This is a genomic window from Lachnoclostridium sp. MSJ-17 (assembly GCF_018918205.1).
Lineage (GTDB): Bacteria > Bacillota > Clostridia > Oscillospirales > Acutalibacteraceae > Ruminococcoides.
Window position 1 is genome coordinate 1 of sequence record NZ_JAHLQB010000085.1, and the last position, 51,995, is coordinate 51,995.

At 49.3% G+C, this 51,995-nt stretch carries 47 protein-coding genes and 1 riboswitch; of the genes, 16 read left to right on the forward strand and 31 right to left on the reverse strand.

Annotation, left to right across the window (positions count from 1 at the left end; all coding sequences use genetic code 11):
- Positions 1-84: 84 nt before the first annotated feature.
- The 5 genes from KQI64_RS07240 to KQI64_RS07260 all read left to right on the forward strand — a co-directional run bounded on the left by KQI64_RS07240 (position 85) and on the right by KQI64_RS07260 (position 5,402).
- Entirely contained in the window at positions 85-1,671 is a 1,587-nt protein-coding gene (locus KQI64_RS07240) for a peptide chain release factor 3 (RefSeq protein ID WP_216524037.1), read from the forward strand.
- Positions 1,671-3,029, forward strand: coding sequence for an aminotransferase class I/II-fold pyridoxal phosphate-dependent enzyme (locus tag KQI64_RS07245; protein ID WP_216524038.1), 1,359 nt, complete (start codon positions 1,671-1,673; stop codon positions 3,027-3,029). Before KQI64_RS07240 ends, KQI64_RS07245 begins: the two co-directional genes overlap by 1 nt.
- A 60-nt stretch (positions 3,030-3,089) precedes the next feature.
- A complete protein-coding gene (scfA, locus tag KQI64_RS07250) occupies positions 3,090-3,239 on the forward strand; it encodes a six-cysteine ranthipeptide SCIFF (protein ID WP_216524039.1) in 150 nt (49 codons plus the stop codon).
- Positions 3,240-3,311: 72 nt separating this feature from the next.
- The gene (gene scfB / locus KQI64_RS07255; protein ID WP_216524040.1) at positions 3,312-4,688 is read left to right on the forward strand and encodes a thioether cross-link-forming SCIFF peptide maturase; all 1,377 of its coding nucleotides are present in this window, start codon (positions 3,312-3,314) and stop codon (positions 4,686-4,688) included.
- A gap of 12 nt (positions 4,689-4,700) precedes the next feature.
- Complete coding sequence (locus KQI64_RS07260) at positions 4,701-5,402, forward strand: zinc ribbon domain-containing protein (protein ID WP_216524041.1); 702 nt, start codon at positions 4,701-4,703, stop codon at positions 5,400-5,402.
- Between the two features lie 44 nt (positions 5,403-5,446).
- Here KQI64_RS07260 and feoB read toward each other — a convergent pair whose 3' ends face one another.
- Entirely contained in the window at positions 5,447-7,270 is a 1,824-nt protein-coding gene (gene feoB / locus KQI64_RS07265; RefSeq protein WP_216524042.1) for a ferrous iron transporter B, read from the reverse strand.
- Positions 7,260-7,502, reverse strand: coding sequence for a FeoA family protein (locus KQI64_RS07270; protein WP_216524043.1), 243 nt, complete (start codon positions 7,500-7,502; stop codon positions 7,260-7,262). Before KQI64_RS07270 ends, feoB begins: the two co-directional genes overlap by 11 nt.
- A gap of 110 nt (positions 7,503-7,612) precedes the next feature.
- Here KQI64_RS07270 and KQI64_RS07275 point away from each other — a divergent pair, with 110 nt between their 5' ends.
- The 6 genes from KQI64_RS07275 (at position 7,613) to KQI64_RS07300 (ending at position 15,193) form a co-directional block, all read left to right on the forward strand.
- The gene (locus KQI64_RS07275) at positions 7,613-8,542 is read left to right on the forward strand and encodes a DMT family transporter (RefSeq protein WP_216524044.1); all 930 of its coding nucleotides are present in this window, start codon (positions 7,613-7,615) and stop codon (positions 8,540-8,542) included.
- A 34-nt stretch (positions 8,543-8,576) separates the two neighbouring features.
- Positions 8,577-8,708: riboswitch (cobalamin riboswitch) on the forward strand.
- A gap of 119 nt (positions 8,709-8,827) precedes the next feature.
- Positions 8,828-9,790: a dockerin type I domain-containing protein gene (locus KQI64_RS07280; protein WP_216524045.1), complete on the forward strand. Its 963-nt coding sequence runs from the start codon at positions 8,828-8,830 to the stop codon at positions 9,788-9,790.
- Positions 9,787-10,920 (forward strand): prenyltransferase/squalene oxidase repeat-containing protein, encoded by a 1,134-nt coding sequence (locus KQI64_RS07285; protein ID WP_216524046.1) that lies wholly within the window; start codon positions 9,787-9,789, stop codon positions 10,918-10,920. The genes KQI64_RS07280 and KQI64_RS07285 overlap by 4 nt, the downstream gene beginning before the upstream one ends.
- Positions 10,921-10,932: 12 nt before the next feature.
- On the forward strand, positions 10,933-11,721 hold the full coding sequence (locus KQI64_RS07290) for a DUF4430 domain-containing protein (RefSeq protein ID WP_216524047.1): 789 nt from the start codon (positions 10,933-10,935) through the stop codon (positions 11,719-11,721).
- Positions 11,721-12,605 (forward strand): energy-coupling factor transporter transmembrane component T, encoded by an 885-nt coding sequence (locus KQI64_RS07295; RefSeq protein ID WP_216524048.1) that lies wholly within the window; start codon positions 11,721-11,723, stop codon positions 12,603-12,605. The genes KQI64_RS07290 and KQI64_RS07295 overlap by 1 nt, the downstream gene beginning before the upstream one ends.
- Positions 12,578-15,193 (forward strand): ECF transporter S component, encoded by a 2,616-nt coding sequence (locus KQI64_RS07300; RefSeq protein WP_216524049.1) that lies wholly within the window; start codon positions 12,578-12,580, stop codon positions 15,191-15,193. Before KQI64_RS07295 ends, KQI64_RS07300 begins: the two co-directional genes overlap by 28 nt.
- Before the next feature lie 146 nt (positions 15,194-15,339).
- Here KQI64_RS07300 and KQI64_RS07305 read toward each other — a convergent pair whose 3' ends face one another.
- On the reverse strand, positions 15,340-16,212 hold the full coding sequence (locus tag KQI64_RS07305; protein WP_216524050.1) for a methionyl aminopeptidase: 873 nt from the start codon (positions 16,210-16,212) through the stop codon (positions 15,340-15,342).
- Positions 16,213-16,370: 158 nt separating this feature from the next.
- On the opposite strand from KQI64_RS07305, the gene KQI64_RS07310 reads away from it, so the two are divergent.
- From KQI64_RS07310 to KQI64_RS07325, 4 genes are read left to right on the forward strand one after another with little or no spacing between them, the layout of a single operon-like run.
- The gene (locus KQI64_RS07310; RefSeq protein ID WP_330623059.1) at positions 16,371-17,093 is read left to right on the forward strand and encodes an N-acetylmuramoyl-L-alanine amidase; all 723 of its coding nucleotides are present in this window, start codon (positions 16,371-16,373) and stop codon (positions 17,091-17,093) included.
- Positions 17,094-18,458, forward strand: coding sequence for a DNA repair protein RadA (radA, locus tag KQI64_RS07315; RefSeq protein ID WP_216524052.1), 1,365 nt, complete (start codon positions 17,094-17,096; stop codon positions 18,456-18,458). It begins immediately after the preceding gene.
- On the forward strand, positions 18,455-19,096 hold the full coding sequence (locus KQI64_RS07320) for a DUF6873 family GME fold protein (RefSeq protein WP_216524053.1): 642 nt from the start codon (positions 18,455-18,457) through the stop codon (positions 19,094-19,096). Before radA ends, KQI64_RS07320 begins: the two co-directional genes overlap by 4 nt.
- Positions 19,097-19,098: 2 nt before the next feature.
- A complete protein-coding gene (locus tag KQI64_RS07325; RefSeq protein WP_216524054.1) occupies positions 19,099-19,887 on the forward strand; it encodes a class I SAM-dependent methyltransferase in 789 nt (262 codons plus the stop codon).
- Between the two features lie 25 nt (positions 19,888-19,912).
- Here the strand turns inward: KQI64_RS07325 and KQI64_RS07330 are convergent, their stop codons facing one another.
- The 3 genes from KQI64_RS07330 to gdhA all read right to left on the reverse strand — a co-directional run bounded on the left by KQI64_RS07330 (position 19,913) and on the right by gdhA (position 23,636).
- Positions 19,913-20,893 carry a tyrosine recombinase XerC gene (locus KQI64_RS07330; RefSeq protein ID WP_216524055.1) on the reverse strand — a complete coding sequence of 327 codons (981 nt, stop codon included), beginning with the start codon at positions 20,891-20,893 and terminating at the stop codon, positions 19,913-19,915.
- 174 nt (positions 20,894-21,067) lie between these two features.
- Positions 21,068-22,114 carry a hypothetical protein gene (locus KQI64_RS07335; RefSeq protein ID WP_216524056.1) on the reverse strand — a complete coding sequence of 349 codons (1,047 nt, stop codon included), beginning with the start codon at positions 22,112-22,114 and terminating at the stop codon, positions 21,068-21,070.
- A 190-nt stretch (positions 22,115-22,304) separates the two neighbouring features.
- Positions 22,305-23,636, reverse strand: coding sequence for an NADP-specific glutamate dehydrogenase (gene gdhA, locus KQI64_RS07340; RefSeq protein WP_216524057.1), 1,332 nt, complete (start codon positions 23,634-23,636; stop codon positions 22,305-22,307).
- Between the two features lie 416 nt (positions 23,637-24,052).
- Here gdhA and KQI64_RS07345 point away from each other — a divergent pair, with 416 nt between their 5' ends.
- Positions 24,053-24,262, forward strand: coding sequence for a helix-turn-helix domain-containing protein (locus tag KQI64_RS07345; RefSeq protein ID WP_216524058.1), 210 nt, complete (start codon positions 24,053-24,055; stop codon positions 24,260-24,262).
- 69 nt (positions 24,263-24,331) lie between these two features.
- Here KQI64_RS07345 and KQI64_RS07350 read toward each other — a convergent pair whose 3' ends face one another.
- The 25 genes from KQI64_RS07350 to mutS form a co-directional block, all read right to left on the reverse strand.
- On the reverse strand, positions 24,332-25,612 hold the full coding sequence (locus tag KQI64_RS07350) for a diaminopimelate decarboxylase (protein WP_216524059.1): 1,281 nt from the start codon (positions 25,610-25,612) through the stop codon (positions 24,332-24,334).
- Position 25,613: 1 nt separating this feature from the next.
- Positions 25,614-26,213 (reverse strand): ribosome biogenesis GTP-binding protein YihA/YsxC, encoded by a 600-nt coding sequence (yihA, locus tag KQI64_RS07355; RefSeq protein WP_216524060.1) that lies wholly within the window; start codon positions 26,211-26,213, stop codon positions 25,614-25,616.
- A 9-nt stretch (positions 26,214-26,222) separates the two neighbouring features.
- Positions 26,223-28,631, reverse strand: coding sequence for an endopeptidase La (gene lon, locus KQI64_RS07360; protein ID WP_216524061.1), 2,409 nt, complete (start codon positions 28,629-28,631; stop codon positions 26,223-26,225).
- Between the two features lie 109 nt (positions 28,632-28,740).
- Positions 28,741-30,075 (reverse strand): ATP-dependent Clp protease ATP-binding subunit ClpX, encoded by a 1,335-nt coding sequence (gene clpX, locus KQI64_RS07365; protein WP_216524062.1) that lies wholly within the window; start codon positions 30,073-30,075, stop codon positions 28,741-28,743.
- Positions 30,076-30,088: 13 nt separating this feature from the next.
- Positions 30,089-30,670 carry an ATP-dependent Clp endopeptidase proteolytic subunit ClpP gene (clpP, locus tag KQI64_RS07370; RefSeq protein ID WP_216524063.1) on the reverse strand — a complete coding sequence of 194 codons (582 nt, stop codon included), beginning with the start codon at positions 30,668-30,670 and terminating at the stop codon, positions 30,089-30,091.
- Between the two features lie 54 nt (positions 30,671-30,724).
- The gene (tig, locus tag KQI64_RS07375) at positions 30,725-32,005 is read right to left on the reverse strand and encodes a trigger factor (RefSeq protein ID WP_216524064.1); all 1,281 of its coding nucleotides are present in this window, start codon (positions 32,003-32,005) and stop codon (positions 30,725-30,727) included.
- A gap of 62 nt (positions 32,006-32,067) precedes the next feature.
- Positions 32,068-32,757 (reverse strand): metallophosphoesterase, encoded by a 690-nt coding sequence (locus KQI64_RS07380; protein ID WP_216524065.1) that lies wholly within the window; start codon positions 32,755-32,757, stop codon positions 32,068-32,070.
- The gene (thrC, locus tag KQI64_RS07385) at positions 32,757-34,265 is read right to left on the reverse strand and encodes a threonine synthase (RefSeq protein ID WP_216524066.1); all 1,509 of its coding nucleotides are present in this window, start codon (positions 34,263-34,265) and stop codon (positions 32,757-32,759) included. Before thrC ends, KQI64_RS07380 begins: the two co-directional genes overlap by 1 nt.
- Before the next feature lie 53 nt (positions 34,266-34,318).
- Positions 34,319-35,245: a dipeptidase gene (locus tag KQI64_RS07390; RefSeq protein ID WP_216524067.1), complete on the reverse strand. Its 927-nt coding sequence runs from the start codon at positions 35,243-35,245 to the stop codon at positions 34,319-34,321.
- Positions 35,232-35,615: a YraN family protein gene (locus tag KQI64_RS07395; protein WP_216524068.1), complete on the reverse strand. Its 384-nt coding sequence runs from the start codon at positions 35,613-35,615 to the stop codon at positions 35,232-35,234. Before KQI64_RS07395 ends, KQI64_RS07390 begins: the two co-directional genes overlap by 14 nt.
- Positions 35,612-36,214, reverse strand: coding sequence for a ribonuclease HII (locus KQI64_RS07400; protein ID WP_216524069.1), 603 nt, complete (start codon positions 36,212-36,214; stop codon positions 35,612-35,614). Before KQI64_RS07400 ends, KQI64_RS07395 begins: the two co-directional genes overlap by 4 nt.
- Complete coding sequence (gene ylqF, locus KQI64_RS07405; RefSeq protein WP_216524070.1) at positions 36,211-37,089, reverse strand: ribosome biogenesis GTPase YlqF; 879 nt, start codon at positions 37,087-37,089, stop codon at positions 36,211-36,213. The genes KQI64_RS07400 and ylqF overlap by 4 nt, the downstream gene beginning before the upstream one ends.
- 63 nt (positions 37,090-37,152) lie before the next feature.
- A complete protein-coding gene (gene lepB, locus KQI64_RS07410; RefSeq protein WP_216524071.1) occupies positions 37,153-37,857 on the reverse strand; it encodes a signal peptidase I in 705 nt (234 codons plus the stop codon).
- A gap of 109 nt (positions 37,858-37,966) precedes the next feature.
- Positions 37,967-38,314 carry a 50S ribosomal protein L19 gene (rplS, locus tag KQI64_RS07415; RefSeq protein WP_216524072.1) on the reverse strand — a complete coding sequence of 116 codons (348 nt, stop codon included), beginning with the start codon at positions 38,312-38,314 and terminating at the stop codon, positions 37,967-37,969.
- Positions 38,315-38,522: 208 nt separating this feature from the next.
- Positions 38,523-39,440, reverse strand: a complete 918-nt coding sequence (locus tag KQI64_RS07420; RefSeq protein ID WP_216524073.1) for an RluA family pseudouridine synthase — start codon at positions 39,438-39,440, stop codon at positions 38,523-38,525.
- A complete protein-coding gene (lspA, locus tag KQI64_RS07425) occupies positions 39,433-39,909 on the reverse strand; it encodes a signal peptidase II (protein ID WP_216524074.1) in 477 nt (158 codons plus the stop codon). Before lspA ends, KQI64_RS07420 begins: the two co-directional genes overlap by 8 nt.
- Before the next feature lie 63 nt (positions 39,910-39,972).
- On the reverse strand, positions 39,973-42,738 hold the full coding sequence (ileS, locus tag KQI64_RS07430) for an isoleucine--tRNA ligase (protein WP_216524075.1): 2,766 nt from the start codon (positions 42,736-42,738) through the stop codon (positions 39,973-39,975).
- A 29-nt stretch (positions 42,739-42,767) separates the two neighbouring features.
- Positions 42,768-43,553: a DivIVA domain-containing protein gene (locus KQI64_RS07435; RefSeq protein ID WP_216524076.1), complete on the reverse strand. Its 786-nt coding sequence runs from the start codon at positions 43,551-43,553 to the stop codon at positions 42,768-42,770.
- A 12-nt stretch (positions 43,554-43,565) separates the two neighbouring features.
- On the reverse strand, positions 43,566-44,312 hold the full coding sequence (locus tag KQI64_RS07440) for a YlmH family RNA-binding protein (protein ID WP_216524077.1): 747 nt from the start codon (positions 44,310-44,312) through the stop codon (positions 43,566-43,568).
- Complete coding sequence (locus tag KQI64_RS07445) at positions 44,299-44,763, reverse strand: cell division protein SepF (protein WP_216524078.1); 465 nt, start codon at positions 44,761-44,763, stop codon at positions 44,299-44,301. The genes KQI64_RS07440 and KQI64_RS07445 overlap by 14 nt, the downstream gene beginning before the upstream one ends.
- Before the next feature lie 16 nt (positions 44,764-44,779).
- On the reverse strand, positions 44,780-45,493 hold the full coding sequence (locus KQI64_RS07450; RefSeq protein WP_216524079.1) for a YggS family pyridoxal phosphate-dependent enzyme: 714 nt from the start codon (positions 45,491-45,493) through the stop codon (positions 44,780-44,782).
- The gene (locus KQI64_RS07455; protein ID WP_216524080.1) at positions 45,471-46,754 is read right to left on the reverse strand and encodes an HlyD family efflux transporter periplasmic adaptor subunit; all 1,284 of its coding nucleotides are present in this window, start codon (positions 46,752-46,754) and stop codon (positions 45,471-45,473) included. The genes KQI64_RS07450 and KQI64_RS07455 overlap by 23 nt, the downstream gene beginning before the upstream one ends.
- Entirely contained in the window at positions 46,747-47,724 is a 978-nt protein-coding gene (miaA, locus tag KQI64_RS07460) for a tRNA (adenosine(37)-N6)-dimethylallyltransferase MiaA (RefSeq protein ID WP_253289226.1), read from the reverse strand. The genes KQI64_RS07455 and miaA overlap by 8 nt, the downstream gene beginning before the upstream one ends.
- Positions 47,699-49,678, reverse strand: coding sequence for a DNA mismatch repair endonuclease MutL (gene mutL / locus KQI64_RS07465; protein WP_216524081.1), 1,980 nt, complete (start codon positions 49,676-49,678; stop codon positions 47,699-47,701). The genes miaA and mutL overlap by 26 nt, the downstream gene beginning before the upstream one ends.
- A 16-nt stretch (positions 49,679-49,694) precedes the next feature.
- Positions 49,695-51,995 (reverse strand): DNA mismatch repair protein MutS (gene mutS, locus KQI64_RS07470; protein WP_216524082.1); only part of this gene is annotated, 2,301 nt, incomplete at its 5' end.

Genomic DNA, 51,995 nt, shown 5'->3' on the forward strand with positions numbered 1-51,995 from the left:
TAAATCCCGTAATTAATGTTGACATAAGGCGCATGAAAATTGTAAAATAATAAAGTTACAGAAAATTCCGAAAGGATTGAATTTATGAGCTCATACAGAGACGAAATCACAAAACGAAGGACCTTCGCGATTATCTCTCACCCTGACGCGGGTAAAACCACGCTTACCGAAAAGCTCCTGCTGTACGGAGGCGCTATCAACCTCGCTGGCTCCGTTAAGGGAAAGAGAACGGCAAAGCACGCCGTTTCCGACTGGATGGAAATCGAAAAGCAGAGAGGTATTTCCGTAACCTCGTCTGTTCTGCAGTTCAAATACGGCGGCTACTGCATAAATATCCTCGACACCCCGGGACATGAGGACTTCTCAGAGGACACCTACCGCACGCTTATGGCTGCGGACTCCGCTGTCATGGTCATCGACGGCTCCAAGGGCGTTGAGAAGCAGACCATAAAGCTCTTTAAGGTCTGCGTTATGCGCAATATCCCGATCATCACTTTTATCAATAAAATGGACAGAGACGCAAAGAATCCCTTTGATTTGCTCGAGGACATCGAAAACGTGCTCGGTATCAACACCTATCCCGTAAACTGGCCTATCGGTTCGGGCAAGGAATTCAAGGGCGTTTACGACCGCAACACCGAAAAAATCCTCTGCTTCACCGCGAACAACGGTCAGAAGGAGGTCGAGAAAACAGAGCTTGCTCTTGACGACCCCGCGATCGACGACACTCTCGGTCAGTACCTCAAGGCTGATTTGTTTGACGAGATCGAGCTGCTCGACGGCGCCGGCGATGAGTTTGACCTCGATGCTGTACGGGAAGGCAAGCTGACCCCGGTTTTCTTCGGTTCGGCGCTTACAAACTTCGGTGTAGAGCCGTTTCTTGAGCAGTTCCTTAAGCTCACTACCTCTCCGCTTTCACGCGAGACCGTGAGCGAAAAGGTCGACCCGATGAGCGAGGACTTCTCAGCCTTCGTATTCAAGATCCAGGCGAATATGAACAAGGCGCACCGCGACAGGATCGCCTTCATGCGTATTTGCAGCGGCAAGTTTGAGAAGAACATGGAGGTTTTCCACGTTCAGGGCAACAAGAAAATGCGCCTTTCTCAGCCTCAGCAGATCATGGCTCAGGAGCGCGAGATCGTCGACGAGGCATACGCCGGAGATATCATCGGCGTTTTCGACCCCGGCATCTTCTCGATCGGCGACACTATCTGTTCCGCTAATCACAAGGTTCAGTTCAAGGGAATACCGACCTTTGCGCCGGAGCACTTTATGCGCGTCCGCCAGAAGGACACAATGAAGCGCAAGCAGTTCATCAAGGGCACAAGTCAGATCGCGCAGGAAGGCGCGATCCAGATTTTCCAGGAGCTCGACGCGGGCATGGAGGAGGTTATCGTCGGCGTAGTCGGCGTTCTTCAGTTTGACGTGCTCAAATACCGCCTTGAGAACGAGTACAACGTCGATATCATCATGGAGAGTTTGCCTTACGAATATATCCGCTGGATCGTCAACGATGACGTAGATCCCAAAACCCTCGACCTCGCGTCTGATACCAAGCGCATTCAGGATTTGAAGGGCAACCACCTTCTTTTGTTTACCAGCTACTGGAGCATCGACTGGGCGCTTGACCACAACAAGGGACTTGAGCTCAGAGAATTCGGTACCAACTGATGAAGAACGAAATTCTCGCCTACACGGACGGCGAAGCCTATCCCTTTCATATGCCCGGCCACAAGAGGAATATCAGCGACGGATTATTTCCGTACAAGCTCGATTTGACCGAAATCGACGGCTTTGATAACCTCCACCGACCCGAGGGCTTTATCAAGGGTATCGAGGACAAGGCAGCGCGGATTTATCACGCGCAGCGTGCGTTTTTGCTCGTTAACGGAGCGACAGGAGGCATACTCTCTGCGATTAAGGCGTCAACAAGCCGCGGCGACAAGATCATTGTAGCGCGCAACTGCCACACCTCGGTGTATCATGCGGCTGAGCTGCTCGGATTAAGAGCGGAGTATATCCTGCCCGAGCCTGCCACTGACGATATTTACGGCAGAATAAGCCCGACAGCGCTTGAAAGACAGCTTGCGGATAATCCCGGCGTAAGCCTTGTCATAATCACCTCGCCGACATACGAGGGAATTTGCTCTGATATCAAAGAAATCGCACAGATTTGCCATTCCTACGGCGCAAAGCTCTTTGTTGACGAAGCGCACGGCGCGCATTTTCCGTTTCACAGTGCTTTTCCGCAAAATGCGATGCAGTGCGGAGCCGATATCGCCGTTGTCAGTCTTCACAAGACCATGCCGGCGCTGACACAGACCGCGCTGTTATTGACAAGCAACAGAGAAATGGTTCAGCCTCTGCAGTCGGCATTGTCATTCTTTCAGACGAGCAGCCCGTCATATGTTCTCATGAGCTGTATTGAAAACTGTCTGACGGAGAAGTGGGATTTTGACGGCTATATTAACAGAATACATCGTCTCGAAAATTCTCTGAGAGAATTAAATAACCTTAAAATGCTTTTCCGCGGGCAAGAGGATTATGACTTCGGCAAGCTCGTTATTTCCACACAAAACGCCGGTATCAGCGGCATTGAGCTTGCGGATATTCTGAGAAAACGATACAATATCGAGGTTGAAATGGCGGCAAACGGCTATATTATCGCCATGACCTCGGTATGTGATACCGATTGCGGCTTTGACAGACTCAAAAACGCGCTGCTTAAAATCGACCTGAACTGCTCAGGCGGCTGGAGTGATAATTTCCGGATGACCTTTGAGCTTCCCGAAAGGCGTCTGTTTCCATTTGAGATAACAAGGACAAAAGCCGTTGATTTCAAAGAAGCGCAGGGCATGATTTCCGCCGAGGACATTTTTGCCTACCCGCCGGGAATCCCGATTATAGTTAAGGGAGAGGTTCTTTCCGCTGAATTGATCGGATATATCACAGCTTTGCGCGGCAGTAATGTAAATATCATTTCAAGCGCGGATTCATATCCCGAATCCATATTGATTGCAGATTTGTAATTGACAAAACACGCGCTGTATGGTAAGATTTATATAGATTGATAAAGGAGTTTGATAACTATGAAAAGAATTAAAACTATTGAAACTCGCGATCTCAAGAAGAGCGTAAAGACCGGCGGCTGCGGCGAGTGCCAGACCTCCTGCCAGTCAGCTTGCAAGACCTCCTGCGGCGTTGCAAACCAGCAGTGCGAGAAGTGCAGCGAGAAATAATTTTAATTTCAAATGAAGGATTTACGCCGTTACATCTTTTCGTAACGGCTTTCCTTTTGTCAGGAGAATAATATGATTCATCAATACAAGCTTAACGGATATAACATAGTGCTCGATGTCTACAGCGGAAGCGTACACCTCGTCGACGACCTCGCGTATGACGTGATTGAGATGTTCGAAAACCACAGCCGTGAGGATATCATCTGTGCAATGCTCGAAAAGTACAAGTATGACGCTGAGATCAATAAAGAAGAAATCAGCGACTGCATCGATGACGTGCAGGAGCTCAGGGACATGGGAAAGCTTTTCACTCCCGACCAATACGAGAACCTCGCCTTTGATTTCAAAAAGCGCAATACTGTTATCAAGGCGCTTTGTCTGCACATCGCCCATACCTGCAACCTCAACTGCGAGTACTGCTTCGCCTCTCAGGGCAAGTACCACGGCGAGCGCGCTCTTATGTCCTTTGAGGTAGGAAAGAGAGCGATAGACTTTCTTATTGAGAATTCGGGCAGCAGGGTCAACCTCGAGGTTGATTTCTTCGGCGGCGAGCCGCTGATGAATTTCGACGTTGTAAAGGAAATTGTAGCCTACGCGAGAAGCATCGAAAAGCAGCACAACAAGAACTTCCGCTTCACTCTTACCACAAACGGAATGCTTGTTGACGACGACGTTATCGAGTTTGCGAATAAGGAGTGTCACAACGTTGTCCTGAGTCTTGACGGAAGAAAAGAAATCCACGACAATCTCCGCAAGACAATCAACGGCAAGGGCAGCTACGACGTGATCGTGCCGAAGTTTCAGGAATTTGTCAAAAGGCGCGGCAACCGCGGCTATTACGTCCGCGGCACCTTTACGCATAACAACACGGACTTCACAAACGATATTTTTCACATGGCTGACCTCGGCTTTACCGAGCTTTCGATGGAACCCGTCGTATGCGCTCCGAGCGATCCTTACGCCCTGACATACGATGATCTGCCCGTTCTCTTTGAACAGTACGAAATCCTCGCCAAAGAGATGATAAAGCGCGAAAAAGAGGGCAGACCTATTACTTTCTACCACTATATGATTGATCTCACGGGCGGCCCTTGTATTTACAAACGCGTCTCGGGCTGCGGCTCGGGAACCGAGTACATGGCGGTTACACCTTGGGGAGACCTCTATCCATGCCACCAATTTGTCGGCGACGAGAAATACAGGCTCGGCGACATCTGGAATGGCGTCGATAACAAGGAAATTCAGAACGAGTTCAAGCTCTGCAACGCCTACGCCAGACCCGACTGCAAGGATTGCTGGGCAAGGCTGTACTGCAGCGGCGGCTGCGCAGCAAACGCCTACCACGCCACAGGTTCTATCAACGGTATTTACAAATATGGCTGCGAGCTCTTCAAAAAGCGCATGGAGTGCGCGATTATGATGAAGGCGGCATTAGCCGAAAACGACTGACGGAGGTAAACGATGACCAGAGATTTATGTTATTTTTATCCTTGTCCGCTCAATGTTGTATACGGCGCCTTTGTTCAGACAGCGGCGCAGAAATTCGGCAAGGACTGCAAGCAGACTCCGATGATCGCTCTTAGCTTCGGACTTAATTTTTCAATGAAATATAACATGAACGGGGGCTCGTGTACGATTCATTTTATTCCGTATCAAAACGGCACCGCTATCAATATCCGCTACTCCGTTGTTCAGCTTTTGGGAGCGAGATACAAAAAGCATGCAGAGGATATGCTCCTGTTCGCCAATCAGATAATCAGAGCGAACGCGCAGCCCGCTAATATCAACGTGCAGGAATTTTTGAACTACGAGGCGGCTCATGCCCCGGCTAATCAGTCGCCGATGGCGCAGCCCTTTCAGAATCCTCAGACGGCGCCTGTTCAGGGTTATCAGCCCGCGCAGCCTGCTCCGGTTCAGCCTCAGCCCGTTCCTCAGCAAGCGTACACTCAGCCTGTCCGTCAGTACTCGCCTCCGCAGCAACCCGTATCAGGAGCCGGATTCTGCACCAAATGCGGAAAACCTCTGCCCGCCGGCGCGAGATTCTGTACCGGCTGCGGTACACCTGTTACTGCCAAATCAGCAGCTCCATCCTGTCCCACCTGCGGAAATCCCTTGCGCGGCGATGAAAAATTCTGCGTGAGATGCGGAACACAACTTAAATAAATCGCTTCAGCGGAGACGTTTCATAGCGCCTCCGCTGTTTTGTGTCAGAATAATCTCATAATATTCGCTATTGCAGCACAGACAGCGATCCCGAGTACAGTCGGAATAGCCATTGACAAAAGCGTCCATTTCAGACTGCCTGTTTCCTTTTTTATTGTCAGGCAGGTCGTGGAGCAGGGAAAATGCAGCACCGTCATAACTGTCATGCAAACAGCCGTTGTCACTGTCCAGCCGTTTGCCGACAAAAGACTCAGCAGCTCCGGATAACCCGAATACTCCGTAAGAACACCGCTCGCAGTGTATGACATTATAATTATCGGGATCACCGTTTCGTTCGCGGGAAAGCCGAGGATAAACGCCGTTAATATCACTCCGTCCAGTCCGATAAACCGTCCGAACGGGTCGAGAAAATCAGTGCAGTACCGCAATACCGAGCAATCTCCGATTTTTATATTCGCCGTCAGCCAGATCACGGCTCCCGCGGGAGCGGCGACGATTACTGCCCTGCCTAAGACAAAGAGCGTCCTGTGAAGCATTGAGCGTGCTATTGTTTTTAATATCTGCGGCTTACGGTACGGAGGAAGCTCAAGAGCAAATCCCGACTGCGTGCCCTTCAGCACGGTCACGGACAGCAGCTTTGACACTCCGAGCGTGATTAATACGCATGCAACCAGAATCAGCAGCAAAATCAGCGCAGTCTCAAGTGAACTGATTATCCCGAACGCGCTGCCGGCGAAAAACATCATTATCATCGCGATCAAAATCGGAAATCTTCCGTTGCAGGGCATAAAGTTATTTGTAAGAACAGCAATCAGTCTTTCCCTCGGATTTTCGATAATCCTGCACCCTGTGACTCCGCAGGCGTTGCAGCCGATACCCATCGCCATGCTCAGGCTCTGTTTTCCGTTACTGCCGCAGCATGAGAAAAATTTATCGAGGTTGAACGCGATGCGCGGAAGATAACCCGAATCCTCGATTATTGAAAACAAAGGAAAGAAAACTGCCATCGGCGGAAGCATTACCGACACAACCCAGCTCAGCGTAGTATACACTCCGTCAATCAGAATTCCCCTCAGAAATCCAGGCGCCTGTAATAAATCCGACAAATAATACAGCCATTCCTTTATTAATCCGAACAGCGCACTCAGCCACCCGCTCGGATAATTGGCGCCTATTGCCGTGATCCAGAACAGGAGGGCAAACAGCGCGAGCATAATAGGTATTCCTGTCGCTTTTGATGTCAGTATTTTGTCGAGCCTGCTCCGTTTTGTACTCTTGCTGTATCTGACGCATTTTTCGCAGATCTCACGGCTCCTGTTCGAAAGCAAAAGGGCGTTGTCGAGCAGAGGTGTGTTATTAATATCTACAGAAGCGTCCTTTTCGCATATCTCCTGCACGGTTTGTTTCAATTCTTCCAAGCCTGCTTTTTTGACCGCGCACGTTTTCAGAACGGGAATCCCGAGCTCCTTTGACAGGATTTCCGTATCTATAACGGTGCCGTTTCTTTTTGCCTCGTCGCTCATGTTAAGACAGAGAACCGCCTTGCTTTGCAGCTCCAGAACCTCTAAGATATAACTGAGGTTCCGCTCGAGCACATTTGAGTCAGCGACAATAATTACGCAGTCGGCATTTTTTTCGCTCAGATAGCTTTGAGATACGCTTTCTTCCTTTGAATAGCTTTTCATTGAGTATGTGCCGGGAAGGTCTGTGACGTTGAAAAAACAGTCATGATACTTATATATTCCCGTGCACAGCTCAACGGTTTTGCCGGTCCAGTTTCCGGTATGCTGTTTCAGCCCCGTGAGTGCGTTGAAAACCGTGCTTTTTCCGACGTTCGGATTACCGGCAAGCGCAATTTCATATGTCATCGTCACACCTCACCCAAATCTCTGAGCTGTCCTTGTTTCTCAGGGCAATCAGCGTATGCTTCACAAAATACGCGACAGGGTCGCCAAAGGGAGATTTGAACACGGGAGTTATCCTGCAGCCCTCAACAATGCCCAAATCGTTTATTCTTTTTCTGCTGTTACCGCCGCCGACACCGGCGACGACAGCGGTTTTATTCAGCGGTAAATCGCACAATCTTTTCAGTTCATTCATTCTATCACCATTCTTAAGTTCATTGTATGCCGGGCAGGATTTTTTGTGAGGAAGCCGCTTGAATTTCTACTCCGGTTATGATAAAATATCACTTGCTAAGGGGTATGGTAATGAACAGAACAAACAACATAAAAAGCAGCTTTTACCTTTCCCTGACTGCGATAATATGGGGCGTCGCCTTTGTATTCCAGTCAATGGGAAACAACTACATGGAGCCGTTTACCTTCAATTCGGCGCGGAATTTTCTGGGATTTCTTGTTTTAATCCCGATAGTTATTATAAAGCTCAAAAAGCCGGAGCTGTTTTCGGGAAAGAGCGAAGCCGTCGTGATAGACAAGAGAATCACAGTCATTGGCGGAATCTGCTGCGGTCTTGCGCTTGCCGCCGCAGGAATGTTCCAGCAGTACGGAGTAAAATATACCACAGTCGGCAAAGCGGGATTTATTACGACGCTTTATATTATTCTGACGCCGATATTCGGTCTGCTTCTCGGAAAGAAATGCCACTTTACCGTGTGGATCGGCGCCGTCGGAGCGGTTGCGGGACTGTACATGCTCTGTATAAACGGCAGCCTCAGCCTTTCGCCGGGCGATATTCTCGTGTTCATTTGCGCGATTCTTTTTGCCGTACATATTCTGCTTGTCGATTATTTTTCACCAAAGACTGACGGAGTGCTGCTCTCGTGCATACAGTTTTTTGTATGCGCGATTGTGTGCGGCGCAATTGCCCTGATTATCGAGCATCCGTCATGGGAACAGCTCACTCAGGGCGCGATTCCGATTTTATACACCGGAGTCATGTCCAGCGGAGTAGCCTACACACTGCAGATCATTGGTCAGAAAAATTTCAATCCGACAATCGCCGCCATGATTATGAGCCTTGAATCGGTGATTTCCGCCCTTGCTAGCTACTTTGCCTACAGCATGGGCTGGCTCGAACAGGATCAGAGCATGACCGTTGTACAGATACTCGGGTGTTTAATTATGTTCTGCTCTGTAATATTCGTTCAGCTGCCGTTTGACAAGCTCAGAAAGCATTGACGGCACGGAGTTTATATGCTATACTGATAAAAACAAAATATACAGGCTTTGCGTTTTTTCGCTCTGCGAAATGTAATAGAGAATACGGTGAGAATCCGTAGCAACTGTCATTACTGTGTTTGGAATTATCCATAAGTCAGATCGCTGCCGCATTGCCTTGGACTTGCATTCTTGGACAAGAAGAAGCGCAGCCACTCTGACCGCTTATGCGGCTCTTTGCGTTGTGCTTTTCTGAGTATATCGGAAAAGCATTTTTGCTTTCCAGAAACAAATGGAGGAACCATTATGAAAAAAACTATACGTCGCATTGCTGCGACAGCCCTTGCGACCGTTATGACGGTCACCGCCGCATGCGTATCACTCAGCGTGTCCGCGGCAAGCGGAAAAATTAGACTTGTTGTAAAGAACGAAACCTATTCCGTTTCAGACGGAGCCGCTTGGAACGGGATTCTTTACGACAAGACTGTAGACATTTCCGATGGTACGGACGCTCTCTCGACCGTTACAGCCGCCCTGCGCGAGGACAATATTCAGCTCACCGTTAACGACACACAGTGGGGCTCGTATATCGCCTCTGTCGGTAATATCGCGGAAAACGACGCCGCACAGTACAGCGGCTGGATGGGTGTACAGAACGACTGGGTAGTAAACAACAACCTCGCATACATCTTCCTAAGAGACGGCGACACATTTGAACTGACTTATTCGGTAAAAATGGGCGCAGATATCGGCGCTGACTGGAATAATCCCACAACCGCTCTCAAGGAACTCAGCATTGACGGACTGACTCTCAACGAGGAGTTCACACCCTCAAATACCGACTACACCGCAACCGTCGGTGATGAAGTGAAAAACATCTTTGTCCTGCCCACAGCCGAGAACAAGAATTATCAGGTGAGAACCTATATTAACGAGTATTCTCCTGTAAACTACGGCTACAGAAAGACCGATTCAATCGAGGTCAAGGCAGGCGATACGCTCTATATCGGCGTTGGCAACGAAGCTTGGCCGGGCTCATATCCTGCGGAAACCGTTTACAAGGTACACGTAATGGCAGAGGACGCTAAACTCGGCGACGTAAATTTTGACGGTGTAATCGACATCACCGACGCAACGCTTATCCAGAAGGCGAGCATTGATCTTGTGGAGTTCTCAGAGTTGCAGAACAAGCTCGCGGATTACAACGGCGACGGCAGAGTATCCGTACTCGACACGACCGCTGTCCAGCGTATGCTCGCTTCGAAATGAAAAAAATAATTTGTATTTTAACCGCTCTTCTTTTGCTGTGTCCGCTGACTGTTTTCGCGTCAGAGGGCAGCACCGGTGAAATATATAACGCCGTAAAAAAGCAGCTCCTTGAATGTCCGGTGCCGCAGGTCGGTTCAATAGGCGGTGAATGGCTTGTTATCGGGCTTTCACGCGCGGGAGCTCTGACGAAAGAGATGGCTGACGGATATTACGGCAACGTTGTCGCTTATGTAAACGAAAAGGGCAGCGCAAAGCTCGATCGGAATAAATCCACAGAAAATTCCCGCTTGGTTCTCGCGCTGACAGCTATCGGCAGGAATCCCGAAAATGTTAACGGATATAATCTGCTGCAGCCGCTTTCTGATTTCAACTTCGTTAAGAAGCAGGGTATAAACGGTCCTGTCTGGGCGCTGATCGCCATCGACAGTCTGCAATATGAAATCCCCGAAACAACCGCGAAGGAACAGACCACACGAGAGAAGCTGATTGATTATATTCTCGGAAAACAGCTTCAATCCGGCGGCTGGGCTCTCGGTGAACAGGAAGCAGACCCAGATATGACGGGTATGGCGATACAAGCTCTCGCTCCGTATTACAACAGGAATAATATAGTAAAGAACGCTGTGGACAAGGCGCTTGACTTCGTTTCTGCAACTCAGCGTGACGACGGCGGACTTTCCGACGCGTCCGATTCTCCGGAGTGCTGTGCTCAGATGATCACGGCGCTGACAGCTCTGGGTATTGATCCTGAATCTGACGAGAGGTTTATCAAGAACTCAAACAGCGTTCTCGACTGCATGTTACGATTTTCTCTTGATAACGGCTTTGCGCACGATGTCGGCGGAGAATACAATCAGATGTCCACGGAGCAGGCGTTTTACGCTCTTACCGCCGTTAACAGGCTCCGCGAAAGCAGAACTCCGCTCTATGATATGTGCGATCTGCTTATGGAATACGACCTTAATCTTGATGGCAAAGTTGACATCACAGATGCGACCTTGGCTCAAAAGGCGATTGCCGAGCTCGAAACACTCAGTCTCAGGCAGCTCAGAATAGCCAGAGCAAACAGCGAAGGCAAGGTTGAGGTCACCTTTGTTACAGACACACAGCGATACATAGCTTCACGTTAAGGCGGAATCACTATGCTAACCTTCATCAAAAAGTACAAATACATCATAATTACAGCCGCAGCGATCGTTGCGGCTTTAGCTATTGCGTTTGCGGCGGGAAATTCCAATCATGTTGAAACGCAAACTCCCGACGAGGCAACGACTGTCGCGCAAATAACTGAAACCACCGTTAAGCCTGCAACAACTCAAAATACAACCGCAGCCGATACTACTAAAGAGTCAGCCGAAACTACATCCGCTGAAATGACATCGACAGCTGTTTCGACAACAGATAACGAAACGATCACGGAAAATACTGACGAGCCTACGGAGCCTGTGACAGACAGGTATAGAACCGAACCTGTGCCTACCGGAAAACCTCAGCCCGTTGAGCCGCAAGAGCAGACGACGCATGACAACACGCTCAGATGTACTCTGTCGATCTCCTGCGCAACGATTCTTGATAACATGGACAAGCTGGACGAGGAATACCACGAGCTTGTACCCTCAGATGGCTGGATATTAAAGCCCGAGCAGTTTGAATTCGCTGAGGGAGAGTCGGTGTTCGATCTGCTCGTCAGGGTTTGCAAGGACAAGAAAATACACCTCGACCACAGCTTTACGCCTGCGTACAATTCCGCGTATATCAAGGCTATCGGCAATCTCTACGAGTTTGACTGCGGCGACGAGTCCGGCTGGGTCTATGGAGTCAACGGCTGGGCGCCAAACTACGGCTGCTCACGCTACGCGCTGAAAAACGGCGATAAGGTTGAATTCCGTTATACCTGTCAGCTCGGTCATGACTTGAAGTGGAGTGAATAATGAAGGATACCTTTTGCAAAACTCACCCGATCGTCGGTTTGGTTTATTTCGCGGCAGTGATTTCGTTTTCGATGTTTATGATGAACCCTGTGTGCCTTGTAATATCTCTGCTTTGCGCGGTGATAAACGCCGTTTGGCTAAACGGGCGAAAAGCCGTGATGTTCGGACTTAAAATCATACTTCCGACCGCCTTGCTTGTGATAATAATCAACCCTGTCGTTAACCACGCGGGAGTTACTATCCTCGGATATCTCCCGTGGGATAATCCGCTGACGCTCGAGTCGATTGTCTACGGAGCAGCGTCTGCCGTCATGCTCAGCAGCGTGGTGTTCTGGTTCTCGTCGTTCAACACGGTAATGACCGCTGACAAGCTCGTGTATCTCTTCGGCAGGATTTTGCCGTCGCTGGGTCTTGTTCTCTCAATGGCATTTCGATTTGTGCCGCGATTTGCTGAACAGTTCCGCGAGGTCAGAGCCGCTCAAAGAATGCTTGGCAGAGAAAAAAACGGCTTTATTGAAAAAACAAAGTCCGCTATCCGTGTGATTTCAGTTATGATTTCTCACGCTCTCGAGGGTTCAATAGAAACCGCTGACTCAATGAAGGCGAGAGGTTACGGACTAAAGGGCAGGACCGCGTACTCTCTGTTCCGATTTCATAAGAGCGACGCCGCCTTTCTTGTCTTTTCCTGCGTATGTACCGCTGCATTAATAATTCTGAGGATTTTCGGTACCGCGAAATACCGTTATTTTCCGTCGGCAAAAGGAGAGCTGACAGGATTATTTGCAGTGATTTTTTATACTGTATATTTTATGCTGATGATAATGCCGTTTGCCGTTAATCTGGGGGAGGAAATACGATGGAAGCGTTTACAATCCGCAATCTGAGCTTTGCCTATCCCGAATCGGAAGATGTGCTGAAAAATATCAGCTTTTCGGTAAACGAGGGCGAATTCCTGACTGTCTGCGGAGCATCCGGCAGCGGAAAAAGCACGCTTCTGAGACTGCTCAAGCCTTCTCTTTCACCTCATGGAAGGAAAACAGGTGAAATCCTTTTTTGCGGTAAAATACTTTCAGAGCTTTCTCAACGTCAGGAATGCGGGTCGATTGGCTTTGTTCAGCAGTCGCCCGAAAACCAGCTCGTCACTGACAAAGTATGGCATGAGCTTGCCTTCGGACTTGAAAGTCTTGGTATGAAAAACGCAGAAATCCGCCGCAGAGTCGCGGAAACAGCTTCGTTCTTCGGCATTGAACAGTATTTTGAAAACGACGTAGCGACTCTTTCGGGCGGTCAGAAGCAGCTGCTTAACCTCGCTTCCGTGATGGCAATGCAGCCGGATGTACTGATCCTCGACGAACCTACCAGTCAGCTCGACCCGATTGCCGCAGGCGATTTTATATCCTGCCTTCACAGGATAAACAAGGAGCTGGGCGTTACGATAATAATTTCCGAGCACCGCACCGAGGAACTGCTGCCTTTAAGCGACAGAGTGCTTGTGCTTAACGAGGGAGAGATCCTGTCACTTGACACTCCGCTCAAAACAGGACAAAACCTTATATCACACGACAGCAGTCTTTTTAAGATGCTGCCGTCAGCCATGCGCATCTGGCACACGGTCGATACTTCGTCCGCTTGTCCCGTCACGGTCGCTCAGGGCAGGGAATGGCTGAATCATTACGTAAGGGCTCATGAAACACTTCCGCTGTACCCGGAGATAATTCCGCAATGCGGCGATGCCATCGTCAATTTAAAAAATATTTGGTTCCGCTATAAAAAAGACAGCCCTGATGTGCTGAAAAATCTATCACTTGATATCCGCAGAGGAGAATTTTTGGCGATTCTCGGCGGCAACGGCGTGGGAAAATCCACGCTTTTATCCCTGATAAACGGCTCGCTTAAACCGTACAGCGGAAAAATCCATTCAAATGATTTACATGTTGCAACCCTTCCACAGAACCCGGCGCTGCTGCTCAGCGGCAATACAGTTCTTGCTTCGTTAAATGAAATGGGAAAAACAAAAGACGAGCTCAATCATGTCATCGCCTTGTGCGGGCTGGAACGTCTGCTCGAACGCCACCCGTTTGATTTGTCCGGCGGCGAAACCCAACGTGCCGCGCTCGCTAAACTGCTGCTTGCAAATCCAGACGTTATTCTTCTCGACGAGCCGACAAAGGGGATAGATAACGCTTACAAGGAGCGGTTCGCTTCAATAATAAATACACTGACAGCAAGCGGCAAGGCGGTCGTAATGGTAAGCCATGACGTCGAATTCTGCGCGAAATATCCTCACCGTTGTTTAATGCTTTTCAACGGAGAGCTCGTTGCTGAGGGTACGCCCAGGGAATTCTTTTCCACCAACAGCTTTTACGTCACCTCATCGCGCAGAATGTCAAAGGGTATTCTTGAAAACGCAATAACACCTGAGGATGTTATCTATTGTTGCACTGGTAAAAATACTGATAAATTTCCCGAAATCACCGGCGATTTTCATTTCGGCGAAAAACCTCCGGAGAAGCCTGTTCAAAAGCGCAAAATGCCGTTTTGGAAAAAGCTGACCGCGGTTTTCGGTTGTCTTTCACTGCTTTTCGGATTTCTTGTGAATATCGAAGCATTACCTTTGGCTTTGCCGTTTTGGGCAAACTGTTTGCTTGTTGCCGTGCCGCTGATTATCCTCATGCTTTCGCTGAGTGAACTGACGCGTAAGCCGCTCGGAGAGATCAGGAGCAGCAAGCTCTCAAAACGGACGATCGCGGCAACGGTGATGATACTGCTAGCGATTCCCGTAACCATATTTATCGGCACGACATATCTAAAAGACGAGAGGTATCTTTTTATCTCGCTGCTTGTGCTGTTTGAGTGTATGCTCCCGTTTTTCCTTATTTTTGAGGGCAGAAAACCTCAGCCGAGAGAGCTTGTGATCATCGCCGTAATGTGCGCGATAGTTATTGCCGGACGTTCGGCGTTTGCTCCTCTGCCGCAGATAAAACCTGTAATTGCGCTGGTTATCATCTCGGGAGTAGCGTTCGGCGCTGAATCGGGCTTCATGGTCGGCGCTGTGACAATGCTCGTGTCTAATATCTATTTCGGACAGGGCGCGTGGACTCCATGGCAGATGTTTGCCGCTGGGATTATAGGATTCATCGCGGGAATCCTTTTTCAGAAAGGCTTTCTTTGCCGCAGCCGCGGTGCGCTTTGTGTGTTCGGTTTTATTATGACGCTCGCTGTCTACGGACTGATAATGAATTTTTCTACGATTATACTGACTCGTGTGCCGATAACATGGGCGACTGTGCTCTCGTTCTACGCACAGGGATTGCCGTTTGATTTAATTCACGCTTTTTCAACAGCGGTAATTTTGTTTTTTGCAGCCGAGCCGCTGCTTTATAAGCTCGACAGAGTTAAAACAAAATACGGCTTATTGGAACATCGAAAATTCAGTGAGGAAAAACAGAATGTTGAAGCTAAGACCGTTTAAGCCCTCGGACGCGCCCATGATAGCGGGCTGGATTCACTCCGAGATCGAGCACGGAGATCGGCACCGAGAATTATTCAATCATGGGCGAAAGCTGGGAATGCATTGAAATGGAACTGAAAAAGCGCCGCAATTAAGCGACGCTTTTCTTAATATGATATAATTTCGTAGCCGTCCTCGGTAACGAGCACCTGAATCTCCCACTGTGCGGAAGGAGTGCCGTCTTTTGTGTAAATCGTCCAGCCGTTTTCCTCATCGGTGTAAATCGCCGGCTTGCCCATGTTTATCATCGGCTCGATCGTAAAAATCATTCCGGGCACCATGAGCATTTCGGTACCTTTTTCGCTGACGTAGCTGACCCACGGATCCTCGTGGAACTCAAGTCCGATGCCGTGGCCGCCGACTTCTCTTACAACGGAGTAGCCCTTGCTCTTGACAAAGTCGTTGACTGCCTGACCCATATCTCCGAGGAAGTTCCATGGTTTTACTTCCTTCAAGCCCTCGCTGAGTGCCTGCTTTGCGGCTTCGACGAGCGCTTTTTTTTCGTCGCTGACATCACCGATACAGAACATTCTCGACGAGTCAGAGTAATAGCCGTTGAGGTTTGTGGAACAGTCGACGTTTACGATATCGCCGTCCTTGAGAATGATATCCTCAGAGGGAATACCGTGGCAGACCTCGTCGTTTATTGATGTGCAGACGCTCTTAGGAAAGCCCTGATAATCCAAGGGCGCGGGAATGCCGCCCATTTTTGTGGTGATGTCGTAAACCCAGCGGTCAATCTCGGCAGTTGATATGCCTGCCCTGATATGTTCGGCAACATAGTCGAGAACTGCGATATTGATTTTCGCGCTCTCTTTGATTTTTTCAATCTGTTCAGCGGTTTTAATTATGCTGTGGTCGGGTACAACATGACCCTCGGCTTCGATTTCCTCAATACGCTCGTCAAAATCTATGTGGCACTTCTTGTACTTTTTGCCGCTGCCACACCAGCATTCGTCGTTTCTTCCCGGTTTCTTCATATCTATACTCCTTACACTTTTTTATTCCAGATAATTATACCACTTAATACGTCAGCCGACAAGACAAATTTGTGTTTTTGTTGCCAAGATCGCTCAAATGCGGTATAATGGTAATATCGCAACGACCGCCGCGCATATTTTATTGCAGAGGTGGTAACGTGAATATTAAAAGATTTGCCGCGGTTTTTCTGATAGTGTTTTTTCTCTCCGTATTCATCGCGCTGATGGTAACATCGACTGCGAGAATTACCCTCAATACCGCCGCTATGCCAAAGACGCCGATGCCTCACATTGTGATCGACGCCGGTCACGGCGGAGAGGACGGAGGCGCTGTCAGCTTTGACGGAGTTCCCGAGAAGGAGATCAATCTAGCAATTGCTCATGATGCAAACGATTTGCTGACCTTTTTCGGATTTTATACCGAAATGACGCGTACCAAGGACTGTGACCTTTCAACAGATGGCGAAAACACCAAGCAGCGCAAGAACAGCGACATGAAAAACAGGTTGGAAATCTTCAACTCCTCCGAAAATAACGCGGTAATAAGTATTCATCAGAACAAGTTCTCGGATACTTCCTCTCGCGGCACACAGGTTTTTTATTCGCCGAACAATGACAGAAGCCTGCTGCTGGCAGACGCGATCAAGTTCTCGGTGAAATCCCAGCTCCAGCCCGACAACGAACGGCTCAGCAAGCCCGCGGGAAGCGGAATATACCTGTTAAAAAACGCAACTCAGCCCGCGGTAATCGTCGAGTGCGGCTTTTTATCAAACAGGGAAGAATGTGAAAAACTAAAGACCGCCGAGTATCAGCGGCAAATGGCATTCGCGATAACGACGGGCTTTCTCGATTACTATAATACGAATCAGGATGTGAAATAAATGGCAAAAATCAAAAGCGTCTACATTTGCTCGGAATGCGGCTACGAAACCCCAAAGTGGGTCGGCAAATGCCCGTCTTGCGGCGAATGGAACACAATGAATGAGGAAATCAAGGAGACATCAAAGACAGCTCCCGCAGTCAGGACTCGTTCCTCGTCGACATACGCGCAGCCGTATTCGATACGCGAGATATCGACGGATGATGAGCACCGCTACGACACAGGCTGTCACGAGCTCAACCGTGTGCTCGGCGGCGGCATCGTCAAGGGCAGCCTTATTCTTCTCGGAGGCGACCCTGGCATCGGAAAATCCACGGTGCTGATGCAGATATGCCAGTTCCTAGGCGATACGCTGAAAATCCTCTATGTATCGGGCGAGGAATCAAAGAGGCAGTTAAAGCTGAGAGCGATACGCCTTGAGGTAGACTCTCCGAATCTCTTTATCATGACCGAAACCGACGTAGAGGTGGTCTGTGAGCAGATAAAGAGCATCAAGCCCGACCTCGTTATGATAGACTCGATCCAGACCATGAACCTCTCTGAGCTCAACTCCTCGCCGGGCAGCGTAACCCAGGTCAGGGAATGCACAAATATCCTTATGCGCACGGCAAAGTCTCTCGATATCCCTATGTTTGTCGTCGGTCATGTCAACAAGGAAGGCTCTATCGCGGGTCCGAAGGTGCTTGAGCACATTGTCGATACCGTTCTGCATTTTGAGGGCGACAAGCAAATGAGCTGCCGCATTTTGCGCGCGGTAAAGAACCGCTATGGCTCAACGAATGAGATCGGCGTTTTTGAAATGACCGACAAGGGATTAAAAGAAGTCGAAAATCCGTCGGTCATGCTGCTCTCCGGCAGACCGAGCAAGGTTTCGGGTACCTGCGTAACCTGTACGATAGAGGGCTCAAGACCTATTCTCGCTGAGACCCAAGGGCTTGCGACTCAGTCGGGATACGGCAACGCTCGCAGAATGGCTACGGGCTACGATTACAACCGCCTATCCATGATACTCGCGGTTCTCGAAAAACGAGCCGGGTACTTTTTTTCAAACAGCGATACATATATCAACATTGTCGGCGGTCTGAGGGTGGACGAGCCCGCTATTGACCTCTCGATCGCTATGGCTCTTGTCAGCAGCCTTAAGGACGAGCCTGTGTACGAAAAAGCCGTCGTATTCGGCGAAATCGGACTCGCGGGTGAAATACGTTCCGTTTCTCAGGCGCAAATGCGAGTCAACGAGGCTGTTCGTCTGGGCTTTGACAGAATCATATTACCGTTCCATAACCTTAAGGGTGTTCAGTGCGAGGACGCTGAGCTTATCGGCGTCAGAAATATCAGGGAAGCTTACGAGGCCGTCACAAAATGAGCATTGTCATGAGCGGAGAATATCCTGAATTTGTCAGTGCGATGCATGACCGCGGTTATAAAGTTATTCCGACAAAACGCATCTCGTGTTATCATCAGCCCGAGCAATTTCATGCGGATATGCAATTGTTAAAAATCCGCGACAGATTATTCACACCGGATAAATGCCGCAGAAAGCCGTCCCGCGATTACCCGCAAAATGTGCTGCTAAACTGTCTTTTTCTCGGAAACAGGCTATACGGCAAGCTCACAGCGATCGATGAAACGATCTTGGAATACTGCGAGGAACAAGGAATTGAGCTTGTAAACGTCAATCAGGGCTACACGCGCTGTTCAACGCTCATTGTAAACGAGTATGCGGTTATCACTGCCGACACGTCGATTGAAAAAGCGATGAAGGCACATGGGGTAGAGGTACTGCGGATTTCACAGGGTCATATCAGACTTGAGGGCTTTGATTACGGCTTTATCGGAGGCTGCTCAGGAAGAATCGGTAACACAATATTCTTTTTCGGAAATATAAGAAATCACCCTGATTATTCTGAGATCAAGGCGTTTATCGATAGTTATAATTCGAAATTCGAAATATTATGCGAAGAAATCCCGCTGACAGACATCGGCGGAATTGTGGAGATATAAAAATGAAGCTGACTGATATTGATAACGGAAATGAATTTGACTTCGGACGAACCTCGGACTGCTACTCAAAATACCGCGATATTTACCCTCAGAGCATGTACGAAAAACTGATTGCATTCGGAATAGGCAAGAGAGAACAGCGTATTCTCGACTTGGGCAGCGGAACGGCGATTCTTCCTATTAATATGTACCATACAGGCGCTTATTTCACGGCGACGGATATCTCTGAGAACCAAATCGCGTATGCACAAAAAACGGCGTCTGAGAGGGGAATTGAGAACATCGATTTCCGCGTATGCTCTGCTGAGGACACGGGCTTTGATGACAACAGCTTTGATGTTGTGACAGCGGTGCAGTGTTTTCAATATTTTGACAAGGAAAAAGCGACGGCAGAGATCTGCAGAGTGCTGAAACCAGACGGACGGTTTTGCGTTATTTTTATGGATTGGCAGCCTTTTCGGGACGCCGTGATTATGGAAATGGAGCAGCTTGTGCTGAAATTCAACCCGTCATGGAGCGGCAGAGGATTTAAAAACTTCCGTTACAGCTATCCTGATTGGGCGGAAAATAAATTTGAAATCGAAACCGTTCATTCATATAACGCGGCTCTTTCGTTTACAAAGGAAGCGTGGCTGGGACGAGTCAAAACCTGCCGCGGCATCGGCGCGAGTCTGCCAAATGATAAAATCGCGGAGTTTGAAATCGAGTACCGTGAGTTATTGAAAAAATACCCGGAGCCGCTTCAATTAATGCACCAAATACATATTGAAATTTACAGAGTCAATAAATAAAAGGGGAGATGTGCTGAACATCTCCTCATTCTTTTTTGTGGTTGACGTTTGCGAGAGGATTAAGGTCAGCCGCTTTTTTCATTTGTTCGGAACTCAAATGAGTGTAGATTTCTGTTGTGGCGAGATTTTCATGACCGAGCACTTCCTTGAGGACGCGCACATCAACTCCGCCGTGCTGGTACATAAGCGTAGCGGCGGTATGGCGCAGCTTATGACAGGAATAACCCTGAGCGCTCAGACCGATTTTCTCGAGGTATTTATATACCATTGCCTGGATCGTTTTGACAGACATACGATTATTGTTGCGACTGATAAAGAGAGCGGTTTTGTCCTTGACTCCGTCGACGGGACGAACCTTCATGTAATCCTGAATCGCGGTAATACACGCGGAATTGAGATAAACTATTCGTTCCTTGTTGCCCTTGCCGAGCACGCGCATAGTGTTGTCAGTGCGGATATCGGTGTAATTAAGACCCGCCATTTCCGACACGCGCAGTCCGCAGTTGAGAAACAGAGTCAGAATCGCGTAGTCGCGTTCCTTATGTTCACCTTCAACCGCGTTCAAGAGTTCGACGCTTTGTTCGAGGGAAAGATATTTGGGGAGAGCCTTCTTTTTTTTAGGCGTTTCCAGCTCGTCAATCGGATTACGAGAGAGACAATGTTCCTTTTTAGAAATATAATTAAAAAATCCTCTCAGACTCGAAACCTTGCGTGAACGTGAAGCGGCGTGATTTCCGCGCTCGCGCTGTAGATAGTTCATATACTCATAAGCGTCCTCGAGAGTGACAGACTCGAGCAGCTCAATGCCGATGTCGTCAATTTTGATTTTCTCAAAATCCATATCGTCGGGTACGAGTCTGCGGGCACGTTTTAAATAGCGGAAGAACGTCCGCAAATCAATAAAATACTCGTCGACGGTTTTTACGGATTTCTGACGGACAGTCTGGAGGTAGTAAAGATATTTTTTTAAAATCGGAAATGCTTCATCCTGAAATCTTACAGCCATATTAATCACCAAAATAATTATAGCACATAAAGAGAGAGGGATAATTCCATATCAGAATAATTATACAAAATGAATATTTTGTATAATTGAGGGGAGTACTGAATGAAGGAAACCTTCTGAATAAGCCGTTTTCGGTTATTTCAGCCGATTTCCTTTAAATAGATAGCTATTTACTTAATATGGTTCCATCATGCGCATTCCGTACAAATCTTCTTCGATCTCAAGCATCTGACTGCCTTGTTGATTCAAATCGTCAATGCAGCGGTACAGCTTGTGATAATACTCGACCGCCTGATTCCAGCGATCGGTTTGCTTTTTACTCAGCTCCGATTTATGTACGCCGTAGCGTTCTGTAAGGATCATTCCCAGATACTCAGTGAACTTTGCTGAGCTGTAAATGTTCAGGTGCTGTACATTATAATACTCAGACGCCGGATAGCTCATTGTGATCTCGTCGCGTTCGAAATTGATAAAATCAAAACCGTAGCTGTTGATGATCTTTCCTGCGCGGTTAGCCATGCAAAAGCTCTCGTAGTCGTTTTGACGGACTAAATGAGGTGCACGGATAAATAATACGTTTTTGATATCGTTATCATTCAGATATTCAAGCAGTCCTCTGAGCTTGTTGTCGCTGTCCTCGGTCAGCGGCAGCTCACTGTCGTCAGAAATCAGCTTTGCGTTTAAGTACGAGCCGTCTTCCTCGCACGAACCTGTGTTCGATTTATAGCCCTTGAGCAGCGTATATCCGCGAATATGCTGTTGAACCAATGCTCCCAAAAATTTGATTCCTCCGGGGTATTCGCTCCATGAGCTGTGATATTTGATCAGCGGCATATAATACTCAGCTTCGTCAGCTGTTTCAAGACTCTTGATGTATTCGATTTTGTTCTCGTTGAGCGGCACGTTATCGATATAATTTCGGATACTACCCTCTTTGGTTTCATTCCTGTCATCCGGATATAGAAACGGGTTTATTTCCATTACTATCAGCTGAGGATTCTGAGTCCGCTCGATCTCCTTTATTTGTGTGATTGCGGCTCCCGCGGTCGCGGAAGCGCTCGCGTAAGGAAAACTGGTGAACCCGAATTTCTCATAAGCCAAGCCCGGCGAAAAGTCCGAATACGCCTCGCTTGCGCCTGTAAATACGACGTCGAGGGTATTTTCTTCCTCCAGATAATACCCGTCGATGCGCAGTCGGTTGTGGTCTAAATGACACAGCACGTATTCCTGCAGGACATACAGAACAGCAGCCGCAGCAAGACAATATGATGCAATTTTTATTGTTCTTAAAAGATACTTATTCATACGTATCATTATAATAACAGAAAAAGAAAATGTCAATAGACAAAACGACAGCCGAACAAGCGTCCGACTGTCGTTTTTTATGGGAAAAGATATTAGGAAAACTAAATTAGCAAACACCCTGCTGAATCATAGAATCAGCAACCTTTACGAAGCCTGCGATGTTAGCGCCGATAACGAAGTTGTCCTCGTAACCGTACTTCTTGGCAGCCTCGGAAATGTTCTTGTAGATGGTCTCCATGATGTTCTTGAGCTTTGCGTCAACCTCTTCGAAGGTCCATGAAAGTCTCTGGGAGTTCTGGCTCATTTCGAGAGCTGAGGTAGCTACGCCGCCGGCGTTTGCAGCCTTACCGGGAGCAAAGAGAAGTCCTGCTTCCTGGATGAGCTTGGTAGCCTCAAGAGTGGTGGGCATGTTAGCGCCTTCAGCAACAGCGTAGCAGCCGTTGGCGATAAGTCTCTTGGCATCCTCTTCATTGAGCTCGTTCTGGGTAGCGCAAGGAAGTGCAACGTCGCACTTGATTGACCAGTCGAACTTACCCTCAGTATAAACAGCGTTGGGTCTGTAGTTCTTGTACTCGGAGAGTCTGCCTCTTCTAACCTGCTTGATTTCCTTGACAGCGTCGAGGTCGATACCCTCTTCGTCGTAAACCCAGCCTGTGGAATCGGAAAGTGTAACAACCTTAGCGCCGAGCTGTGTAGCCTTCTCGCAAGCGTAGGTAGCAACGTTACCGGAACCGGAGATGCAGATGGTAGCGCCGTTCAGGCTCTTGCCGTGATCCTTGAGCATAGCGTCGGTGAGATAAAGCAGACCGTAGCCTGTAGCCTCTGTACGGGCAAGTGAACCGCCCCAGTTGAGACCCTTACCGGTGAGAACGCCTTCGTATACGTTCTTGAGTCTCTTGTACTGACCGAACATGTAGCCGATCTCACGAGCGCCTGTACCGATGTCGCCTGCGGGAACGTCAGTGTCTGCGCCGATGTGTCTGAAGAGCTCAGTCATGAAGCTCTGGCAGAAACGCATAACTTCATTATCGCTCTTGCCCTTGGGGTCGAAGTCGGAGCCGCCCTTGCCGCCGCCGATAGGAAGACCTGTGAGTGAGTTCTTGAAGATCTGCTCAAAGCCGAGGAATTTGATTACGCCGAGGTTTACAGAGGGATGAAGTCTGAGACCGCCCTTGTACGGACCGATAGCGCTGTTGAACTGTACGCGGAAGCCGCGGTTAACCTGAACCTTGCCGTTGTCATCAACCCAGGGTACTCTGAACATGATAACTCTCTCAGGCTCGGTGATTCTCTCAAGAATACCGTTCTCCTCATACTGGGGATTCTGCTCGAATACGGGTTCCAGAGAAGTAAGCACTTCGGTAGCCGCCTGGATAAACTCAGGCTCGTTTGAATTCTTTGCTTTCAGCTTTTCAAGCTGCTCGCTAACATAAGACATATTTAAGTCCTCCTTGAAAAAATATACTGATTATAAACATACAGAAGCGTGTAAAAAGATTTGGTTTGCAAGAGCTGAAAACCTTTCTTTCAACAACGTTACTATAATACACTATTTCAATTAATAATGCAAGAGGTTTTTGCAAGTTTTTTTTGATAAATTTCATATTTTCCGCGATTTTTACGTTTTTCACAGCAAATTTGCAGGATTTTACCCTTGTTTAAGGGCATTATATATAGTTTTTATTCATTTTGACGCGCAGGATTTATAGATTCCACATTCAAAAATCGTTTTGTATAATTCAAGGCTCCGGATTCCACACACTTATACACATAAATTTTAGTTGCATTCGGACATATTAACGTGTTATAATAATGTTGATACAGCAATATTACTATCTGTATAGAGGTGATTATATGGATTACTGCAAAAGATTAAAGGCTTTGCGTGTTGAAAACGGCTACACCCAGGAACAGATCGCGTTTATCCTCCACACACGTCAGGAGCAGTACAGCAAATACGAGAGCGGCAAGCGTGAGCTTCCGATAAAGCACCTTATCACTCTTTGCTGCCTGTACCACGTATCTGCCGACTATGTTCTCGGAATCGAAAAATTTGTAAAATAGCCCTCTTCCCTATTTCGCGCAGAAAAAAACCACCCGTTTTTCAACAGGTGGTTTGAATAATATTTTCTGTTATTCTGTTAAAGACTTGAACTCTGAAAAATCAAAGGTCGCAAAGTAGTCCTTCGGCTCCTCAGCTCGTCTGATAAGCTTGTGACTTCCGTCCTCTTTGAGCAGCACCTCGGCGGAACGGAGCTTTCCGTTGTAGTTATAGCCCATCGAGAAGCCGTGAGCACCGGCATCGTGGATATAAATAATATCGCCGATTTCGATTTTGGGAAGCATTCTGTCGATCGCAAACTTGTCATTGTTCTCGCAGAGTCCGCCCGTTACGTCGTACTTGTGGTCGCAGGGAGCATTTTCCTTGCCAAGAACAGTGACGTGGTGGTATGAACCATACATAGCCGGACGCATGAGGTTTGCAGCGCAGGCGTCAAGACCGATGTATTCCTTGTAGATATGCTTCTCGTGAATAGCGGTGGCTACGAGCGCTCCGAACGGCGCGAGCATGTATCTGCCGAGCTCGGTGTAGATTTCAACGTCGCCCATACCGGCGGGAACGAGGATTTCCTCAAACTTTCTGCGGACTCCTTCGCCGATGATCGCGATATCGTTCTTGGGTTCCTCGGGTTTGTAGTCAACGCCTACGCCGCCCGAAAGGTTGACGAACTTGATATGTACGCCGGTCTTTTTCTGCAAACGGACAGCAAGCTCAAAGAGAATGCCCGCAAGCTCTGGATAATAACCGTTTGAAACGGTGTTTGACGCGAGGAACGCGTGAATTCCGAACTCCTCTGCCCCGGCTTCCTTGAGCTCAAGGAAAGCCTTTTCCATCTGTTCCTCAGTCATTCCATACTTGGAGTCGCCCGGGGTATCCATAACCTGAACCTTGTCCTCGCTGTCAGCCATGCGGAAAATTCCGCCGGGATTGTAGCGGCAGCAGATTGTCTTTGGTACGCCGCAGACCTTTTTAATAAACTCAACGTGGGTGTAATCGTCAAGGTTGATAATGGCTCCGAGGTCGAATGCCTTTTTCATATCTTCAACAGGCGTTACGTTTGAGCTGAACATGATGTCCTTGCCGGTGATGCCGCAGGATTCACAGAGCATGAGCTCGGTGTAGGACGAGCAGTCCATACCGCAGCCCTCCTCCTGCAAAATCTTCATCAGATAAGGGTTCGGGGTCGCCTTTACCGCGAAATACTCCTTGTAGCCCTTATTCCAGCTGAATGCCTTGTATAATTCGCGCGCGTTTTCGCGGATTCCGCGCTCGTCATAAATATGAAACGGCGTCGGGATATCCTTGATGATATCCTTAGCCTGTTCCAGAGTAATAAATGGTTTCTTTTCCATTTTATTCGTCCTCCTCAAAACCCTCAATGTACGCTTCGATGACGTCCTTCACGTCATCCATTCCGTCTCCGTTTACAGCGGAAAACGGCAGCAGTTCAACACCCTCATAATCCTGCAGCTCGTCCATTATCTTCTCGATCCGCTTTTCATAGGCGGATTTTTTCAGCTTGTCCTTCTTTGTAAGCACAATAACAAACGGAGCGTTGCACTGATACAGGAAGTTGAGCATATCGTAGTCGTCCTTGGTTGGCTTGTGCCTGATATCAATAATCTGGATAATCAGAGCAATTTTACGCTGTGATGACAGATATCCCTCAACAAGGCTTGCCCAGCGTTCCTTTTCCGCTTTGGAAACCTTCGCATAGCCGTAGCCGGGCAAATCCACAAAGCGGCAGTTTCTAAGCTTATAGAAGTTGATTGTGGCGGTCTTGCCGGGCTGAGCGCTGACTCTCGCGAGCGCTTTTCTCTGCACCAGCTTGTTTATAAGCGAGCTTTTGCCTACGTTGGAATGGCCCGAAAACACAACCTCGGGCATGTCCGACGCGGGCAGCTGCTTAACTGTTCCCGCTGCGAATTCAAATGATACTTCGTTAAAATTCATAGGCGCTCCTTACTGCGTCAGTCTCGCGACATTCGCGTTTGACATCGGCGAAGGCAGACGCGTTTTGTTCCACTCGCGTTCGCTGACCTTGATGGGGTCGATAACCGCGATTGACAGCACGTCCATAAGGTTCTCAACGGGGATAAAGCTGATGTTTTCCTTAACCGCGTCGTCGAACTCATCGATATCCGGCTCGTTGAGCTTAGGAATAATCACAGTGGTAATTCCCTGCTTATAAGCCGCCATACTCTTTTCTTTCAGACCGCCAATGGGCAGAACCTTACCCCTGAGGGTAATTTCGCCGGTCATGGCGACGTCGTGTCTTACCGCCTTCGAGGACAGCACAGAGTAAATCGCCGTTGCCATCGTGATACCCGCCGACGGACCATCCTTCGGGACAGCACCCTCAGGCGCGTGGATGTGTATGTCTTTGTTCTTATAGAACTCAGCGTCGATTCCGAGAACATCGGCATGGCTGCGTATGCAGTTTATCGCGATTTTCGCGGACTCCTTCATAACATCGCCCAGCGAGCCTGTCAGCTCGAGCTTGCCGGTGCCGTCCATGATTGCGACCTCGATCGGAAGCAGCTCGCCGCCGACAGAAGTCCAAGCGAGACCGTTGACAATGCCGATTTCATCCTTTTTGCTGATGGTATCAGGCAGATATTTCTTGTTGCCGAGGAGCATTTCGATTTCCTTCTCGTCGATTTTGAAGCTCTCAATACCTTCCTCGAGCTTTTTGACGGCGCATTTGCGAAGAATTGAAGCGATAGTGCGCTCCAGAGTACGCACGCCGGATTCTCTTGTATAGAAATCGATCAGGTGATAAATTCCTTTTTTTGTGAACTTGACCTCAGACGCGGTAAAGCCGCAGAGATCGAGCTGCTTCGGGATAAGGTGCTTTTTCGCGATATGGAACTTTTCCTCGCGGGTATAGCTGTTGATCTCGATGATTTCCATTCTGTCGCGCAGAGGCGCCGGAATCGCTCCCAGATCGTTCGCCGTAGTAATAAACATGACGTTGGAGAGATCAAACGGAATATCTATGTAGTGGTCAACAAACTTGTTGTTCTGCTCAATATCGAGCACCTCAAGCAGAGCCGAGGTCGGGTCGCCCTTGTAATCGCTCGCGAGCTTGTCCACCTCGTCGAGGATAAGCACCGGGTTATTTGAGCCTGCCGACTGTATGGCAGCCATGATCCTGCCGGGGATAGAACCGATATATGTGCGGCGATGACCGCGGATCTCAGCCTCGTCCCTTACGCCGCCGAGAGCTATTCTCTGGGAATTCCTGCCGATTGCGTCCGCTATTGACTTGGCAATAGAGGTTTTTCCGACGCCGGGCGGTCCCACAAAGCAGATGACCTGCCCCTTTTGCTTGTTGCTGAGTTTTTTGACGGCAAGCTGCTCGATGATCCTTGTCTTTATTTTTTCAAGGCCGTAGTGGGTTCTGTCGAGCTCTTTTCTGAGCTTTGGAATGACGATTTTGTCCTTTGTCGACTTGTTCCACGGAAGGTCGAGCACGGTGTCAAGGTAAGTGCGGATAACCGAAGCCTCCTGACTTCCGTAGGGCATTTTCATCAGTTTGCGGCATTCCTTGAGAAGAACGTCAGCGGATTTTTCGTCAAGCTTAAGCTCCTCAATGCGCTCGGCGTATTCCTCCGCGTCCTCAGAGGGATTGTCGTCCTCGCCGAGTTCCTCCTCAATTACGCGCTTCTGCTCGCGCAGGAAGAAGTCACGCTGACTCTCGTCAATTCTCAGACGGGCTTTGCGGTTGATTTCGTCCTCGAGCCGGAGAATGTAGTTCTCGTTGATAAGAACGTCGAGCACGTCCTGCAGACGCTCTACAGGAGAGCGGATCTCGAGGATTTCCTGTTTTACCTGATAGTCGAGCGCCATATTTGCGGCTATGTAATCCGCAAGCTCTCCGGCATGCTTGCATAGCGCAACCTTGAAGATAATGTCTGATGGAATCTGCGGAGAGATATCAATGTACTCCTCAAATTCTTTTTTGACAGCTCGCATCAGCGCAGTGTCAAAGTCGTCGTGATCGATAATCGGTTCGGGAATCGGCTGAACCTCAGCCATAAGTCCGCTCGGGTCGTGAACGGGAGCGACGATTTTTGCCCTGAACTTGCCCTCAATTACAATTCGGGTCACGTTTTCGGGCTGCTTAAGAACCTGGACGATTTTTGCAATCACTCCGGTTGTATATACGTCAATCAGCTTTGGATCGTTATTTGTCGCGTCAATCTGAGTCGACAGAAAAATCATCTGATCGCGCTTCATAGCCTTGTTTATCGCGGTGATGCTTTTCTGACGGCCTACGTCAAAATGAATCAGAGCTTTCGGAAACACAACAAGCCCTCTTAAAGGCAGCACAGGTACTATCATTGTGTCTTTATTTTCTGCAGCCATATTGTTTCCTTTCTGTTCAAAATAGTAAAAGAGGGCAAAACCGCAAAGCAGCCGAAGCCGCGCGGTATTTGCCCTTAAAGCAGTAACAACCTACCGCTTAATAATTTGTTTAAGACGCCGAGCTGCGCTTGGAGCGTTTTTCTCTTCTCTGCAGCTTGACAGGGAAAGTTGCCTTTTCTTTTCTGCGTGTAATCTGCGGCTGAGCGCCGTCTGTTACCGCTGCCTTGGTGATAATTATTTTCTCGATCGTATCATCGGACGGTGTTTCGAACATCAAGTCCTTGAGAATACCTTCCATAATACCTCTGAGTCCACGGGCGCCCGTGCGCTGGTCAAACGCCTTTTGAGCGATTGCCTCAAGCGCCTCGTCCTCAAAGTACAGCTCGACGCCGTCAAGCTCAAAGAGCTTTTTGTACTGCTGAACGATTGAGTTTTTGGGAACGGTTAGTATTTTTACAAGAGCCTCCGTATCAAGACCGCTGAGCGCGGTAATGACGGGAAGTCTGCCTATAAGCTCGGGTATAATACCGAATTTAACAAGGTCGTGAGCGACAACGTCCTTCATCCAGTCGGACTCGTCAAGCTCCTTGCGGGACTTGATATCCGAGCCGAAGCCGATAACGGAGCTGCCCTGACGCTTCTCAACTATCTTTTCGAGTCCGTCAAATGCACCGCCGCAGATAAAGAGGATATTCTTTGTGTTTATCTGCAAAAATTCCTGCTGCGGGTGCTTTCTTCCGCCGTGAGGAGGTACGTTCGCTACAGTGCCCTCAACGATTTTAAGCAGAGCCTGCTGAACTCCCTCGCCGCTGACGTCGCGGGTAATTGACGGGTTCTCGGACTTGCGGGCGATCTTGTCGATCTCGTCGATATAAATGATACCGCGTTCCGCACGCTCGATGTCGTAATCGGCTGCCTGAATCAGCTTTAGGAGAATATTCTCAACATCCTCTCCGACGTATCCCGCTTCGGTGAGAGTTGTGGCGTCGGCGATGGCGAAGGGTACGTCAAGCGCTCTGGCAAGAGTCTGGGCGAGCAGGGTTTTTCCCACGCCCGTAGGACCGAGCAGCAAAACATTGCTCTTTGCGAAGTCGACGGAGTCGTCGCCGGCGAAAGCTCTTTTGTAGTGGTTATACACAGCTACGCTCAGCGTGATCTTCGCGTCCTCCTGACCGATAACGTACTCGTCAAGAATCGCCTTAATTTCCTTTGGCTTTAAAAGCTCGGCGAAATCCTCGTCGGACAACTGAGGCGCTGACGGCTTGTAATAGTCGCGGTCGCGGCCTCGTTCAACCTCGCCCGACTGCTCAATGATATTCATGCAAAGCTCGACGCAGCTGTCGCAGATATACGCGCCGTTGCCCGCGATGAGCCTTGCTACCATATCCTGCGGCTTTCCGCAGAATGAACAGTAGATTTCCTTGTCGTTGTTTTTATTCGCCATGGATTATCTCACCTTATCTTTTATCAATAACCTTGTCAATCAAACCGTATTCAAGAGCCTCCTGAGCGGTCATAAAGTTGTCGCGCTCGGTGTCGTTCTGAATAATCTCGAGGGGCTTTCCGGTGTTTTCGGAAAGGATCCTGTTCAGGCGAGCCTTGGTGTCGAGCATATATCTGGTATGGATCTCCATATCGGTTGCCTGACCCTTATAGCCGCCGAGAGGCTGGTGAATCATAATTGTGGAATTGGGAAGCGCAAGACGCTTGCCCTTTGTTCCCGCTGAGAGCAGGAATGCGCCCATGCTAGCCGCCATGCCCATGCAGATTGTGGAAACATCGCACTTGATATACTGCATGGTGTCGTAAATCGCAAGACCGTCGGTCACACTGCCGCCCGGGCTGTTGATATAAAGGCTGATGTCCTTTGTTGGATCCTGACTCTCGAGGAACAGAAGCTGTGCCACAACGACGCTTGCGGTCGCGGTATTGACCTCGTCGTGAAGCATGATGATTCTGTCGTTGAGAAGTCTGGAATATATGTCGTAGGAACGCTCGCCGCGATTTGTCTGTTCTACTACGTAAGGTACTAATGGCATAATATCAAAACCTTTCTAAATTATTGTTTAGCAGGTTATCTGATAATATTCAAATTATTTAATAACCGCGCTGTTCTTTACGATATCGAGAGCCTTCTGAACCTTGATGTCCTCGGAGAGAGAATCAGCGGGAACGGAAGCCTTAGCCTGCTCAACTTCAACCTTATAAGCCTCAGCCATCTTGCTGTATTCTTCATCGAGGTCAGCCTCGGTTACTTCGAGGTTCTCCTGCTTTGCGATAGCTTCGAGAACAAGTCTGAGCTTGACTCTCTTCTCGGCCTCGTCCATGTACATATTCTTGAGAGCGGCCATATCCATGCCCATGTACTGCATGTACATCTTGGGATCCATGCCCTGTGAACGCAGACGCATCTCAAAATCTCTTACCATGTCGTTAGCCTGGTTGTCGTACATCTGCTCGGGAATGTCGCCCTGAGCAAGCTCGATAAGCTTCTCGGAGATCTGATTGTCAACGTCCTTCTCTGCCTCGTCCTTAAGACGGGCAGCGATTGTCTCCTTGAGCTCATCTCTGTATTCTGAAACGGTCTCCTTCTCGGAAACGTCCTTTACAAACTCGTCGTCAACCTCGGGAAGCTCCTTCTCCTTGAGCTCGTGAAGCTTGATCTTGAACTCAGCTTCCTTTCCCTTGAGCTCCTCAGCCTGATAGTCCTCGGGGAAGTTAACATTGATGGAGAACTCCTCGCCTGCCTCGTGACCGACAACCTGCTCCTCAAAGCCGGGAATGAAGTTGCCCGAGCCGAGTGAAAGACTGTACTTCTCAGCCTTGCCGCCCTCGAAAGCAACGCCGTCAACGAAGCCCTCGAAGTCGATTACAGCGGTGTCGCCGTTCTGGGCGGCTCTGCCCTCTACGGTGACCATTCTGGAGTTGCGGTCGCGAACCTTGTCGATTTCCTCGTTGATAAGCTCCTCGGTGACCTCAGTGGACTTCTTCTCGATCTCAAAGCCCTTGTAGCCCTCAACCTCGAGAGTGGGCTTAACGATGATGTCGGTCTTGAAGGTAAAGCCTTCCTTGCCTGCTTCAACAGCCTCGAGCTTCTCTACTGCAACGATCTCAAGGTTCTGCTCCTTGGCAGCTTCATACAGAGCGTCGGGATAGCAGTCCTGCATAGCGTCGTCGTAGAATACCTCTGTGCCGTACATCTTTTCGATAATATGTCTGGGAGCCTTACCCTTTCTGAATCCGGGGATATTGATGCTCTTAACCTGCTTCTTGTATACCTTGTTGATAGCCTTTTCAAAGGTCTCGCCGTCTACGGTGACAACGAGCTCATATGAATTGGCAGCTTCCTTCTTTGTAAATTCCTTCAGTGCCATTTTGAATTCCTCCATTTTTTAAATATCGTCTTATTATAACACAATTATTTCTATAAATCAAGTTATCTGACTAAAACCGGCATGAAACCTATTCTGTCACCCGAAATAAGTCTGAAATCAACACCCTTGTATTCGCCCTCATACGCCAAACGGAAGCCGCTTTTGCCGTGGATATGGCCGTAGTAGCATTTCTTTATGCCGTACTCTATCAGAACGTCCATGATCTCCGGACACTCCACTCCGCGGTAATACGGCGGATAGTGCAGGAAAACGACAGGCTCTTTGCCTGTTTTCACTGCGGCGTCGATCGACATTTTCAGTCTGCCGACCTCGCGGTTGAGCACCTTGATATCCTCGGGGGTGTCGTTTTCAAGGAACCACCCTCTTGTGCCGCAGACGGCAAAGTCGCCGCAGACGTAGGCGTTATTGAAGAGAATGGAAATGGTACTCAGCTCTTTTTCGGCAAGATACTTATCCATTTTGCTCTTTGTCGCCCACCAATAGTCGTGGTTTCCCTTCAAAAAGAGCTTTTTGCCCGGTAAATCGTCAATAAACTTAAAGTCGGTGTAGGTATCCTCGAGCTTCATTGCCCAGGAAATATCGCCCGCGACAACGACGGTGTCGTCGTCAGTAACCAGACTGCGCCAGTTTTCCGCAAGGCGTGAAACGTAGTCGTTCCAGCCCGCGAAAACGTCCATTGGCTTATCCTCTCCGAGCGAGAGGTGCAGATCTCCGATAACGTACAGTGACATCAGTCGATTGAGAGAGCCTTGAGAACATAGGCGGGCATCTCGTTCGCTTCGGTAACGTCGGAGAAGCGTGCCTTCTTGTCCTTGAGGTTCGCAAGAGGCGCGGGTACGGGCATGCCTGTCAGCTCATTGAGCTTATCTACCATATCAAACTCGTTGACGGGCAGAATGCCGTCGGGAGATACCGCCTCAAGAACCGAGCGCGAGAACTTGTAGGGGCTCGCGGTTGAAGCGATGATCGACGGAGTGGTGTCGCCTGTCTTTGCAACATACTGCTCGTAGACATTTACGGCAACGGCGGTGTGAGTATCGCAGAGGTAGTTATCCTCCTTGAAGAGGCGGTTGATGGTAGCCTGAGTCTGACCGTCGTCGCAGAAGCCGCCGAAGAACTTCTCCTGCATTAGAGCCTTGACCTCGTCGGTAACCTCGTACCTGCCCTCGGTCTTGAGAGCGTTCATCCATGCTCTTGTGGTTTCGTCGCTGTCGCCGGAGAGCTTGTAGAGCAGACGCTCAAGGTTGCTGGAAACGAGAATATCCATTGAAGGAGACATTGTTGTATAGAACTGTCTGTTCTTATCGTATACACCGGTGTTGATGAAGTCGGTGAGAACGTTGTTTGAGTTGGAGGCGCAGATGAATTTGTTGATCGGGAGTCCCATCAGGCTGGCGTAGTAGGAAGCGAGGATATTGCCGAAGTTGCCTGTGGGAACTACAACGTTGATCTTGTCGCCGAACGCGATCTTGCCGTCGTTGACGAGGTCGCAGTAAGCGGAGATATAGTAAACGATCTGCGGAAGAAGTCTGCCCCAGTTGATGGAGTTTGCGGACGAGAAAAGCATGTTGTTCTCGGCGAGCTTCTCTGAGATCTCGGGAGTAGTGAAGATTTTCTTTACGCCTGTCTGAGCGTCGTCGAAGTTGCCCTTGATAGCGCAGACCTTGACATTCGCGCCTTCCTGGGTGTTCATCTGGTGCTTCTGCATGGGACTTACGCCGTTTACGGGATAGAACACAATGATCTTGGTGTGTTCAACGTCCTTGAAGCCCTCGAGAGCGGCCTTGCCCGTGTCGCCCGAGGTGGCAACGAGAATAACAGCATCCTTGCCGTCGTATGTCTTTTTCAGGGATTTTGTGAGCAGGTGCGGCAGGATCTGGAGCGCCATATCCTTGAAGGCGCAGGTGGGACCGTGCCAAAGCTCAAGAATATTGAGAGGTCTGCCGTTAAGCTTTGTGTAAGCGATCGGAGCGGGATTTGAACCGCCGAATTTCTCCTCGGTGTAAGCCTTCTCAACGCAGTCGGCGATTTCGTCGTCTGTGAAGTCGGTCAGAAAATCGGAGAATACCTTTTTAGCTCTGCCTCTGTAATCTTCCTTGAGCAGCGCCTTGAAGGTCGCTTCGTCGTATTTCGGGAACTCCTGCGGTACAAAAAGACCGCCGTCCTTTGAAATACCCTGTGAGATTGCCTGTGCGGCCTCTACCTTTTCAGCCGCGTTTTGGGTGCTGTTATACAACATTTCAATCTTCCTTTCAAAAGAGCTTTAAACAACAATTTATTTTACTACATATTTCAGCGATTGTCAAAGTTTTCGAAGAAATTAAGCGCATTCAGATGAAAAATCTTTTTTATCAGCGCTTCCTTGTAATTTCTTTTGCACATAATATCATATATCTTGTCATAAACACTGCTGTCGGAGAAGTCATTCGGCAGTGTGCCGCCGTCAAAATCGCTTCCAAAGCAGACTGTATCCTCTCCGCCGAGCGAGAGAAAATGCTCGGTGTGTCTTATAATATCCTCTATGCAAGCCTTTTCCGGCTCGTTGTTGAGAAACGCGTTATGGAAATTTATCCCGACCAAGCCGCCGCGTTCCTTGATTATCATAAACTGTTCGTCGGTCAGATTTCTCCTGTGCGGCGTAACGGAGTACGCGTTTGAGTGTGAAGCGACAAACGGCATTTTTGCAATTTCCGCTACATCATAAAACAGCTTCTGCGACGCGTGCGAAACGTCGGCGATAATATGATACTTCTCCATTTCGCGGACGGCGGCTCTTCCGAACCCGCTCAGACCATGCCCGTCCTTTACGTCAGCGCCGTCGCCTATCTGATTTGCGGCGTTCCACGTCAGTGTCATCATGCGCACTCCGCAGTCGGCAAGAAGTCTGACGTTTTCGAGCTTACCATTCAGAGCCAGACCGTTTTCGACTGTAAAAAAGGCGGTGTTCGAATATTTTCGGAAGCTGTCCAAGGGTTGATGCGGTTTGATTATTTTGATACCCTGTTCTTTGCATTCCCTTTGCAGACGTTTGTGCGCCATCAAAAACAGCGCTTCTGCTTCATCTCCCGGACAGGAATCGGGAATCCAGATCGCGTAGCATTGCAGCTTGTGTGACTCAGGGTCGCGGTTGGGCTTTGCCTCTGCCCTGCTGCTTCCAAAGGAGATATTTTCCGTCACGGACTTGTAAAGCGTGTCGCAGTGTAAATCAATAATATCCATTGTCACTCTCCGGAATAAAGGCGTTGTCAAAGTAGTTTATCTGTATCAGCTTGAGTGTGTCCCTGTTTACATAAACCTCGCAGACATCGAAGCGGTACTGGCAGTCGAGATCGTTCTCGTAAATGTACGCAAGTGATGTCCTGTAGATTTTCTCCTGCTTTTTGGTGTCAACCGCCTCAAACGGCCTTGTCAGCGGATTCTCGTGGCGGGTTTTTACCTCGACAAAGGCTACCGTGCCTTTCTTTTCCGCGATAATATCAATTTCGCCGAAGCGCTTTCTATAATTCCTTGAGAGAATTTTGTATCTGTGCTTTTTCAGGTAATTAACGGCGTATTCCTCGCCGATATCACCTATAGTCTTTGTTTTCATTTTTTCAGAATGTTTCCTAAAAAGCTGATGCGGTGGTACGGACAAGGGCCGTACTGACGGATAGCGTCGCGGTGCATGGCTGTGCCGTAGCCCTTGTGCTTGTCAAAGCCGTACTGCGGATATTCCTTTGCATACTCATATAGCAGTCTGTCCCTTGATACCTTCGCGAGAATCGACGCGCACGCAATTGACATAGACCTCGCGTCGCCCTTGACGATACACTCCGCGTCTATGCTCAGATCGGGTATTTTGTTGCCGTCAATCATTGCGTAGTCCGCTTTAACGGAAAGGCCTTCAACGGCGCGCTTCATCGCGAGCATTGTGGCGTTGAGAATGTTGATTTCCTCGATCTCCTCGACGCTCGAGTACGCTATACAGTATGAAACCGCGGTCGACTTTATGACCTCAAACAACGCCTCGCGCTTTTTCTCGCTTAGCTTCTTTGAGTCGTTCACGCCGTCGATCACAACGCCCTCGGGAAGTATTACGGCAGCAGCGCAAACGGGACCCGCAAGCGGGCCTCTGCCTGCCTCGTCCACTCCGCAAACAGCGCTGTAACCCTTATTAATCGCATTCTGTTCAAATTCAAGCCAGTTCATTTCAATTCTCCGTTCGGCATTTCAACCGTGATTCTGCCGAGCTTTGCCGCTCTGAATTCGTCGAGCAGCATGATCGCGGCTCTTTCGGTGTCGATTTCTCCGCCGGATACGAGCATGCCGCGCTTCTTGCCGATCATACTCAGCAGCTCGTACGAATCTGTGTTGTCCAAATCAAGATCCTCGAGCTTGAAGCGGCTGATGAAATCCGCGGGCTTAAGCTGTTTGAGAAAGTCGAGCAGTCTTACGGCGAGCAGCTCGATATCGATTACCTGATCCTTGACCGCTCCCGTAAACGCCAGATGCTCGCCGACGAGCTTGTCGTCAAACTTAGGCCATAATACACCCGGTGTGTCGAGCATTTCGAGGTTGTTGCTTATCGTGAACCACTGGTTGCCTCGGGTAACGCCGGGTCTGTCCTCAACCTTCGCGCGGTTCTGCTTTGAAATACGGTTGATAAACGAGGATTTTCCTACGTTCGGAATACCGACGATCATGATTCTCATTGTGGGGTTCTTCATGCCCTTTGATTTCAGACGGTCGATTTTTTCTTTCATAACCGTATTGACAGCCTGAGGGAATTTATTCAGTCCCGTGCCGCTCTTGCAGTCGACGGCGATTGCCGTAATACCCTGAGAGGCGTAGTGGTCGATCCACATTTTTGTAGCGGTGCGGTTCGCCATGTCGCACTTGTTCATAAGAATAACCCTCGGCTTGTTCTGAATGAGCTTGTCGAGGTCGGGGTTTCGGCTGCTTACGGGAATTCTCGCGTCAATGATTTCCGCGACGGCGTCAACGAGCCTGAGGTTAGCCTGTATCTGCCGCTTGGTTTTGGTCATGTGCCCGGGAAACCACTGTATTGTCTGCATATCACTCATATTATCCTCTTTCTATAAAACAAAGCCTATTTCCTTTTGAAAGAAATAGGCCTTAAAATCTGATTAATAAAGATATCCGAAATGGTCGAACGGGAAGGCTACAACCTGCGCTTTACCGATGACGTCCTTGACATCGATCAGACCGATCTCGGTGCTGCGGCTGTCAAGCGATACCTGTCTGTTATCACCCATTACGAAAATCTTTCCCTCGGGAATGACGGACGGGATCACATTGTTGCCGTAGTTGCCGGAGAAGGTGGTTCCCTTGATATACGGCTCGGAAATCTCAATGCCGTCAACGATGATTTTCTCGTTTTCGTAATCAAGCTCAAGGGTCTGACCCTCTGTTGCGATAACGCGCTTGATGATGGGCTTCTTGTACTCCGCGCCGTGTGAGATAACAACGATATCATTGTCGCGCGGTGTGTATAACAGGTTAGTAACTATTACCTTATCCTTGGTCTGGAGGGTGTCGCACATCGACGTACCCTCAACGTCAACCAGACGGAAAACAAAGGTAAGTACAATAACCACGATCGCAATCGCGAAGATAATGCAGCGAATCCAGTCATAAACGCCCGCCATCATGCCGTCTGCTTTGGCTGTGACGAAGCCCTTCTGACTGTTATCCTCCGAAGAAGCCTTGCTGTCAGCCTGTTCGGTAGCATATTCCGCCGCCTTATAGAACTTGTCGTAGCTCGGATGGGGCTTGCTGTTCGCGTACAAATCGGGGTTAATATCAATTGAAAGGTCTATGTCGGAGGGCATCCTTGAGCCATCCTTGTTAAACGGTGTGTCGCTCAATCCTATCACCTACTTTTAGCAAATTAAGGAAAAAGGGAACTTAAGCAAGTTCCCTTTAACTATTATTCGAGAATTACTTACGAATCTGTTCCTTAACCTTTGCGGCCTTACCGACTCTGTCGCGGAGATAATAGAGCTTGCTTCTGCGAACCTTACCGTAGCGGACAACCTTGATGTCCTTTACGTTCGGGGAATGGAGCGGGAAAACTCTCTCTACGCCGACGCCGTATGCTACGCGTCTGACGGTGAATGTCTCGGCTACGCCGCTGCCTCTCTTGGCAATAACGGTGCCCTCAAACATCTGGATTCTCTCTCTGTTGCCCTCGCGAATGTTCACTGATACTCTGATGGTATCACCGATGCCGAATTCAGGAGTGGTTTCCTTCACTGATTCAGCCGCAATTGTCTTTAATGCGTCCATTTTTCATCCTCCTAATTATTTACCCGATATTCATACCCTTCCATGGCAGCGGACTATCAGTTTCAAAATGACGGCTTGCGCCGCTGTTTGACCACGTCGTCGGAAAACGACGGAACCAAATGCAACAGGTCTGGCATAGACTTTTCCAAACCTACTCGGCTATTATATCATAAATAGAATTATATTGCAAGCACTTTTTGGAAAAAGTTTACGCGGATATATTTCTCAGTTTTGTTAAAAAATTATTAAAGTACGCAGGAAGCTCTGAGTCGAACTCCATGTACTCGCCTGTTGTCGGATGCACAAACCCGATTTTCTTAGCGTGCAGGCACTGTCCTTCAAACGCGACTCTTTCACTTTTTACACCGTAAACCAGGTCGCCGGCAACCGGGTGACCCAGTGACGCCATGTGTACGCGAATCTGGTGAGTGCGTCCGGTTTCGAGCACACAGCGGATATGAGTATAGCCCTTGTATCTTGCAATAACACTGTAGTGCGTCACGGCTTCCTTGCTGTTTTTTGGAGTGATGCACATCTTCTTGCGGTCATTAGGGTTTCTGCCTATGGGCGCATTTACAGTGCCCTCATCTTCCCTGACATTTCCCCAAACCACAGCCTCGTATTCTCTGGTAAAGGAATGCTCCTTAATTTGTTCGGAAAGGATTTTGTGGGACTCGTCGTTCTTGGCGACAATAAGCAGTCCGCTGGTGTCCTTGTCTATACGGTGGACGATACCCGGCCGCATGACTCCGTTTATACCCGAGAGGCTGTCGCCGCAATGGTACAGCAGGGCGTTGACAAGCGTACCGTCATAATTTCCGGCGGCAGGATGAACCACCATACCCTTCGGCTTGTTGACAACGAGCAGATCGCCGTCCTCGTAAACGATATCGAGCGGAATATTCTCAGCCTTGGCTTCATACGGAACGGGGTCGGGTATTTGTACAATAACCTCGTCGTTTACCTTGAGCTTCTGTTTTTTGTTAGCTCCTTTGCCGTTAAGACTGACGCCGCCGCTTTCAATCAATGCAGCCGCAGCGCTTCTTGAAACGCCGATATCGGCGTCCGCGATGAACTTGTCAAGCCTTACTCCGCTCTCAGTGCAAATCAGCCTGTGCTCAGTCATTGATTTTTCCCTTGTCTGATTTGAATGTGTTCGAGAAGAAGAAAATATAGATCACGAGCAGCAAAACGCCGATTGTGATGCAGTAGTCCGCGAAGTTGCAGACAGGAGGAAAGAAGGAAATGCTGAGGTAGTCGATCACGTAGCCGTAGATAACGCGGTCAATCAGGTTTCCGATTCCGCCGCCGATAATCATACCCGCGCAAATATAGAAGAACTTGCCCGAGGGACGTTTTTTGAACATATAGAAAATTATGACCGCGAGCAGAATTGAAGTGAGGATAATAAATACCCAGCGCATGTCCTTGAACATACCGAAGGCGACTCCGCGGTTTTCAACATACGTGAGCTTAAAAAGTCCGTCGATAACGCTGATTTCGCCCACGGGTTTCAGTCCAGTGTTCACGAAATACTTGATAAGCTGGTCAATGGCGACTATCAAAGCGCCGATTGCAAGAGCGATAAAAGGCATACATACCTCCAAAGTATAATCAAAAATCGGTGCAACCGTAATCACACCGATTTTCAAAATTGTTTATTTTAATGTTTCGCAGCAGTGTGCGCAGAGCGTGGGATGCTCGGCGTTTACACCTACGGATTTTCTGATTGCCCAGCAGCGCTCGCACTTCTCACCCTCCGCTTTTTCGGCGGTGATGTCAAGCTCGGCGCCGTTATCGGAAATAACGACCTCTGAGACTATAAACGCGTCAGCAAGCTCCGGTTCAGCTTTCTTGAGGAATTCAAGGGTCTCGCCGCCGGCGCTGAGAGTTACCTTAGCCTCGAGCGAGCTCTTGATAGTCTTTTCCTTGATCATCGGCTCAAGAGTCTTCTTAACGTCGTCTCTGAGCTCGTGAATGCGGTTCCAGAACTCCATAAAGCTGTCGTCTACGTCAACCGCGACCTTCTCGGGCATCTCGTTGTAGATAACGTGAGACGCCTCGTCAGCGGCAGAATGCGGCATAAACTTCCAGATTTCGTCTGAGGTGTACGCGAGAATCGGAGCAACCATTCTGGTCATCGCGTTGAGAATCAGGTACATGGCTGTCTGAGCGGCTCTTCTGCGCGGAGAATCAGCCTTCTCTGTATACAGTCTGTCCTTTAATACGTCGAGATAGAAGTTAGACATATCTACGACGCAGAAGTTGTGGATGCTGTGATATACGATATGGAACTCGTAATTGTCATACGCTTCCTTGACCTTGTCAATAAGGCTGTTGAGCTTTGCGAGAGCCCACTTGTCGATAGGAAGCAGAGTGTCGGGCTGTACCATATCCTTATCAGGATCAAAGTCAAACAGGTTGCCGAGGATATATCTTGCGGTATTTCTGATCTTTCTGTACGCCTCGGAGCGCTGCTTGAGAATATCGAAGGAAATGTTGACGTCGGACTGATAGTCACAGGAAGCGACCCAGAGTCTTAATACGTCGGCGCCGTACTGCTTGATAACCTCCTGGGGACTGATGCCGTTGCCAAGCGACTTACTCATCTTTCTCTTTTCCATATCGAGAATCATGCCATGAGTCAGAACGGTCTTGTAAGGCGCGGTGCCCATTGTAGCTACAGAGGTGAGCAGCGAGGACTGGAACCAGCCTCTGTACTGGTCGTTGCCCTCGAGATAGAGGTCCGCGGGGAATTTGAGATATCCGCGGCGTCTTACAACGGCGGTATGTGAGGAACCGCTGTCGAACCAGACGTCCATGATATCCTTTTCCTTGTCGAACGAGGTGCCGCCGCACTTTGAGCACTTGGTACCCTCGGGAAGCATCTCGGAAGCGTCGTGGTCAAACCACGCATTTGAACCTTCCTTAGCGAATACGTCGGCGACAGCGAGCATAGCCGCCTTGTCAATCAGGGGCTCGCCGCAGTCTCTGCAATAGAAAATCGGAATCGGAACGCCCCATTTTCTCTGACGGGAGATACACCAGTCTTTTCTCTCCCTTACCATCGAGGTGATTCTGTCCTTGCCCCAAGAGGGAATCCACTCGACCTCGTTGATAGCTTTTACAGCGTCGTCCTTGAAGTCGTCAACGGAACAGAACCACTGGTCTGTCGCTCTGAACAGAATCGGTGATTTACATCTCCAGCAGTGCGGATACTGGTGGATAATTTTCTTGAGTGCGAACAGAGAGCCCGTCTCGTCGAGGTGAATAGCGATCTTCTTGTTAGCCTCGTCGGTTGTAAGACCCGCGAACTGACCGGCTTCCTCTGTGAGAACGCCGTCGCCGTTTACGGGACAGATTACGGGAATCTCGGGATAGTTGCGGCAGACGTTGTAGTCGTCAACGCCGTGACCGGGCGCTGTGTGAACGCAGCCGGTACCGCTTTCGAGAGTTACGTGCTCGCCGACAATGAGAAGCGACTCGCGGTCAAGGAAGGGATGCTGAGTCTTCATGTACTCAAGCTCACTGCCCTTGATTGTCGCGACGACCTCAAAGTCTGTAATGCCGGCTTCCTCCATGGCGGAGCGGTAAAGCTCGGTAGCCATTACATAGTACTCATCTCCGCTCTTGATCACGGAATACTCAAATCTGGGACCGACGCAGATAGCAACGTTGGCAGGAAGCGTCCATGTAGTCGTTGTCCAGATTACGAAGGATACCTTTTGAGGGTCGATGCCCATGGCGGCAAATTTGCCCAAATCATCGGTTACTCTGAATTTAACATAGATCGAATGGCAGGGATCCTCGGCGTATTCGATTTCAGCCTCGGCGAGAGCTGTCTTGCACTCGGGGCACCAGTAAACGGGCTTTAAGCCGCGATAGATGTAGCCCTTGTCTGCCATCTCGGCGAATACCTTGATTTGTTCCGCCTCGAATTCATGCTTTAAGGTGATATAAGGATTGTCCCATTCGCCGATCGCGCCGAGACGCTTGAACTGCTCTCTCTGGTCGTTTATGTAGCCGGTAACGAACTCCTCGCAGAGCTTGCGCAGCTCAACCACGGAGATATCCGCGGAGCTTCCGATACCAGCCTTCTGTCTCGCCTTGAGCTCGGTGGGAAGGCCGTGGGTATCCCAACCGGGGACATACGGAGCCTTGAAGCCCGCCATGTTCTTGTAGCGGACTATGAAATCCTTAAGAATTTTGTTAAGCGCGTGACCGAGGTGAATATCTCCGTTCGCGTAAGGAGGTCCGTCGTGCAGCACAAAGAGAGGCTTGCCCTCGTTGCGCTCCATGAGCTTGTCATATAATTTTTCGTCCTCCCAATTCTTGAGGGTTACAGGCTCGCTCTTAGGCAGACCCGCACGCATCGGAAAATCGGTTTTCGGAAGATTAAGTGTTGCGTTATAATCCTGGGACATTGTTGTTATCTCTCCAATATATTAGTTTATCAGTCGGCGGAAACGTCGTAGTTGTCGCCGAACTTGAGGTGAGCAAATTTGCTCGGGCGCTTTGAAGCAACCTTTGTGCCGTCCATACCTTCGTTCTCACCCTGAGCAGGTCTTGCGGGATACTGCTGTCTTCTGGCGGGCTGTCTGAACTGCTGGGGCTGTGCGATAGTTTCCTCGGGCTGCGCGTCATACTCAGGCTCTTCATAATTCTGCTGTGAATAATCCTGAGCGTAGTTTTCCTGGCGGTAATCCGCGGGATTGAATGTGGGCTGAGGCTCTACGGGAGTTGTGGGATATTTTTCGTTGAGCTCCGCGGTCGTTTTTTCAAGGTCGGCATTGGTGGGAAGGTCGTCGATTGTCTTGATGTGGCTTCTGTAGAGCTCGATAAGCTCTGCTCTGAGGTTGACCGCGTCTGCCTGGAGCTGGATATAGTTTTCCTTCTCAAGAGCGGTCTGGTTGTTGGCTTCGGCGGTAATGGCCTGAGCTTTTTCCTCAGCGTCGCGGAGAATTCTCGCAGCCTTCTCTCTAGCCTCCTTGATGCAGGCGTCAGACATCTTCTGAGAAGTGAGAAGTGCGTTTCTTACGGTTTCCTCGTCGGCTCTGTACTCCTCAAGGCGGGTAGCAAGTCTGTCGATTTTATGTACAAGATTGGTTTTTTCCTTTTTCAGCTGCTCAAATGACGCGATGACCTCGTCTATAAACGCGTCAACATCTTCGGCTCTGTAGCCGCCGCTGAGAGTTGCTTTTCTGAAGCTGACATTTTTGATTTCATCAATAGTAAGCATTTTTAGAACTCCTTATCTGTAGTGAATAATTGATAATCTGGTACGGTGTTTCTTTGTTTCCCCTAATACACCGTTTATTTTATATTTACCTTTGCCCCGTATGCTCAGGGTGTCGCCGCTATCTATGCCCTTGCTGACGTTATCGCAGGGCAAAAAGTTGAGCGTTACGTTACCGGAGCTGATAAGCTGCTTTGTCTTTTCGCGCGACAAGCCCGTGACCGCGGCAACGACAGCGTCAAGTCTGAGAGACGCGACAACATAAGATTCCTCGTCAAAGCCTCTGCCCTGCGGCAGACTTTGGGAGTCCGCTTCCTTAATCTTCACTCCGGCATTTCCGATTTTGAAAAGCTGCGAGGTGATGTAGGAGCTTATCTCCGTTTTGACAAAGACGATGCATCTGCCGTCCTCTATCAGAATATCTCCGACGGTGTCGCGCTCGATACCGAGCGACATCAGCGCTCCGAGAAAATCCCGGTGGCAAAGCTTGTCCGCCTTGCGGAAGGTGATTTCAAGCGCGGTAACGGGAAAGTCCTCGATTTCTTCATAGAAATAAAGTCCGAGAACCTTTCGTTCGCTGTCCTGATATCCTCCGAAGAAGCGGTAGGTCATAAAGCCTGCAGAATCAAGGTAACGCTTGGCGACTGCCTGCTTTCTCTCGCTTAAAAACGGAAAGAAATACGGCTTTTGTCTTTGCTGACAAAGATAAACGGCGTCGTCAAGCTGAGAAAGAAACAGCTTATCGTTATCAGATGTATACACCGCTGTTTTCTAACTCGTCGAGCAGGTCGTCGCCGGTGAGGTCAACGTTGCTCGGGATAATGATATATGTATTTGACGCTACTCTTTTGATTTTGCCGTTATTCGCGTAAGCGACGCCGCTGAGGAAGTCAAGGATTCTTCTTGCCATATCCTTATTGGTGTCCTCAAGGTTGAGTACAACGGTGTGCGTTTTAATCAGCTCGTCCGCAATCGAGCGTGTCTCCTCGCCGAAGCGCTCAGGCTTGAAGATACCAACCTGAAGTTTTGCTGTCGCGTGGATGTTGACTACCTTGTTTCTGCCCATTGAATCAGAGCTTACTCTCTCACGCTCTCTGGGAGCCTCTTCCTCGTAATCATCGTCACCCTCGTCGGCGTAACCGTACTCGTCATACTCGTATTCGTCGTCGGGAGCGTCCCACATGCGCTTAAACTTGTCTACTATTCCTGCCATTTCTATTTCCTCCTAATTATGTATAGTTTCTTGCGCCGAAAAGCGCCGATCCTATTCTAACCATTGTTGCGCCCGCAAGGATAGCCTCACGGTAATCATCAGACATACCCATAGAAAGTATATTCATACTTATATTATCTAATTTTTTTTGCGATATGTCAATAAATAAGTTGTGCATTTTATTAAAATATTCAGAAATTTTATGTTTATTATCACAAATTGGCGGAATTGTCATCAATCCTTGTACAGAAATCCCATCAAATCCTGCGATTTCTGCGAGCAATTCCTCGAGATTTTCCTCAAACACGCCCGATTTGTTCTCCTCCCTGCCGATATTGACCTCGACAAGTATGTTGGTTTTGAGATTTCTCTTAAGTGACTGGGTGGAAATCTCCTTTGCGAGCTTTACGGAATCGACCGACTGAATAAGGTCAACCTTACCGACGATCTGTCTGACCTTGTTTGTCTGCAAGTGACCGATGAACTGCAGAGAACAGTTTTCGAGATTGTAGTCCTCGTACTTTGAGAGCAGCTCCTGCACTCTGTTTTCGCCTATGTGGTCAAGTCCGAGCGATATAGCGTGATTAATGGTCTCGGCGTCCACGGTCTTTGTGGCGGCGAGAAAGGTTATATCCTCTCTTTTTCTGCCGGATTTCAAAGCCGCCTCGGCGATCTCCTCGTTGATTTTCCTGTAATTATATTCTACATCAGTGAATGACCTTGCCGTCATACAAATCGTCTCCTTTTACGATTACCTTGTCATAAAGTGAAATTGTGCTGCCGTTAAAGAGAATACCCTCCGCGGGGTTCGGGTCGCAGATTACGTAGTCCTCGTCAGCATAGAGGATCGAGATCTGTTTGAACTGGACCTCGCTGCCGTAGAGCACGTAAACGCCCTGCACCTTCTTTTCCTCCTTGTGAGGATTGTCGTTGTCGTCGTAGGTGGTTTTGGTGACGAAGTCGTCGTGGATCGCGCGCTTGCTGACTCTCAGACCTGTGTAGGTACCCATGCCAATTTCAATGGGTTCCTGCCTCGCCTCGAGAATACCGTCGTCCATATAGTCGCAGCGGAGGATAACAAGCGCGTTGCCGTCCTTCTCAGGCTGAGAAACCTTGTAGATTTCGGCGGGAATAGCTTCCGACGACGCTTCCGAGAACAGAACAGTTACCGAGCTGTCCCAGATATTCAGGCTCGCCGCCTGGTCGGAATTGACCTCGCAGGCTACGTACCACTTTACATTGCCTATGACCTTGCCGGCGGTATTGTCGGGAACGGAGCCCTTTTTCATGTTATGCAGATCATCAAGAGTCATCTTGCCGATGTCATCGTAACTGAAGGCTTTTTCATAGCCGTCGCAGAACTCGGTGAAATAACCCGCCTTTGTTGTTTTTATAGAGCCTTTGCTGCTTCCGGCGCTGTTGTTGAGCGTGCTTATCTGCTCGGAAAGAGAGGCTATCTCCTCGCTGAAATCATTGAGCTTTCCAGTGTAGAGCAAGCGCTGGTTGATATATGTAAGAAGCGTGTCCGCGTCGGAATATGTCTTGTCGATATTGCCGTTGTTGGCGTCGTCGAGGTAGTTGATAAGCTTGTTTTTGATATTGTTGTTGATGATGTCGATATTCATGGTGCCCGAAACGGTGTTTTTCTGGATATATTCGAGCGATTCCTTCTTCTTTTGCAGCTCCTCGGCGGTGCTGTGGGCAAGTGCGTCCTCAGCGTTGTCATATACCTTGGCAATTTCTCCGTTCGCATTTACGGCGGCTCCGTTCGCAACGGAATACGAGAGCACACCGTGAGCGGTGTTTTCGATCAGGTTCTCGTCGCGGATAATGAACGCGTTCGAATAGATCTTGTCTGTGACTGTGGTCTGCACCGCGTTCTCTGTGGGATACATGTCAAAATTCGCGCTTATCAAAAGATACGCGACGTATATGATGGCAAGCAAGGTAAGCGCCGCGACAAGTATGCGTTTGAACAGTAGCTTATCCATATAACCTTCCTTTTATGATTTGAACGGCTTTGTCGAGAAGATCGTCAAAACAGGATTCTTCGTCGACATACAGCCAATTAAGTTCCTTATCTCTTTTAAACCATGTAAGCTGCCTTTTAGCGTAGCGTCTGGTTTCGCGTTTCAGCTTTTCAATACATTCCTCAAGGCTTTGCTCTCCGTCAAAATACGGCGCAAGCTCCTTGTACCCTATAGCCATTACAGAGGTTCGGCTGAGGTCAGAACTCAGCACCTGACGCGCTTCCTCAAGCAGTCCGTTTTGGAGCATCAGGTCAACGCGGAGGTTGATTCTGTCATAGAGCTTTTCGCGGTCGATAAAGCCCAGACCGAGCTTTATTGCGTCATAAGGCGTTTCTTCGAGCCTTGACTGTTCGTTCTGCTCAGTAATCGTTTTTCCTGTGGTGTAATAGAATTCAATCGCACGGATAACGCGCTTGGGGTTTCTGCCCTCTTTAAGCCGCTCATATGACTGAGGGTCTATTTCGCTGAGAGTTTGCAGCAGCGGCTCCAGTCCTTCCAGCTCATACCTTTGTCTGAGTCTTTGACTGAGTTCTTCGTCGCGTTCCTCGTCGCTGAATTTGATGTTTTGCAGCAGAGAGTCTATGTACAAACCTGTACCTCCGGCGAGAATGGGCAGCTTGTTCCTTGAAGCGATATCCTCAATACAGCGCTTGGCGTCCTGCGTGAACATCGCTACGGAGTAGGTCTCTCCGGGCGGAACGAAGTCTATGAGGTGGTGCGGTATACCCTGCATTTCATTATCATCGGGCTTTGCGGTCGCAATCTGCATTCCCTGATAAATCTGCATGGAGTCGGCGGAAATCACCTCGCCGTCAAATATTTTGGCAAGCTCGACCGCGAGACGGGTTTTCCCCGATGCGGTCGGTCCGACTACGGATATGATTTTCTGTTTTTCACTCAAAATATCACGCCCTGCCAAACTGTCTTTCAATTTCGCTTTTTTTCATTACGATACAGACGGGTCTGCCGTGCGGGCAGTACCTTATCTGAGGATTTTCCTCAAGGGTTTTAACGATGTCTATGAGCTCCTGTGCGGAGTTTTTATGTCCCGCCTTGATAGCGCTGCGGCAGGCGACGTTGTGATAAAACCAGTCCATCTTGCCGGTAAAGATGTCATTCTTGCCCATTGAGATGTAGTCTGCCATCTCGGTCACACAGTCGGCGACCTCGGACGCGTCTATGTACTGCGGAGCGCTTCTGACAAGCACAGTGCTGTTGCCGAAGTCCTCGACCTCAAACGAGCAGTCGGAAAACATATCGAGGTGTCGTATCGCCGCGTCGTACTCGTTTTTTCCGAGAGTAACGGTTATCGGGGTAAGCAGAAGCTGTGCCGACGAGCCTGCCTTTTCAGCTTTGAGCTTCTCGTAGATTATTCTCTCGTGAGCGGCATGCTTGTCGATAAGCAGCATTTCCTTTTGGTTTTTCTCGACGATTATGTATGTATCAAAAAGCTCGCCAACGTATTTCAGCTCGTCCTTTTGCTGTTCGTAAAGGACAACCGGCTCGCTGTTATCTTTTTCGGTAACTACGATTTCCTCAGGCGGATTTACAGCAGCCGGTTTTGGAGAATCGGTTTTTTGAATCAGCGGCAAGGTCTGAGCCGGCTTATAGCTTTCCTCGCGTTTTGTATTTTTTACCGCCTGTTTTGAATACACGTCAAACGGATTTGTGTTTTCCTTCACGCTCAGACTGTCAATGGACTGAACCTTTGGCGCGGGATTTACAAACTCAACCTCGTCAAACGGATTGAACTCGTCCTTCGGCTTTATCGGCGGCTGAGGCCGAGGTTTAGGCGGCGCGGGTTTGCGGAATACCGCCTGAGCGGTGTTGAAGGTGCTGCTGCGCTCTATCTCGTGAACAGCGGAATTGTCTTTGAAATGCGCTTGCTTTCTGTCGTCGTGCTTCAAGAGAGCGGACTTTGCGGCATGGTAAACCGCGTCGAAAACAGGACGCTCGTTTATGAAACGCACCTCGATTTTCGCGGGGTGTACGTTTACGTCAATAGCTTCAAACGGAAGTGTCAGATTGAGTACGCAGGACGGGAACTTGCCGACCATGACCGAGCCCTTGAACGCCTCGTCGAGCGCCGCCATAGCGGTACGGGACTTGACGTATCTGCCGTTGATGAAGAAATTTTGCATATTGTGGTTCGGACGGGCGTGAACGGGCTTTGAAACGTAGCCTGTAACGGTAATACCGTCGAGCTGATAATCAACTGGAATCAGACCCGACGCGAATTCTCTGCCGAACACGGCATAAATCGCCGAGCTGAGCTTTCCGTCGCCGGAGGTTTTCAGCGCCTGTTTGCCGTCGCGAACGAATGTGAAGGCTATTTCAGGGTGTGAGAGCGCGGTTTTGTCGACAATATTCGAAACGCTGTTGCCCTCGGAAACGTCCTTCTTGAGAAATTTCGCGCGAGCGGGAATGTTGTAGAACAAATCCCTTATTACAAAGGTCGTGCCCACGGGACAGCCCGCGTCGTCAAAGGACTTTTCCTCGCCGCCCTCGATAACATACGAGGTCCCCATTTCGTCGCCTGCGTTTCTGGTGATGAGCTGCAAACGTGATACCGCGCTGATCGAAGCGAGAGCCTCGCCGCGAAAACCCAGAGTAGCGATACGGTCAAGGTCGTCCTGAACCTTGACTTTACTTGTGGCGTGACGGAGAAACGCGAGCTTGATGTCATCGCGAAGGAATCCGCAGCCGTCGTCGGTGACACGCATAAAGGTAGTGCCGCCGTTTTTTATCTCGACGGTGATGTGCTTTGCACCCGCGTCAATCGCATTCTCGACGAGCTCCTTGATTACGGAAGCGGGTCGTTCGACGACCTCGCCCGCCGCGATAAGCTCGGCTACGTGCTTGTCAAGCACATTTATTACTCCCAATGCAGTCACCTCCATTCTATATCATGTTCTTTAATTCGTATAATAAGTTCATCGCCTCAATCGGAGTGAGTGTGTTCAGATCAACCGATTTAAGCCTGTCGATAACGGGACTTGAAGCGACTCCCATAAGAGAGAGCTGGGTGTCCTCGTTGACGTTAACCCGTTCGACTATCGTTTCCGCCTTGCCGCTCTCCAGGTCGGCGAGTATCTCCTTCGCGCGTGTGATAATTGTATTCGGCACGCCTGCGAGCTTCGCTACCTCGATACCGTAGCTGTCATCCGCTCCGCCGGGTACTATCCTGCGCAGGAAGGTTATGTCGTCGCCGCGTTTCTTTACGGCAATATTGTAGTTCTTTACGCCGTCGAGCAGCTGTTCCATTACGCTGAGCTCATGGTAGTGAGTCGCGAACAATGTCTTGGCGCCGAGCTTCTTCCTGTCAGCGCAATATTCGAGAACCGCTCTGGCGATGCTCATGCCGTCAAAGGTCGAGGTGCCGCGTCCGATTTCGTCGAGAATCAACAGGCTTTTTGAAGTAGCATTTTTGACTATATTCGCAACCTCGTTCATCTCGACCATGAAGGTCGACTGTCCCGAGGCGAGGTCGTCCGACGCGCCGACTCTGGTGAAAATACTGTCGACGATGCCGATTTTAGCCGATGAAGCGGGCACGAAGCTGCCCATCTGAGCCATAAGGACAATCAGCGCGATCTGTCGCATATACGTCGACTTGCCCGCCATATTCGGGCCTGTGATTATGTCTACCCTCTCGCCCTTTGTGTCGAGGTTTACGTCATTCGGTACAAATGACGAGCCCTTCAGCAGCAGCTCTACCACCGGGTGCCGCGAATCCTTGATCACGATCGCGGTGGACTGGTCGACGTCGGGACGGACATATCGGTTGTCGGAAGCGACATTTGAAAGCGAAACGATAACATCGAGCGCCGCTATCGCCTTAGCGGTGCTTTGTATTCTGTTGAGGTTATCGGCAACGGTCGTCCGCACATTGTCAAAGAGCATGTATTCCAGCGAAACCGCTCTGTCCTTAGCGCCGAGGATCCTGCCCTCAAGCTCCTTGAGCTCGGGAGTTATGTACCTCTCGCTGCCGGTCAGGGTCTGCTTGCGGATATATGTATCGGGAACGAGATTCTTGTAGAAATTGGTGACCTCGATAAAGTACCCGTAAACCTTGTTATATCCTATCCGAAGCTTCGGGATACCGGTCTTTTCTTTCTCCTGCGCTTCTATCTGAGCGAGGATATCCTTGGAGTTGTTCATGTCGTTGCTGACAAGATCAAGCTCCTTGTTGTAGCCTTCCTTTATCATTCCGCCTTCTCTTACAGAGAACGGAGGCTCATCGACAATCGCCGAGTCGATAAGCGAATGAATGTCCTCGAGCAGATCGAGGTTGCGGTAAACCAGCCTCAAATAAGACGACTGACAGCCTGATATCAAATCGGAGATCTCGGGCAAATCGGTGATCGCCGAACACAGTGCGCGCAAATCCCTGGCGTTAGCGGAGCCGTAGACGATCTTAGTCATCAATCGCTCGATATCGTGGATACCGCTGAGCGTCCTTGTAAGCTCAAGCCGCATCACGGTGTCGTTTACAAGCTCCTCGACCGCGCTCTGACGGTTGTTTATCTTTGAAATATTCATCAGCGGATGTTCAAGCCATGATCGTATCAGGCGCTTGCCCATCGCTGTTTTTGTCTTGTCGATGACCCACAGCAGAGAGCCTGTCTTTGACTTTGAGAGCATGGTCTGTGTCAGCTCAAGGTTGCGCTGTGTGTTGTAATCAAGGCGCATATACTGGCTCTCGTTGTAAAGCTCAAGGCGGTTTATTCTCTCAAGACCGCTCATCTGGGTTTCGCGAAGATAGTTTATGAGAGCACCGACGGAGCTGATAACGGCGGGCTTGTCCGAGATAAGGTGAAAGTCCTCCGGGAACTGTTCCTCTGAGGTCTTTCGGCAAAGGCTCAGCTCGAACCTGTCGTCCTCGAGCATTTCAACGTCGGCGGACAGTCTGCTCTTGATAAAAGCGGGCAGCTCCTTCATGTCGACAATGTCGCCGCCGAAAAGAATTTCACGCGGGCTGTAGGACGTAAGCTGATTCGTGAGTATCCTGTATGAATCTTTACCTGAGATTTCGGTTGCGTATAATTCTCCTGTAGAAATATCGCAAAAACACAAGCCTGTGTTTTTATTCTCGGAATACATCGAGCAGATGTAGTTGTTGCGGCTCTCGTCGAGCATACTCTGCTCCATTACGGTGCCGGGCGTTATTACGCGGATAATATCGCGCTTTACAAGACCCTT

Bases quoted from the DNA above. Each gene is read 5' to 3' on its own strand.
- KQI64_RS07240 (WP_216524037.1), top strand. From the start codon at position 85: ATGAGCTCATACAGAGACGAAATCACAAAACGAAGGACCTTCGCGATT.
- KQI64_RS07390 (WP_216524067.1), bottom strand. From the start codon at position 35,245: ATGGATATTATTGATTTACACTGCGACACGCTTTACAAGTCCGTGACG.
- KQI64_RS07380 (WP_216524065.1), bottom strand. From the start codon at position 32,757: ATGTCACTGTACGTTATCGGAGATCTGCACCTCTCGCTCGGAGAGGAT.
- KQI64_RS07270 (WP_216524043.1), bottom strand. From the start codon at position 7,502: ATGAATGAACTGAAAAGATTGTGCGATTTACCGCTGAATAAAACCGCT.
- KQI64_RS07280 (WP_216524045.1), top strand. From the start codon at position 8,828: ATGAAAAAAACTATACGTCGCATTGCTGCGACAGCCCTTGCGACCGTT.
- KQI64_RS07400 (WP_216524069.1), bottom strand. From the start codon at position 36,214: ATGAACTGGCTTGAATTTGAACAGAATGCGATTAATAAGGGTTACAGC.
- ylqF (WP_216524070.1), bottom strand. From the start codon at position 37,089: ATGAGTGATATGCAGACAATACAGTGGTTTCCCGGGCACATGACCAAA.
- KQI64_RS07450 (WP_216524079.1), bottom strand. From the start codon at position 45,493: ATGACGGCAAGGTCATTCACTGATGTAGAATATAATTACAGGAAAATC.
- KQI64_RS07320 (WP_216524053.1), top strand. From the start codon at position 18,455: ATGAGCATTGTCATGAGCGGAGAATATCCTGAATTTGTCAGTGCGATG.
- KQI64_RS07300 (WP_216524049.1), top strand. From the start codon at position 12,578: ATGGAAGCGTTTACAATCCGCAATCTGAGCTTTGCCTATCCCGAATCG.
- KQI64_RS07290 (WP_216524047.1), top strand. From the start codon at position 10,933: ATGCTAACCTTCATCAAAAAGTACAAATACATCATAATTACAGCCGCA.
- lepB (WP_216524071.1), bottom strand. From the start codon at position 37,857: ATGCCCTCCGACATAGACCTTTCAATTGATATTAACCCCGATTTGTAC.
- tig (WP_216524064.1), bottom strand. From the start codon at position 32,005: ATGGCACTGAAGGAATTTACAAAGAAGGAAGCTGCCAATTCATATGAG.
- KQI64_RS07285 (WP_216524046.1), top strand. From the start codon at position 9,787: ATGAAAAAAATAATTTGTATTTTAACCGCTCTTCTTTTGCTGTGTCCG.
- KQI64_RS07260 (WP_216524041.1), top strand. From the start codon at position 4,701: ATGACCAGAGATTTATGTTATTTTTATCCTTGTCCGCTCAATGTTGTA.
- KQI64_RS07330 (WP_216524055.1), bottom strand. From the start codon at position 20,893: ATGGCTGTAAGATTTCAGGATGAAGCATTTCCGATTTTAAAAAAATAT.
- KQI64_RS07395 (WP_216524068.1), bottom strand. From the start codon at position 35,615: ATGAAAACAAAGACTATAGGTGATATCGGCGAGGAATACGCCGTTAAT.
- ileS (WP_216524075.1), bottom strand. From the start codon at position 42,738: ATGTCCCAGGATTATAACGCAACACTTAATCTTCCGAAAACCGATTTT.
- KQI64_RS07435 (WP_216524076.1), bottom strand. From the start codon at position 43,553: ATGCTTACTATTGATGAAATCAAAAATGTCAGCTTCAGAAAAGCAACT.
- clpX (WP_216524062.1), bottom strand. From the start codon at position 30,075: ATGGCGAATAAAAACAACGACAAGGAAATCTACTGTTCATTCTGCGGA.
- gdhA (WP_216524057.1), bottom strand. From the start codon at position 23,636: ATGTCTTATGTTAGCGAGCAGCTTGAAAAGCTGAAAGCAAAGAATTCA.
- lspA (WP_216524074.1), bottom strand. From the start codon at position 39,909: ATGCCTTTTATCGCTCTTGCAATCGGCGCTTTGATAGTCGCCATTGAC.
- KQI64_RS07295 (WP_216524048.1), top strand. From the start codon at position 11,721: ATGAAGGATACCTTTTGCAAAACTCACCCGATCGTCGGTTTGGTTTAT.
- feoB (WP_216524042.1), bottom strand. From the start codon at position 7,270: ATGACATATGAAATTGCGCTTGCCGGTAATCCGAACGTCGGAAAAAGC.
- KQI64_RS07305 (WP_216524050.1), bottom strand. From the start codon at position 16,212: ATGAAGAAACCGGGAAGAAACGACGAATGCTGGTGTGGCAGCGGCAAA.
- KQI64_RS07455 (WP_216524080.1), bottom strand. From the start codon at position 46,754: ATGGATAAGCTACTGTTCAAACGCATACTTGTCGCGGCGCTTACCTTG.
- clpP (WP_216524063.1), bottom strand. From the start codon at position 30,670: ATGCCATTAGTACCTTACGTAGTAGAACAGACAAATCGCGGCGAGCGT.
- yihA (WP_216524060.1), bottom strand. From the start codon at position 26,213: ATGAATTTTAACGAAGTATCATTTGAATTCGCAGCGGGAACAGTTAAG.
- KQI64_RS07245 (WP_216524038.1), top strand. From the start codon at position 1,671: ATGAAGAACGAAATTCTCGCCTACACGGACGGCGAAGCCTATCCCTTT.
- lon (WP_216524061.1), bottom strand. From the start codon at position 28,631: ATGGCTGCAGAAAATAAAGACACAATGATAGTACCTGTGCTGCCTTTA.
- rplS (WP_216524072.1), bottom strand. From the start codon at position 38,314: ATGGACGCATTAAAGACAATTGCGGCTGAATCAGTGAAGGAAACCACT.
- KQI64_RS07445 (WP_216524078.1), bottom strand. From the start codon at position 44,763: ATGGCAGGAATAGTAGACAAGTTTAAGCGCATGTGGGACGCTCCCGAC.
- KQI64_RS07420 (WP_216524073.1), bottom strand. From the start codon at position 39,440: ATGACTGAGCACAGGCTGATTTGCACTGAGAGCGGAGTAAGGCTTGAC.
- scfB (WP_216524040.1), top strand. From the start codon at position 3,312: ATGATTCATCAATACAAGCTTAACGGATATAACATAGTGCTCGATGTC.
- thrC (WP_216524066.1), bottom strand. From the start codon at position 34,265: ATGTTGTATAACAGCACCCAAAACGCGGCTGAAAAGGTAGAGGCCGCA.
- scfA (WP_216524039.1), top strand. From the start codon at position 3,090: ATGAAAAGAATTAAAACTATTGAAACTCGCGATCTCAAGAAGAGCGTA.
- KQI64_RS07345 (WP_216524058.1), top strand. From the start codon at position 24,053: ATGGATTACTGCAAAAGATTAAAGGCTTTGCGTGTTGAAAACGGCTAC.
- KQI64_RS07275 (WP_216524044.1), top strand. From the start codon at position 7,613: ATGAACAGAACAAACAACATAAAAAGCAGCTTTTACCTTTCCCTGACT.
- KQI64_RS07325 (WP_216524054.1), top strand. From the start codon at position 19,099: ATGAAGCTGACTGATATTGATAACGGAAATGAATTTGACTTCGGACGA.
- KQI64_RS07350 (WP_216524059.1), bottom strand. From the start codon at position 25,612: ATGGAAAAGAAACCATTTATTACTCTGGAACAGGCTAAGGATATCATC.
- radA (WP_216524052.1), top strand. From the start codon at position 17,094: ATGGCAAAAATCAAAAGCGTCTACATTTGCTCGGAATGCGGCTACGAA.